Origin of the sequence: Arthrobacter sp. UCD-GKA, from assembly GCF_001863355.1 — a bacterium.
Lineage (GTDB): Bacteria > Actinomycetota > Actinomycetes > Actinomycetales > Micrococcaceae > Paeniglutamicibacter.
In genome coordinates this window covers 1-54,967 of sequence record NZ_MOLR01000005.1, presented here as the reverse complement: position 1 = coordinate 54,967, position 54,967 = coordinate 1, and the positions used below count along the sequence as shown (strand labels likewise).

General features: G+C 66.5%; 55 protein-coding genes, 4 tRNA genes and 2 rRNA genes (1 of these 61 cut by a window edge). 18 read left to right on the top strand and 43 right to left on the bottom strand.

The features are described 5' to 3' along the window. Window positions 1-316, top strand: the end of a protein-coding gene (locus BLJ79_RS09940) for a YdcF family protein (protein ID WP_139194813.1). The gene continues 686 nt to the left of window position 1, outside the view; the window shows 316 of its 1,002 coding nt (coding positions 687-1,002); its start codon lies beyond the left edge, outside the window; its stop codon occupies window positions 314-316. Between the two features lie 9 nt (window positions 317-325). Here the strand turns inward: BLJ79_RS09940 and BLJ79_RS09935 are convergent, their stop codons facing one another. The 8 genes from BLJ79_RS09935 to BLJ79_RS09900 all read right to left on the bottom strand — a co-directional run bounded on the left by BLJ79_RS09935 (window position 326) and on the right by BLJ79_RS09900 (window position 3,091). Then, window positions 326-910, bottom strand: coding sequence for an Asp23/Gls24 family envelope stress response protein (locus tag BLJ79_RS09935; protein ID WP_083411183.1), 585 nt, complete (start codon window positions 908-910; stop codon window positions 326-328). Between the two features lie 26 nt (window positions 911-936). Beyond that, complete coding sequence (locus BLJ79_RS09930) at window positions 937-1,512, bottom strand: hypothetical protein (RefSeq protein ID WP_071214593.1); 576 nt, start codon at window positions 1,510-1,512, stop codon at window positions 937-939. Next, window positions 1,512-1,874, bottom strand: a complete 363-nt coding sequence (locus BLJ79_RS09925; protein WP_071214592.1) for a hypothetical protein — start codon at window positions 1,872-1,874, stop codon at window positions 1,512-1,514. Before BLJ79_RS09925 ends, BLJ79_RS09930 begins: the two co-directional genes overlap by 1 nt. Next, window positions 1,871-2,062, bottom strand: a complete 192-nt coding sequence (locus BLJ79_RS09920; RefSeq protein WP_071214591.1) for a hypothetical protein — start codon at window positions 2,060-2,062, stop codon at window positions 1,871-1,873. Before BLJ79_RS09920 ends, BLJ79_RS09925 begins: the two co-directional genes overlap by 4 nt. Continuing rightward, the gene (locus BLJ79_RS09915; RefSeq protein ID WP_071214590.1) at window positions 2,059-2,496 is read right to left on the bottom strand and encodes an Asp23/Gls24 family envelope stress response protein; all 438 of its coding nucleotides are present in this window, start codon (window positions 2,494-2,496) and stop codon (window positions 2,059-2,061) included. Before BLJ79_RS09915 ends, BLJ79_RS09920 begins: the two co-directional genes overlap by 4 nt. 236 nt (window positions 2,497-2,732) lie before the next feature. Next, window positions 2,733-2,808 (bottom strand) — tRNA-Phe (locus BLJ79_RS09910). A gap of 56 nt (window positions 2,809-2,864) precedes the next feature. After that, window positions 2,865-2,938: transfer RNA gene (locus BLJ79_RS09905), tRNA-Asp, on the bottom strand. Window positions 2,939-3,018: 80 nt separating this feature from the next. Beyond that, window positions 3,019-3,091, bottom strand: a tRNA-Glu gene (locus BLJ79_RS09900). A 195-nt stretch (window positions 3,092-3,286) separates the two neighbouring features. Between BLJ79_RS09900 and BLJ79_RS09895 the strand changes: the two genes are divergently transcribed. From BLJ79_RS09895 to BLJ79_RS09885, 3 genes are all read left to right on the top strand, one after another. Further along, the gene (locus tag BLJ79_RS09895; protein ID WP_286135336.1) at window positions 3,287-3,646 is read left to right on the top strand and encodes a metallopeptidase family protein; all 360 of its coding nucleotides are present in this window, start codon (window positions 3,287-3,289) and stop codon (window positions 3,644-3,646) included. Window positions 3,647-3,999: 353 nt separating this feature from the next. Next, the gene (locus tag BLJ79_RS09890; protein ID WP_071214588.1) at window positions 4,000-5,112 is read left to right on the top strand and encodes a C40 family peptidase; all 1,113 of its coding nucleotides are present in this window, start codon (window positions 4,000-4,002) and stop codon (window positions 5,110-5,112) included. A 281-nt stretch (window positions 5,113-5,393) separates the two neighbouring features. After that, window positions 5,394-7,025 (top strand): C40 family peptidase, encoded by a 1,632-nt coding sequence (locus BLJ79_RS09885; RefSeq protein ID WP_071214587.1) that lies wholly within the window; start codon window positions 5,394-5,396, stop codon window positions 7,023-7,025. Window positions 7,026-7,107: 82 nt separating this feature from the next. Here BLJ79_RS09885 and BLJ79_RS09880 read toward each other — a convergent pair whose 3' ends face one another. Next, the gene (locus BLJ79_RS09880; protein WP_071214586.1) at window positions 7,108-8,079 is read right to left on the bottom strand and encodes a universal stress protein; all 972 of its coding nucleotides are present in this window, start codon (window positions 8,077-8,079) and stop codon (window positions 7,108-7,110) included. Window positions 8,080-8,248: 169 nt separating this feature from the next. On the opposite strand from BLJ79_RS09880, the gene BLJ79_RS09875 reads away from it, so the two are divergent. Continuing rightward, the gene (locus BLJ79_RS09875) at window positions 8,249-9,715 is read left to right on the top strand and encodes an NCS2 family permease (RefSeq protein ID WP_071214585.1); all 1,467 of its coding nucleotides are present in this window, start codon (window positions 8,249-8,251) and stop codon (window positions 9,713-9,715) included. Window positions 9,716-9,811: 96 nt separating this feature from the next. Here BLJ79_RS09875 and BLJ79_RS09870 read toward each other — a convergent pair whose 3' ends face one another. From BLJ79_RS09870 to BLJ79_RS09850, 5 genes are all read right to left on the bottom strand, one after another. Then, a complete protein-coding gene (locus BLJ79_RS09870; RefSeq protein ID WP_071214584.1) occupies window positions 9,812-10,951 on the bottom strand; it encodes a methyltransferase in 1,140 nt (379 codons plus the stop codon). 134 nt (window positions 10,952-11,085) lie between these two features. Beyond that, entirely contained in the window at window positions 11,086-11,964 is an 879-nt protein-coding gene (locus tag BLJ79_RS09865) for a spermidine synthase (RefSeq protein WP_217641886.1), read from the bottom strand. Then, entirely contained in the window at window positions 11,957-12,478 is a 522-nt protein-coding gene (locus tag BLJ79_RS09860) for a GNAT family N-acetyltransferase (RefSeq protein ID WP_083411182.1), read from the bottom strand. Before BLJ79_RS09860 ends, BLJ79_RS09865 begins: the two co-directional genes overlap by 8 nt. Before the next feature lie 92 nt (window positions 12,479-12,570). Beyond that, complete coding sequence (locus BLJ79_RS09855; protein WP_071214582.1) at window positions 12,571-13,260, bottom strand: O-methyltransferase; 690 nt, start codon at window positions 13,258-13,260, stop codon at window positions 12,571-12,573. A gap of 5 nt (window positions 13,261-13,265) precedes the next feature. Beyond that, window positions 13,266-13,571: a thiamine-binding protein gene (locus tag BLJ79_RS09850; RefSeq protein ID WP_071214581.1), complete on the bottom strand. Its 306-nt coding sequence runs from the start codon at window positions 13,569-13,571 to the stop codon at window positions 13,266-13,268. Between the two features lie 149 nt (window positions 13,572-13,720). Between BLJ79_RS09850 and BLJ79_RS09845 the strand changes: the two genes are divergently transcribed. Next, window positions 13,721-14,155: a hypothetical protein gene (locus BLJ79_RS09845; RefSeq protein ID WP_071214580.1), complete on the top strand. Its 435-nt coding sequence runs from the start codon at window positions 13,721-13,723 to the stop codon at window positions 14,153-14,155. Here BLJ79_RS09845 and BLJ79_RS09840 read toward each other — a convergent pair. From BLJ79_RS09840 to BLJ79_RS09825, 4 genes are all read right to left on the bottom strand, one after another. Beyond that, a complete protein-coding gene (locus tag BLJ79_RS09840) occupies window positions 14,152-14,466 on the bottom strand; it encodes an AzlD domain-containing protein (protein ID WP_071214579.1) in 315 nt (104 codons plus the stop codon). The genes BLJ79_RS09845 and BLJ79_RS09840 overlap by 4 nt on opposite strands. Beyond that, complete coding sequence (locus BLJ79_RS09835) at window positions 14,463-15,173, bottom strand: AzlC family ABC transporter permease (protein WP_071214578.1); 711 nt, start codon at window positions 15,171-15,173, stop codon at window positions 14,463-14,465. Before BLJ79_RS09835 ends, BLJ79_RS09840 begins: the two co-directional genes overlap by 4 nt. A gap of 80 nt (window positions 15,174-15,253) precedes the next feature. Next, a complete protein-coding gene (locus BLJ79_RS09830; protein WP_071214577.1) occupies window positions 15,254-15,928 on the bottom strand; it encodes an alanyl-tRNA editing protein in 675 nt (224 codons plus the stop codon). Between the two features lie 10 nt (window positions 15,929-15,938). Beyond that, entirely contained in the window at window positions 15,939-16,820 is an 882-nt protein-coding gene (locus BLJ79_RS09825; protein WP_071214576.1) for a glycerophosphodiester phosphodiesterase, read from the bottom strand. Window positions 16,821-16,935: 115 nt separating this feature from the next. Here BLJ79_RS09825 and BLJ79_RS09820 point away from each other — a divergent pair, with 115 nt between their 5' ends. Then, a complete protein-coding gene (locus BLJ79_RS09820; RefSeq protein ID WP_083411181.1) occupies window positions 16,936-18,207 on the top strand; it encodes a DUF445 domain-containing protein in 1,272 nt (423 codons plus the stop codon). Here BLJ79_RS09820 and BLJ79_RS09815 read toward each other — a convergent pair. From BLJ79_RS09815 to BLJ79_RS09805, 3 genes are all read right to left on the bottom strand, one after another. Beyond that, the gene (locus BLJ79_RS09815) at window positions 18,204-19,025 is read right to left on the bottom strand and encodes a hypothetical protein (RefSeq protein ID WP_071214574.1); all 822 of its coding nucleotides are present in this window, start codon (window positions 19,023-19,025) and stop codon (window positions 18,204-18,206) included. The genes BLJ79_RS09820 and BLJ79_RS09815 overlap by 4 nt on opposite strands. Window positions 19,026-19,185: 160 nt before the next feature. After that, window positions 19,186-19,644, bottom strand: coding sequence for a DUF2871 family protein (locus BLJ79_RS09810; protein ID WP_071214573.1), 459 nt, complete (start codon window positions 19,642-19,644; stop codon window positions 19,186-19,188). Between the two features lie 170 nt (window positions 19,645-19,814). Then, window positions 19,815-20,441 carry an alpha/beta hydrolase gene (locus tag BLJ79_RS09805; protein ID WP_071214572.1) on the bottom strand — a complete coding sequence of 209 codons (627 nt, stop codon included), beginning with the start codon at window positions 20,439-20,441 and terminating at the stop codon, window positions 19,815-19,817. Window positions 20,442-20,511: 70 nt separating this feature from the next. On the opposite strand from BLJ79_RS09805, the gene BLJ79_RS09800 reads away from it, so the two are divergent. The 3 genes from BLJ79_RS09800 (at window position 20,512) to BLJ79_RS09790 (ending at window position 23,735) form a co-directional block, all read left to right on the top strand. Further along, entirely contained in the window at window positions 20,512-21,087 is a 576-nt protein-coding gene (locus tag BLJ79_RS09800; RefSeq protein ID WP_071214571.1) for an Lrp/AsnC family transcriptional regulator, read from the top strand. Between the two features lie 142 nt (window positions 21,088-21,229). Next, window positions 21,230-22,309 (top strand): histidinol-phosphate transaminase, encoded by a 1,080-nt coding sequence (gene hisC, locus BLJ79_RS09795; protein WP_071214570.1) that lies wholly within the window; start codon window positions 21,230-21,232, stop codon window positions 22,307-22,309. Beyond that, window positions 22,302-23,735: an amino acid permease gene (locus tag BLJ79_RS09790; RefSeq protein WP_083411180.1), complete on the top strand. Its 1,434-nt coding sequence runs from the start codon at window positions 22,302-22,304 to the stop codon at window positions 23,733-23,735. Before hisC ends, BLJ79_RS09790 begins: the two co-directional genes overlap by 8 nt. An 84-nt stretch (window positions 23,736-23,819) precedes the next feature. On the opposite strand, the gene BLJ79_RS09785 is transcribed toward BLJ79_RS09790, so the two are convergent. The 7 genes from BLJ79_RS09785 to BLJ79_RS09755 all read right to left on the bottom strand — a co-directional run bounded on the left by BLJ79_RS09785 (window position 23,820) and on the right by BLJ79_RS09755 (window position 30,106). Then, window positions 23,820-25,073, bottom strand: coding sequence for an endonuclease/exonuclease/phosphatase family protein (locus tag BLJ79_RS09785; RefSeq protein WP_083411179.1), 1,254 nt, complete (start codon window positions 25,071-25,073; stop codon window positions 23,820-23,822). A 112-nt stretch (window positions 25,074-25,185) separates the two neighbouring features. Further along, complete coding sequence (locus BLJ79_RS09780) at window positions 25,186-26,847, bottom strand: thiamine pyrophosphate-binding protein (protein WP_071214569.1); 1,662 nt, start codon at window positions 26,845-26,847, stop codon at window positions 25,186-25,188. Between the two features lie 426 nt (window positions 26,848-27,273). Next, a complete protein-coding gene (locus tag BLJ79_RS09775; protein ID WP_071214568.1) occupies window positions 27,274-28,038 on the bottom strand; it encodes an ABC transporter permease in 765 nt (254 codons plus the stop codon). Beyond that, on the bottom strand, window positions 28,035-28,868 hold the full coding sequence (locus tag BLJ79_RS09770; RefSeq protein WP_071214567.1) for an ABC transporter ATP-binding protein: 834 nt from the start codon (window positions 28,866-28,868) through the stop codon (window positions 28,035-28,037). The genes BLJ79_RS09775 and BLJ79_RS09770 overlap by 4 nt, the downstream gene beginning before the upstream one ends. 25 nt (window positions 28,869-28,893) lie before the next feature. After that, window positions 28,894-29,256, bottom strand: a complete 363-nt coding sequence (locus tag BLJ79_RS09765; RefSeq protein WP_071214566.1) for a DUF1048 domain-containing protein — start codon at window positions 29,254-29,256, stop codon at window positions 28,894-28,896. Window positions 29,257-29,258: 2 nt separating this feature from the next. Next, on the bottom strand, window positions 29,259-29,609 hold the full coding sequence (locus BLJ79_RS09760; protein ID WP_071214565.1) for a PadR family transcriptional regulator: 351 nt from the start codon (window positions 29,607-29,609) through the stop codon (window positions 29,259-29,261). 424 nt (window positions 29,610-30,033) lie between these two features. Continuing rightward, window positions 30,034-30,106: transfer RNA gene (locus BLJ79_RS09755), tRNA-Lys, on the bottom strand. 296 nt (window positions 30,107-30,402) lie between these two features. On the opposite strand from BLJ79_RS09755, the gene BLJ79_RS09750 reads away from it, so the two are divergent. The 3 genes from BLJ79_RS09750 (at window position 30,403) to BLJ79_RS09740 (ending at window position 32,993) form a co-directional block, all read left to right on the top strand. Then, window positions 30,403-31,062, top strand: a complete 660-nt coding sequence (locus BLJ79_RS09750; protein WP_071214564.1) for a hypothetical protein — start codon at window positions 30,403-30,405, stop codon at window positions 31,060-31,062. A 283-nt stretch (window positions 31,063-31,345) separates the two neighbouring features. After that, complete coding sequence (locus tag BLJ79_RS09745; protein WP_071214563.1) at window positions 31,346-31,960, top strand: hypothetical protein; 615 nt, start codon at window positions 31,346-31,348, stop codon at window positions 31,958-31,960. 7 nt (window positions 31,961-31,967) lie between these two features. Beyond that, on the top strand, window positions 31,968-32,993 hold the full coding sequence (locus tag BLJ79_RS09740) for an inorganic phosphate transporter (protein ID WP_083411178.1): 1,026 nt from the start codon (window positions 31,968-31,970) through the stop codon (window positions 32,991-32,993). Window positions 32,994-33,042: 49 nt separating this feature from the next. Here the strand turns inward: BLJ79_RS09740 and BLJ79_RS09735 are convergent, their stop codons facing one another. The 6 genes from BLJ79_RS09735 to pstS all read right to left on the bottom strand — a co-directional run bounded on the left by BLJ79_RS09735 (window position 33,043) and on the right by pstS (window position 39,660). Further along, window positions 33,043-34,074, bottom strand: a complete 1,032-nt coding sequence (locus BLJ79_RS09735; protein WP_071214561.1) for an Ldh family oxidoreductase — start codon at window positions 34,072-34,074, stop codon at window positions 33,043-33,045. Window positions 34,075-34,305: 231 nt separating this feature from the next. Further along, entirely contained in the window at window positions 34,306-34,872 is a 567-nt protein-coding gene (locus BLJ79_RS09730) for a DUF3592 domain-containing protein (protein ID WP_071214560.1), read from the bottom strand. Between the two features lie 611 nt (window positions 34,873-35,483). Then, window positions 35,484-36,263, bottom strand: a complete 780-nt coding sequence (gene pstB / locus BLJ79_RS09725) for a phosphate ABC transporter ATP-binding protein PstB (RefSeq protein ID WP_071214559.1) — start codon at window positions 36,261-36,263, stop codon at window positions 35,484-35,486. A 50-nt stretch (window positions 36,264-36,313) separates the two neighbouring features. Continuing rightward, window positions 36,314-37,465, bottom strand: a complete 1,152-nt coding sequence (gene pstA / locus BLJ79_RS09720) for a phosphate ABC transporter permease PstA (RefSeq protein ID WP_071214558.1) — start codon at window positions 37,463-37,465, stop codon at window positions 36,314-36,316. Then, entirely contained in the window at window positions 37,465-38,397 is a 933-nt protein-coding gene (gene pstC, locus BLJ79_RS09715) for a phosphate ABC transporter permease subunit PstC (RefSeq protein WP_071214557.1), read from the bottom strand. The genes pstA and pstC overlap by 1 nt, the downstream gene beginning before the upstream one ends. A 147-nt stretch (window positions 38,398-38,544) precedes the next feature. Then, a complete protein-coding gene (gene pstS / locus BLJ79_RS09710) occupies window positions 38,545-39,660 on the bottom strand; it encodes a phosphate ABC transporter substrate-binding protein PstS (protein WP_071214556.1) in 1,116 nt (371 codons plus the stop codon). 226 nt (window positions 39,661-39,886) lie between these two features. Between pstS and BLJ79_RS09705 the strand changes: the two genes are divergently transcribed. The 3 genes from BLJ79_RS09705 to disA all read left to right on the top strand — a co-directional run bounded on the left by BLJ79_RS09705 (window position 39,887) and on the right by disA (window position 43,659). Beyond that, window positions 39,887-41,017: an FUSC family protein gene (locus BLJ79_RS09705; RefSeq protein ID WP_071214555.1), complete on the top strand. Its 1,131-nt coding sequence runs from the start codon at window positions 39,887-39,889 to the stop codon at window positions 41,015-41,017. 56 nt (window positions 41,018-41,073) lie between these two features. Then, complete coding sequence (radA, locus tag BLJ79_RS09700; RefSeq protein ID WP_071214554.1) at window positions 41,074-42,465, top strand: DNA repair protein RadA; 1,392 nt, start codon at window positions 41,074-41,076, stop codon at window positions 42,463-42,465. Between the two features lie 117 nt (window positions 42,466-42,582). After that, a complete protein-coding gene (gene disA, locus BLJ79_RS09695; RefSeq protein ID WP_071214553.1) occupies window positions 42,583-43,659 on the top strand; it encodes a DNA integrity scanning diadenylate cyclase DisA in 1,077 nt (358 codons plus the stop codon). A 25-nt stretch (window positions 43,660-43,684) separates the two neighbouring features. On the opposite strand, the gene BLJ79_RS09690 is transcribed toward disA, so the two are convergent. Next, window positions 43,685-44,305: a hypothetical protein gene (locus BLJ79_RS09690; RefSeq protein ID WP_071214552.1), complete on the bottom strand. Its 621-nt coding sequence runs from the start codon at window positions 44,303-44,305 to the stop codon at window positions 43,685-43,687. 103 nt (window positions 44,306-44,408) lie between these two features. Between BLJ79_RS09690 and BLJ79_RS09685 the strand changes: the two genes are divergently transcribed. Next, window positions 44,409-45,404, top strand: a complete 996-nt coding sequence (locus tag BLJ79_RS09685) for an iron-sulfur binding domain-containing protein (protein WP_071214551.1) — start codon at window positions 44,409-44,411, stop codon at window positions 45,402-45,404. Window positions 45,405-45,431: 27 nt separating this feature from the next. Here BLJ79_RS09685 and BLJ79_RS09680 read toward each other — a convergent pair whose 3' ends face one another. The 5 genes from BLJ79_RS09680 to lysS form a co-directional block, all read right to left on the bottom strand. Then, window positions 45,432-45,938, bottom strand: a complete 507-nt coding sequence (locus BLJ79_RS09680) for an amino-acid N-acetyltransferase (protein WP_071214550.1) — start codon at window positions 45,936-45,938, stop codon at window positions 45,432-45,434. Between the two features lie 141 nt (window positions 45,939-46,079). Next, window positions 46,080-48,593, bottom strand: coding sequence for an ATP-dependent Clp protease ATP-binding subunit (locus BLJ79_RS09675; protein WP_071214549.1), 2,514 nt, complete (start codon window positions 48,591-48,593; stop codon window positions 46,080-46,082). Between the two features lie 228 nt (window positions 48,594-48,821). Beyond that, on the bottom strand, window positions 48,822-49,142 hold the full coding sequence (locus BLJ79_RS09670) for a histone-like nucleoid-structuring protein Lsr2 (RefSeq protein WP_071214548.1): 321 nt from the start codon (window positions 49,140-49,142) through the stop codon (window positions 48,822-48,824). Window positions 49,143-49,262: 120 nt separating this feature from the next. Continuing rightward, entirely contained in the window at window positions 49,263-49,439 is a 177-nt protein-coding gene (locus tag BLJ79_RS23355; RefSeq protein WP_175475448.1) for a hypothetical protein, read from the bottom strand. After that, window positions 49,440-50,963, bottom strand: a complete 1,524-nt coding sequence (gene lysS, locus BLJ79_RS09665) for a lysine--tRNA ligase (RefSeq protein ID WP_071214872.1) — start codon at window positions 50,961-50,963, stop codon at window positions 49,440-49,442. It abuts the gene before it with no gap. Window positions 50,964-51,057: 94 nt separating this feature from the next. On the opposite strand from lysS, the gene BLJ79_RS09660 reads away from it, so the two are divergent. After that, a complete protein-coding gene (locus BLJ79_RS09660) occupies window positions 51,058-51,930 on the top strand; it encodes an alpha/beta fold hydrolase (RefSeq protein ID WP_071214547.1) in 873 nt (290 codons plus the stop codon). 66 nt (window positions 51,931-51,996) lie between these two features. Here BLJ79_RS09660 and BLJ79_RS09655 read toward each other — a convergent pair whose 3' ends face one another. From BLJ79_RS09655 to BLJ79_RS09645, 3 genes are all read right to left on the bottom strand, one after another. Beyond that, window positions 51,997-54,000, bottom strand: a complete 2,004-nt coding sequence (locus BLJ79_RS09655) for a M13 family metallopeptidase (protein WP_083411176.1) — start codon at window positions 53,998-54,000, stop codon at window positions 51,997-51,999. 538 nt (window positions 54,001-54,538) lie between these two features. Continuing rightward, a 5S ribosomal RNA gene (gene rrf / locus BLJ79_RS09650) occupies window positions 54,539-54,655 on the bottom strand. 170 nt (window positions 54,656-54,825) lie between these two features. Further along, window positions 54,826-54,967 (bottom strand): 23S ribosomal RNA (locus tag BLJ79_RS09645); the annotation flags it as partial.

The following is a 54,967-nucleotide window of genomic DNA, read 5'->3' as shown; positions in this document are numbered from 1 at the left end:
GGAGGGCAAGTCAGTGAACACCGAGGAAAACCTGCTGCTCTCCTCGGAGCTGTTTGCGGAGTCAGGCCGCAGCGGCCCGCTGCTGGCGGTGACCAACAACTACCACGTGCTGCGCGCGGCCCTGCTGGCCCGCAGGCTGCGGATCGACGCCGAGGTGGTGGGTGCCCCCACCGCCAGGTACTACCTGCCCAGCGCCTTCCTGCGCGAATACGTGGCGGTGCTGGTGGAGCACAAGTGGCTGCATGCGCTGCTGTGCCTGCCCTTCATGGGGTTCACCGCCGTGCTGGTCATGGCGGTCATCGCCAACCAGCGCTGACACCACCGGTCACAAGACGCGTTCGGACCGCGCAAAGCGGGAGCGCGTGCCCACCACCAGGTAGATGAGCACGGGCCCGCCAACGCCCAGGGCGGCCTGGGCGAGCCGCGCCGCGGTGGCGACATCCCTGCCCAGCGCCCCCGGGGCGGTTCCCTTGCGGGGCTGGACCTTGATGCGCAGCCCGGCCTCGGGACCCAACTCCCACACACTGACGTTGATCGAGACCACGTCGCCGCGCCGGCCCAGGAAGTGGCGCAGCGCCTGTTCCACGGTGCTCTGGGAGATTTCCACCCGGCCGGGCATGGACTCATCGGGAATGTACGTGGACAGGTAGTCGCCGCCCCGGCCCCTGCCCTGGACGGCAATCCACCACAGCATCAGCAGGATGGCACAAATCAGCAAGGCGGCCACCACGATCCACAGCCAGGAGTCCTTTTGGCCCGGCAAGGTGGTCTCGGCCAGCATCGCGTCGAACCACGCGCCGAGGCCCGAGGCCACGTTCCGCCATCCGCGGGCGTAGCCCTCGGAGATCGCGACCAGCAGCGTGTTCAGGCCGCCGGCCAGCAGCAGCAGGCCCAACAAGGACAGGACCATCCTGTTGAGAAGTCTCGGGGTCCGGTTCATTGCCCGACCACCCCGCGTTCGGCAACCCGCAGGTAGACCCGCGGAGCCGGTTCCACCAGGTTCAGCCGCAGCTCGTCCTCCAGGCCGGCAACGACCGCAGCCGGGTTGACCGGGGTGCCCGATGTCGGGCTGAGCTGCACCTCGACGCGTTCGCCGTTCACCGTGACCAGCACCTGCCCCGGGCCGACGCCGGCTTCCGCCCGTGCCCGGCGGGCCAGCGAGGCGGCCAACACCTGGTCGTCGACAATGAGGATTGCATCCTCACAGGCCAGGGCGTGCCGTGCGCGCCTACCGCGGCGCAGCCCGTGCACCAGAAGCAGCAGGCCAAACAGGGCCGAGGCCAGTCCGATGGCCGCCAGCCCGGCAGGCGGCAGGCTCCCAGGAAGGGTGGAAATCCAGAGCCACCAGGTTTCCGGGGTGGCCACCAGGGGCTCCTGCCCCAGGGCCTTGAGTGCCGCTTCAAAGAGGGCATAAAGGCACACCAGGATGACCAACGCGGCCGCGGCGATCGCTGCGGGAGAGCGCCCGCTGGTCAACTCGCGCTCACGGATTCCCCCTGGCTGCTCCGGCATCAGTGTCTCCCCTGGGTCTGGTCCACGATGCCGGTGACGCGCACATCCACTCGGCTGACCAGGGAACCGGTAAGTGCGGTGAACTGCTCGCCGATGCCCGCGCGCTTCTCGCGCACCCGGCCAAGCACCGTGCCGCGGGCCATGCCGCCGGCATCCGTGAGCGGCACGGGCAGCTGGATGAACAAGGCCAGGTATCCGGCGTCGTCACGCAGGAACGCCCTCACCAGGGACGGATCGACACCAAAGGCATCGGCCGCCACCGCACGCGCCGTGCCGGCCAGCGCCTGGGCGCTGACCCTGGTGTAGCCCGCGCGCGGGGGAACCCCCGGATCGCGCAGCGTGGCAGGGGGCTGCTGGCTCATGACGAGGATCGTCGACCGGTCAGCGCGTCCCGGATCGCACGCATGTCGACCCGTCCGCCGGCAACCCGGGCAGCCAAGGCGCCGATCGCCATGAACAGAGCCATGAGCAGGAACCCGCCCAGGCCGTGGGCCAGCGCCGCCCAGGCCAGGATGGCTCCCAGGAGCGCACCAATCAGTGTGGGTTTCATGCCTGTTCCTCCACAGTCGCATCGCGACGTTTCTCGGATCCCGCAACGGAGACGGGAATGTGGACATCGCCGATTTCGATATTGACCTCAATGACCTCGAAGTCGGTTAGGTCCTGGACGGCATTGAATACCGCTTCACGCACCGCGCCGGCCAGGTCGTGCAGGCGGACCCCGTAGTTCGCCGTGAGCACCAGGTCGATGGCAACTTGCCGGGTCCCCACTTGGACGCTGACCCCGTGGGCCGGCTCCTGGGGCGATCCCACCGCACCGCGCAGGGCACCCAACGCCCGCGAGGTGCCCAATCCCAGGGAATGCACTCCCGGAATTGCGCGGGCCGCGGCGGCTGCAACCTTTGCCACGGCAAGGTCGGTGATTCTTGTGGTTCCGCTGGCTTCCGTTTCGGGCAGGTTGTGCACCGTCAGTTCATGATCCACGGTTCCGGTCCTCTCTGCGCTCGCCACACGGCACTCGGCGTACGTCCCCAGCCTACAACTGAACGTGACGCATATCGCAAGAATTGTCAGGTGGGCAGGGACTCCGCCGCTCTCGGGGCCGGATACGGGGCAGACACACATTTGTGCCTCTAGGCCTACAAGCTGTCAGCAGCGGGCGTCGCTGGCCGCGATTCTTGTTAAAGCAAAAACCCCCTTGTTTCCAAGAGGGTTTTAGATGGTGGCTCCGACCGGCGTCGATCCGGTGACCTTTCGATTTTCAGTCGAACGCTCTACCAACTGAGCTACAGAGCCTGGCATCATCAGGCAAGATGATCACCGAGATCCTCCGGCGAACCAGAAAACCAAAGCGACCCTGACGGGACTTGAACCCGCGACCTCCGCCGTGACAGGGCGGCGCGCTAACCAACTGCGCTACAGGGCCTTACTCGCGAAGTCTCCCTCGCTCACAAGACAAGAACTCTACCAGAGCTTTTCGCTCGTGCAAAATCCGCATTTCATGCGTACCCCCAACGGGATTCGAACCCGTGCCGCTGCCGTGAAAGGGCAGTGTCCTAGGCCGCTAGACGATGGGGGCCAGGAACCTCTACCGTGAATTTCTCCGCAGCAGTGGACTCAAACAACTATAGAGGTAAATTTCCCACCGCGCAAAACGAACCGATCGAGAGCGCAAGATGCGACCCCCATCACCCTGATTTCGACGTCCCACCTCACCAAACCGTTTGCCCCGCCGGGAGTTGCGCTCGGTAGAGTGCAAAGCATGGGGTACGAAATGACCGACGATGAATTTGAGCTTGTGGCCGAGCGCGCCCTGGACGAGATCCCGGAGGCCCTGCTTTCGATGATGGAAAACGTCGCCATCTTCATCGAGGACGCATACAAGCCGTTGCCGGGCGAAGACCCGGGAACCAAACTACTTGGCCTCTATGAGGGGACGGCACTGACCGAGCGTGACTCGGGATGGGGCGCCGGGGCGATGCCGGACCGCATCACGATCTTCAAGGATGCAATCCTGGAAATATGCTCCTCGGAAAAGCAGGTGGTCGAAGAGGTTGGCATCACGATCGTTCACGAAATCGCCCACCACTTCGGCATCGACGATGATCGGCTGCATGAGCTCGGTTGGGGCTGACGGGCGGTTTCGCTCGAAAAATTTCCTGCGGCTTTCCCGACCGTGGCCCGTTGACGCATCACCCCCGGCCAACCCGGCGTTTCGACAATCCGAAATGTAACGAAACGGTCTCGGAAATCGCCCAAAATCACCGTTTCTCGCGAAGCGGGGCTCGACAAACCCCAAAAGCTCCCGCATTATCGTTATGCATTCGTTGCATAAGCCACCCCCGCACACTCCACCTTCATCTTGGGGATGCAGTACAGCCCGTGACCATTTTCGCTAATTGACCCCGGCAGGCCCATCCTGCTTCGGGTTGCCCGGCCACGAATCAAGCACCTGGTTGGACTGCAAGGCGGTTAGGAACCCCCTTCATGTCCATCCTCAAAAGCGTGGTCGTCGTGACCAGCGCAGCACTCATTGCCTCCGGCGCGCTGACCGCCAGCAGTGCACCGGCACCAGCTGCCGGCCGCACCACACAGCTCCACGCTGCGGCCCCCGAACAGCTCAATCCGGGCCTGCTGGCCGCCATCACCAAGTCCGTGGCAGCCGCCCAGCTCTCCCCCGCGAAGACCACAGAGGCCCTTGAGAAGCAGCTGGCCACCGTCCGCGCGGCCCTCCAAGACGCCGAGGCGGCAACACTTGAGGCCACGGAGAACGCCGTGGCCGCGGAAGAGGCCGCCACGCAAGACCGGACCACGGCAGCTTCCCTGGCCGGAACCTCCTTGGCAACCCTGGGCCGGAGCCAGGCCCAGGTCCAGCAGCTGGAGTCCGCAAGGCTCGCCCACACCGCCCAGCGGCTCTTCGACCAGGCCGAGCTGCGGTTCAATGCCAAGCACGAGGATCTGGTAGAGGCGTCCGCGGCGCTGCGCAAGACCTCGGTTGCCCGAGAAAGTGCGCGGCTTGCCAGGGTGTCCGAATCCCGCGAGGAGGCCGAACTCATCGCCGCGCTGGAGGACTCCGAATCCGACGTCGCCGAACCCGTGAATGATCCGGCGCTGGATCCAGAGACGCTCGAAAGCACCCAGGTGGCCGTCGGCGCGCTCGGCACCGCCTCCGTGGCCACCGCCGCTATCCAGGTTCCCACCAAAAAAATGACGCGGACGGCCCGAATCAAGAAGTCCGTCGAGTGGGCCAAGAAAATCGCCAAGAACAACAAGTACAAGTACCGCTATGGCGCCACCGGCCCGCGGTACTTCGATTGCTCCGGCTACGTGGGCAAGGCATTTGCGAAGGCCGGGAAGAAGCTCAAGCGCACCTCCAGCGCCCAGTACCAGGCGGCGCCCAAGAAGGTGAAGCTGTCGAAGCTGAAGAAGGGTGACCTGGTGTTCTGGTCGTCCAACCGCGGCCGGTCCTTCTACCATGTGGCCATGTACGTCGGAAACGGCAAGATCGCCCATGCCCGCAACCCCAAGGCCGGCATTTCCGTAACCAAGTTGAATTATGCGGGCATGCGCAATATCTACAAGTACGCAGGCCGCTACTGATCGGAACCGCTTGGCGGTGTCCGGCGACACCCCGCACTGACCTTGGACGACATGGAATCGGCACGGGGTGTTGTCGCGAAATTGCCTGCATATCAAGGTTGAATTAAGGAATAATTACACCGTTGTAATTGAAGTTATTGATGTGGCTGATGTTGCCAGTGTGAATAGGTATCCCATAGGGTGCTATAGGAAGCAGCGATCAGGCCGCACCGTTCAGGCCGTATTTCTCGCATTGGTTGTGAGACTTGCAAACCGATCGCCGCGGTAAGGATCAACACGGCATGGCAATCAGGGAAACACTGGGCGTCGCCGCCTGCTCAATTGCATTGGCAGCCACGTGCTTTACTGGCGGACTCCCCGCCGCAGCGGCAACGCTGAACGCAGCAAGCACCATCGGTATCGCAGCACAGCCCCACACCGTGGGCACCGCACTGCCTACCCAAGCCCAGCTGGAAGCAGCCAAGTCGGATCCCGAGGCCCTCAGCGCCCTGGTCGATCAGCTTGAATCCGAAATCGAATCAGGCCGCCAGCGCATCATCACCGCCGAGGCCGCCGCCTTGGACGCCCAGGACATCCTGCTGGATGCGGACCAGCTCGTGGCCGAACGCACCCAAGCGGCCGACGAAGCCAAGACCGAGGCAGAGAAGGCCACCGAGTTCCTGCTTTCGAGCAAAAAGGATGTCGGGGCACTGGCCTCAGACCTGTACCGCAACGGCGGCGTCAACCCCGGCGTGGTGACCCTGCTGGAGGACAGCAAGGACAACGACGTCCTGTACAAGGCCTCCACCTTGGACGCCCTGAGCGCCAACCGCACCATGGCAGTGAGCAATGCCGAGGACGCAGCAGCACTGTGGACGGCGTGGCAGGATTATGCAGCGGCGGCCGCGGAAGCCGCCGACGAGGCCACCGCCGCCCAGCGCACCGCGGCTGCCGAGGCCACGACCACTCTTTCCAGCTACCAGGATTCCATCGCGCCGCAGGAACAGCTCCGTGAGCAGCTCATTGGGCAGCTGGCCTTCCTGCACGAGGTCGACGCGGCCAAGGAAGCCGAGCGCATTGCCGCCAAGGAAGCGGCGGCCGAAGCCAAGAAGCTCCAGGAGCTGATGGACAACGCGCCGCAGGCCAAGCCGATGGAGATCCAGCAAAGCAAGGCACCTGAGGTCAAGCCGCTTGCCGCCCCGCCGAAGGTTCCCACCGAGCGTCCGCAGGGGCAAACCCTGGTCCCCAAGGCCTCGGTGCCCAAGGCCCCCCAGCTGACCGTCGCGGTTCCGCCCAAGGCCCCCGAGTCGACCCCTGCACCGAAGCCCGAGACGACGCAGGCACCCAAGCCAACACCCAAGCCCAAGGAAACGGCCAAGCCCAAACCCGAGGCGACGCAGGCACCCAAGCCGGCTCCCAAGCCCAAGGAGACGGCCAAGCCCGAAGCGCCGAAGGAAACGGCCAAGCCGAAGCCGAAGCCACCAACAATCGCTCCGCAGGCCCCGAAGGAATCGATCAAGCCCAAGCCCGAGCCCGAGGCTTCGACACCGCAGTCGTCACGCAACTACAACGCCGCCTTCGCCTGGGGCCGCATGATCGCCAATGACGAATCCAAGCAGTACAGGTACGGCGCCAACGGCCCGGACTTCTACGACTGCTCGTCATTCACGCAGGCGGCCTATTCCAAGTCGGGCATCAGCCTGCCCCGGAGCTCCTCGCAGCAATACGCCGCGGCCCCGACCAAGGTGCCCATCAGCCAGCTGCGCCGGGGTGACCTGGTGTTCTCCTCGTCCAACGGCGGCAATTCGTTCTACCACGTCGCCATCTACCTGGGCGACGGACAGGTCCTGCATGCACGCAACCCCAACAGCGGCATCTCCGTGACCCCGCTGAGCTGGGTCAACAACCTGCATCCCTACGCGGGACGCTACTAGGCACGAAGCAAGCCGGCCCACCATGCGTGAGGGCGCTGCAACCCTTGGTTGCAGCGCCCTCACTCATCTGACGGGAATCGGCCTACAGTCCGTTGGCCCTGTCCTCGAACTCCTGGCGGGAAGCCAGCCGCGGGTCGTCCCCGTCGGGAACCACCATCACGGGGCCCTTGGAGTGGTGCAGCACACCCTGGCTGGTCGAGCCCAGGAGCATCCCCGCAAAGCCTCCACGGCCGCGTGAGCCGGTCACCAGCAGCCTGGCGGTCTGGGATTCACGGATCAGGATTTCCACCGGGGCGCCGTCGATCACGTCGATCTCGATTTCCAGGCCCGGGAACAGGCTCTGCAGCCAGGCCTTGCCGATGCCCATCTGGTGGCGCACGTCGGCGGTGACAGCTTCCTGATCGACGGTGGCCGGCATCCAGGCCAAGGCGCCGCTGATCGGGGCCAGTGCACAGACCACGCGCAGCGTCAGTCCGCGGGTGGCGGCCAGCTCGGCGGCAACGAGCACGGCCAGGCGCGCCCGGTCCGATCCGTCCACGCCGACGACGATGCGGTCCTGGACCTGGACGTCGCCTTCCTCTCGTTTGGCAACGCACAGCGGCACCACGACGGTCGGGCACTTGGCGTGGGCCGGAAGTGCACTGGAAACCGATCCGAGCAGCCTTCCGACGAATCCGCCGCGGCCCCGGGTGCCGACCACGATCAGCTCGGCCTGCCGGCTCAGGTCCAGCAGCACCCCGGCCGGGTCGCCGGACTCGATGTAGGTACGCACCGTGATGTCCGTGTCGGTGATCGTGGCACGCGCCTGGCGGACGACTTCCTCGGCGCCGTTGCGGATCAGTTGGTCGTCCAGCGTGGCATAGCCTGCATCCATGGACGAGGCGGCGAAGACAGGGATCGTGTAGGCCGTCACGATGTTCAGGATGCTTCCGCGCCGCTTGGCTTCCTGTGCGGCCCACTTCAGGGCGCAAAGGCCCTGGTCCGAACCGTCGACACCGACAACGATTCCCTCGATGACCTCGGCGTCACCCTCGGGCCTGTTGTTTTCGCTCATCGTCTTCACTCCTACGCGTCCCGGTCTGGGTCCTCGCGGGCTTCCCCGTACGAGGTCCCGTGCTTCCATTGTTCACCACAGTGTGACGTGGGTCTATCTGTTGCCGAGCGTGGCGCATTTCTCCCTTGTTTTTTCGCCTAGCGGCGTAAAACCGAACTATACTTCCCCCATGCCCTCACAGGAAAACTCCCTCCTCGAAAAGACGAAAGTTTCGCGTCTGGACCGTTACTTCAAGGTCTCCGAACGCGGATCCAACTACTCCAGAGAAATCCGTGGCGGCTTTGCCACCTTCTTTGCCATGAGCTACATCGTGGTGCTGAACCCGCTGATCCTTGCCGGTGCGGATTCCAACGGCGACTCCCTGGGTTCGGCCCGGGTCGCCGCCGCCACCGCACTGGTTGCCGGCATCATGACTATCCTGATGGGTGCCTGGGCCCGGCACCCCTTCGCCATGGCCACCGGGCTGGGCGTCAATGCCTTCATCGCCGTGACCGTGGCAACCAACCCCGGGCTCACCTGGCCCGACGTCATGGGCCTTGTCATCGTTTCGGGCCTGACCATGCTGGTGCTGGTGCTCACCGGCTTCCGCACCGCGGTGTTCAACGCCGTGCCCGCGAGCCTCAAGTCCGCCATCGTGGTCGGCATCGGCATGTTCATTGCGCTGATCGGGCTGGTCAACGCCGGCTTCGTGCGCCGCATCCCGGATGCCGCCGGAACCACCGTCCCGGTCGGCCTGGGCTTCGAGGGCACGCTGGTCGGCTGGCCCATCCTGGTGTTCATCGTCGGCCTGCTGCTGACCATCGCCCTGGTCGTGCGCAAGACCAAGGGCGCCATCCTCATCGGCATCATCGTCTCCGCCGTCCTGGCAAACGTCCTCGAGGCCGTGTTCAAGATCGGCCCGTCCTTCGACGGCACCACCGCCAACCCGCAGGGCTGGTCGCTGGTGGCCCCCTCGATGCCTAACTGGGCGCTGCCGGACCTCTCGCTGATCGGGCAGGCCAACATCTTCGGCGCCTTCCAGAACCTCGGCGTGACCGCAGCCCTGCTGCTGGCCTTCGTGATCCTGCTGTCCATCTTCTTCGACGCCATGGGCACCATGGTGGGCCTGGCCAATGAGGCCGGCTCCGTGGACAAGGACGGGAACATCCCTGACGTGGACAAGGTGCTGCTGGTCGACGCCATGGGTGCCGTGGTGGGCGGCGGCGCTTCGGCTTCCTCCAGCCAGATCTACGTGGAGTCCGGTGCCGGCATCGGCGAGGGCGCCCGCACCGGCCTGGCTTCCATCGTCACCGGAGTGCTGTTCCTGGCCGCGATGTTCCTGACCCCGCTGATCCACCTGGTCCCGTTCGAGGCCGTAGCCCCGGCCCTGGTGGTCGTTGGCTTCATGATGATCTCGCACGTCTCGAAGATCGACTGGAACGACATGGGTGTGGCCATCCCCGCGTTCCTGACCTTCGTGCTGATGCCCTTCACCTACTCGATCGCCAACGGCATCGGGGCCGGCTTCGTGTCCTTCGTGTTCATCCGGGCCATCCAGGGTCGCGCCCGCGAGGTGCACCCGCTGATGTGGGCAGTTGCCGCCGCCTTCGTGCTGTTCTTCGGCATCGGCGTCATCGAGCAGGCAATGGGCGCCTAGCCCGCGGCATTGGACACCGCCTGCACGGAAGCGGGCCGCGGGGAGGAAATCCTCCCCGCGGCCCGCTTCTTTTGTCTCCCCGGCGCGTTCGTGCGGCTACCTGGCCTCGAGCTTCCACAGCGAGGTGACCTCGGCCGAGCGTTCGGTGTGGAACGGGTCGGACGCGTCGGCGGCGCGGCCGTGCGACGGTACGGTGTCATCGCGCCCGCGCACCACCAGCCCGGCCTCCTCGATCCACCCCAGCAATTGTTCGCGGGTGCGCAACCCCAGGCGCTCGGCCAGATCGGAAATGACCAGCCAGCCCTGCCCGCCCTCGGAAAGGTGCGCCGGCAGGCCCCTGAGGAACGCACGCAGCATCGCGGACTTCGGGTCGTAGACCGCGTAGTCCAGCAGCGTCTGCGGGGTCCCGGGCAGCCACGGCGGGTTGCACACCACCACGTCCGCTTTGCCCTGCGGGTACATGTCCTGCACGATGGCGGTGGCGCTGCCGGACAGGCCCAGAGCCTCGAGGTTCGCGTTGGCGCAGGCCACGGCCCGGGCCTGCGAGTCGGTGCCGGTGACCTGCCCGACGCCGCGTTGGGCCAGGATCGCTGCCAGCACCCCGGTGCCGGTGCCGATGTCGAAGGCCAGCGCGGTGCCCGGAAGTTCCGCGCGTGCCACCAGGTCCAGGTATTCCCCGCGCACCGGGGCGAAGGTGCCGTAGTGCGGGTGGATCCTCGCGCCCAGGGCCGGAACGTGCAGCCCGGTGGCCCGCCACTGCTGGGCGCCGATGGCCCCGAGCAGTTCCTGCAGGGACACCACGGTGGGTTCGTCGACCGGGCCGAAGGCGTTGAGCCAGGCCTCGGAGACGTCGGGGGCGCGGCGCAGCGGGACCACGGGTCCCGGATCCACCGGGACCAGCAGCATTGCCAGCACCCGCGCGCGCTGGGTGCGCGCCTGGCGGTACTTGTAGAAGCGCTCGGCGGTGGTGGGTTCCGCGGCGTTGCGCTTGGGCTTGGCCCGCGTTCCGTCGGGGATGCGCCGGGCGATCGCCCCGAGCAGCTGGCGGGCGTTGTGGTAGTCCCCGGTGAAGAGCAGGCCGGTGCCCGCCGCGGCCAGCCGGTAGGCCTCGTCGGCGCCGAGTGCGTCGTCGACGACCTGGATGCTGCGGGGCGCGGCCGCGTCGTTGGCCGAGGACCAGCGGGCGCTGCGTTCCTCTCCCTCACGCGTGAAGGAAATTGTTGCCGGGGTATTCATCGCGGTGCGTGGCTCCTGCTCAAGATGGGTGGGTCGTGCGGCGAAACCGGTTCCGCCGCGGTTCGGTCGCGGAACCCAAGCCTATAGCGGGCGGCGGGCGGCCACCCTCCGGCGAGGCCAGGGGCCGGGCCGGTCTAGAGCGCGGTGGAGTGGCGCGCGAAGTTGCGCACCGTGGCATCGTCCCAGTGCTGGGCCGGGACCCCGCCGCCGAGCAGTTCGCGGATGAACCCGGCCCCGGCGGGGATCGGCGCATGCGATCCGGCGATGATGACGTTTCCGTGGCGCCGGCCCTTGAGCATGGTCGGGTCCGCGACGATGGCCACGTGCTTGAAGACAGCGCCGATGGTGGCGGCCTCCCGCCTGGCGTTTTCCAGTGCGGGGGTGTCCCCGCAATTGACGATGTACAGCCCGTCGGCGTCCAGCACGCGGGCCGCGTGCGCGGTGAACGCCAGGGTGGTCAGGTCCTTCGGCGTCTGGTCCCCGGCGAAGACGTCGCGGATCAGCAGGTCGCGGGTGGCGTCGGTGAGCGTGGCCAGCACGGCCCCGGCCTCCCCCACGCGGATCCGCAGCAGCGGTGCGCGCGGCAGGTCGAACCAGGCACGCACCAGGGCGGCGAGCTTGCCGTCCAGTTCGACGACGACCTGGCGGGCGTTGGGGTAGGTGTCCGAGGCCCAGCGCGCCATCGAGCAGGCGCCGCCGCCCAGGTGCAGGACCCTCAGCTTGTGCCCCGCCGCCTCGATCTGCGAGGGGACAAAGCGCGAACGGATCAGGGCCGCGATCCACCGCATGTATTCGAAGTCCAGGTGCCCGGGGTCGGCCAAATCCACGTGCGAGGAGGGGACGTCGTTGATGCGCAGCAGCCAGCCGGTGGGCGAGTACGGGTCCCGTTCCAGTTCCGCGGTGCCGGTGTCGATGGGGTAGATGCCCTCGAGCGGGCCGTCGGTCGGTGCGGCCAGGGAGGTGGGCGCCACCGGGGCGTTGTTCCGGGATCCCTTGTTCCTGCCCTTAGCCACGGTCGGCACCGTGGCGGACCATGCGCAGCTCGTTCAGCCCGGCCCAGTCGTCGACCAATGCCTCGACGCGGTCGTCGGCGACGAAGCCGTGCTTCTCGTAGAACCGGCGGGCACGCGGGTTGTGCTCAAGCACCCAGAGCACCGCGTCGCGGTTCCCCAGCGCGGCGGCCATCAGGCGCTCGCCCAGTCCGGTGCCGTGGTGCGAGGCCAGGACGTAGAGGACCTGCAGTTCGATGGCGACCTGCGTGTCCGCGTCGTCGTCCGCCGCGGGCCCGCCACCGGCCACGCCAACGACGTCACCCGATGCGCTGGTGGCGATCCACAGCTCGGCGCCCTGGGCCAGGCCGCGGGTCCACCAGTCGGCCTGTTGCTCCAGCGACGCGCGGGCGTTGGCGAAGAAGGAGGCGGGGCGCTGGCTGCCATAGGCCTCTTCCCAGGATGCGAGCTTCATTTCGAGGGCTGCGGGAATGTCTTCGGGCACGGCAAGTCGGATGGTGCAGGGATCGGTAGTCACAGGGGCAAGCTTATGCGCTTGGCGGCCGCCGCGACGAAAGGAGCGGGCACCCCGAATCAGCCCCGCCCCGGGGCCGTTGCCTGCCGGGCTTCCTAGCGGACGACGGCCAGGGCAAAGCCGTCCCAGCCCTTGGCCCCGACGGTCTGCAGTGCCGTGGCGTCGAGCCGCGGGTTGGAGCCGAGCACATCGATCCCCTGCCGCACGCCGTTGACCATCCGCCCGGCCTCGGAGAGCGGATCCCCGGGCCGCAGCACCGCGCCCTCGCGCACCACATTGTCCACCACGATGACGCTTCCGGTGCGGCCCAGCGCGATGGCCAACTCGATGTAGTGCCCGTTGTTTTCCTTGTCCGCATCGATGAATATCAAGTCAAAGGGTTCGCCGCCCTCGGCCAGCAGGGCATCGAGGGTGTCCAGGGCCGCGCCGATGCGGATGTCGACCCGGTCCTCGACCCCGCACGCGGCAAGGTTGTCCGCGGCCACCCGGGCGTGCAACGGCTCGTACTCGCAGGTGGTCACATGGCCGCCGGGGCCGACCCCGCGGGCCAGCCAGGTCGTGGAATACCCGCCCAGGGTGCCGATTTCCAGCGCCCGCCTGGCACCGGCGATCTGGGCCAGCAGCATCAGGAACTTGCCCTGCACCTCGCTGACCTCGATGTGCGGCAACCCGGCGGCGTGGGCGCGTTCCCGCGCCTTCGCCATTTCCGGTTCCGGGGCGAGCAGTTTTTCCACCATGTACTTGTCGACGTCGGCCGGGCCGGGCACGGCAGCTGGGGTATCCATGTTTGCTACTCCTGTGAGTTGATGGCCTTTTCCAGTCGCTCGATCTTTCCGGTCAGCTCGCCGGTGTAGCCGGGACGGATGTCGGCCTTGAGCACGAGGGATACCCGGGAACCGTAGGCGGCAACGGCTTCGGTGGCCCGCTTGACGACGTCCATGACCTCGTCCCATTCGCCTTCGAGTTCCGTGAACATCGAGGAGGTGGAGTTGGGCAGGCCGGAGTCCCGGACGACCTTGACGGCGGCGGCCACGGCTTCGTGGACGGACCCGTCGGTGTTGTCGGTGCTGGGGGCGACAGAGAAGGCAACAATCATGCTTCCACTGTGCCACCGCGGCACCGACATGTCACTTGCCGGCGCCGGAAACACGACATGCAAGGAGATCCGTTGTTGTTTTCCTTGCCAAGCGCCGGGGGCTCTGCAAGGCTCAAGCCCAACCGGAAAATACTTGGGAGACGGTAGACATGGGGGCATTTCTGAGGATCGGAGCGGCCGCGGTGCTGCTTGGTGTGCTGGGCGGCTGCTCCGCCGGGCCCCTTGTCCCGTCGCGGGCATCCCCGAGCGACGCCTTGGAGGACCTCATGGATCTTGTTCCCGGCGAGGCCCAGGTTCTGATGGGCATGGGGTCGGCCGACCGGGCGACGGTCAAGGCAACCGCCAAGCTGGGGCGCTACGAGGGAACCCGGCTGACGTTGATGGCCGTGTGCGCCGGGTCCGGGACGCTGCATCTGGAGCTGGAACACGGCAACCTGTTGGCGGTTCCATGCGACCGGAAGGTTGCCACGGTGGACGTCTTCGTCACGGGCACGGCCCGTCCGGGCTTCGTGTCAATCGCCCTGGAGCCGGGCAACACCTATTCGACGCTGGTTTTTGCCAGCGCCCCGGGGCAAGGGTCCTAGCCCCAACCCAGGTAGCGAGCCAGGGCCGCGGCCCCTGCGCCGACGATGACCACCACGAGGAACGGGGCGCGCAGCAGCAGCGCGACGCCGGCGGCAACCAGGGCCGCCACCCGCGCATCGAATGCCACCGCGGTTCCGCTGGCCACCGTGTTGACGATGGTCAGCGACGCCAGCAGGCCGATGGTCAAGGTCCCCGCGGCACGGGTCATCTTCTCGTTTTCAAGGATCTTTTCCGGGACCAGGTAGCCCAGGAGCTTGATGCCGTAGGCTGCCGCGCAGCCGGCAAGGATCCACCACCACAATTCGCTCATTCGGACTCCCCACGTGTTGCGCGCGGCTCGACATCCGGTTCGAGCCCCTCCGTTGCCGGTCCCCGCCCGAAGTAGCCCCACACGCCCGCAACGAGGGCCGCCACCAGGATCGGCACACCCGGCGGGACCAGCGGGATCGCCAGGACGGTGGCCAATGCGCACACCGTGGCGATGGCAACCGGTTCGGCCGATTTCAGGCGGGGCCACAGCAGCCCCAGGAACGCCGCCACCGCGGCACCGTCAAGGCCCCAGGCCTTGGGGTCTCCCAGCGCGTCGCCAAGCAGGGCCCCGGCGACGGTAAAGATATTCCACAAGACGTATACGCCGATTCCCGCGACCCAGAAACCGCGTTTCTGTTCGGCCGGGTCGCTCTGCCCGGCGGCGGTGGCCGTGGATTCGTCGATGGTCACCTGCGCGGCCAGCAGCTTTTTCAGTCCGTTCGGTCTGAGCATGGCCTTGATCTGCATGCCGTAGACGGCATTCCTTACGCCCAGGAGCGTGGCCGCGCCAAAGGCCGCCCCCGGGGAACCCCCGCCGGCGATCACCCCGATGAAGGCGAATTGCGAGCCCCCGGTGAACATCAACAGGCTCAGCGCCATTACCTGCCAGAGGTTCAACCCTGCGGCAACGCCCAGCGCGCCGTAGGAAATCGCATAAAGGCCCGTGGCAACCGCAATGGATGAACCGATCTTGGTTGCTGGAGTCATGAGGGATGGCACGGCATCAAGCTTAGCCATCGCCGATGCCGCCGCGTGCATCGTGGTCTGCGGTTGCCTGTGGCCCGGGCTTAGGCGTGGGTGGCCTCGTAGCGCACCTTCAGTGCGCCGCGTTTGATCTTGGCCTCCAGGATCCGGGCACCCTTCAAGGCACCCAGGTCGCTGACGTGGGTGCCGCCGCACGGTTCGGCGTTGACCCCGGCGATCGCCACGGTGCGGATCCCGTGGGCGTCAATGCTGCTGGTGACCGGCGCCCGGGTGTCGATCAGTTCCTGCATCCGCGCCTGGAGCTGCGCGATAACCGCGGCACGGGTGTCCGGGTCGCCGAGGTCCTCGGCGACAGACTCGGGGTGGAAGTCCAGGCGGGCCTGGCCGGGGAAGTGGCTGTGCCCGCTGTGCCGCCAGCCCCGCTCCTCGCCCAGGAATCCAACCAAGTGGCCGGCGGTGTGCAGGGCGGCATGCAGCAAGCGGGTGCCGGGATCCACGGCGGCGTGCACCGTGGTCCCGAGCCCGGGCAGTTCCTCGCCGGACAGGACCACCAGGCCGTTCCCTTGGCGAGCCACTGTGACTTCGCGGCCATCGACCGTGCCGGCGTCCTCCATCTGTCCCCCGCCGCGCGGGTGGAAGATGTTCGGGCCCAACGCGATCCACGCTTCGCCGGCATCGGTGTGCCCGGCGGCGATGACGACGGTTTCGGTCTCGAAGAGGTAGGTGTCGGAGAAATATGCGCTTGTTTGTGGTTCCACGAATGCCAGCCTACGCTTCGGCTCCCGGGCACCCGTTCAGGCCGAGGTGTTCCTTGATGGCCGCGGGAACGTTGCTGGTGAGTTGGGCGACCCCGCGCTTCACGAGGTAGCTGGCGTCCTGCGGGTCATCGACGGTCCACACCCGGAGTATCGCCCCGCGGGCCAGCCAGGCATCGGTCAGTTGTGGGTACTTGCGCATGTAGGCCACGCCCGGGCCGGCGAGCTGCGGCACCCCGGAACCAAGCAGGTCGACCCCCGCGGTCATGGCCCGGGCCAGCACCGCGGCCACGCCGGCCCTGTCGGTTTCCCCGGCCTTGACCAGCTCATCGATCCACTCCTCGTCGACCTCGGTGACCAGTTGGCAGACGTGGTCCGGGGACACCCGTTCCATCAGGTACCGCACCGAATCCGGGTCGAAGCTCATGAAGGAGACCTGGATGTTGCCCAGCGCGGAGGTCTCCGCGTCCCAACCCAGGGCCGAAAGCTCCTCGAACATCGCCTCCTCCAGCCGCCTGCCGAAGGGGCTTGGATGCTTGATCTCCACGGCCAGGCCGATGGGACGGCCGGAATCCTGCAGGAGCCCGACGAGTTCACCCAGCGTCACCAATTGCTCGTGCAGCCCCCCGTAGGCCGCCGGGATCGCCGGGTTCTTCCAGGACGAAAAATCCAGTGCCTTCAACTCCGACAGGGTCTTTTCCCCTACCCGCCCGCTGGAGTCCGAGGTCCTATCGACCGTGGGGTCGTGGTGGCACACCACGAAGCCGTCCGAGCTCAGGTGGATGTCGCACTCGATGCCGTCCGCCCCGTCAGCAAGGGCTTGCATGTAGGCTGCGCGCGTGTTTTCCGCGTAGGCCTGTGACGAACCGCGGTGGGCATAGACGAGGGTTCTCATGCCTTTCACGCTACCGCCGGGCACGGCATCCGTGCCGCTTCCCGCGCCTGTGGCTTAGTGAACTATCGTTGGAACCCTGTCCCACCCGCACGCCCAGGCCAAGGGAGCCGCACCCATGACATCGACAGGATTCGGCCTTGCCGCAGCAAACGATGCCGCCAAGGCGGTCGCGCTGCGCAAGATGAAACGCCTGGCCACCTCCCTGCTGGCGGTCTTTGCCGTGATCTTCGCCGTGGCCTTCGCGCTGCAGCACAGCTACCCGTGGCTGGAGTACGTGCGGGCGGCGGCCGAGGGCGGAATGGTTGGCGCATTGGCCGACTGGTTCGCCGTCACCGCCCTGTTCAAACACCCGATGGGGCTCAAGATCCCGCACACCGCGATCATCCCGCGCAAGAAGGACCAGATCGGCGAAAGCCTGGGCCAGTTCGTGCAGGAAAACTTCCTCTCCCGGGAGGTCGTGGACGCCAAGCTGCAGCAATTCGATGTCTCGCGCAGCGTCGGGACGTGGCTCGCCAAGGACGAGGCGGCCACCCGGGTTTCCCAGGAGGTTTCCACGGTGGCCCGGGCGGTGCTGGAGGTCTTGGACGACCGCGACGTGCTGGCCCTGCTGGAGTCGCTGGCCAAGAAACACATGCTCGCCCCAGAGTGGTCCTCGACCCTGGGGCGGATCATGGCGCGCGTGGTCGCCGACGGGCACCACAAACCCGCGGTGGACCTGCTGGCCGAACGCGCCGAGCAGTGGGTCGACGGCAACCGCGTCATGATCGTGTCCCTGGTCGCCGAGCGTTCCCCTTCCTGGGTGCCGGCGATGGTCGACACCCTGCTGGGCGAGAAGCTTCACCGCGAGCTGCACAAATTCGTCCGTGCCGTGCGCGAGAACCCGCACCACCCGATGCGGCTGAGCATCGATGCGTGGCTGGAGAAATTCGCCACCGACATGCAGGACGACGCCGAAATGATCGCCAAGGTCGAGGCCTTGAAGCATTCGGTGCTGGGGGATGCGCAATTGCGTGATCTTGCGGCCACCAGCTGGTCCTCGATCAAGGCCGGCCTGATCGACTCCATGGAAAACCCGGAATCGGAACTGCGCCGATCCATGATTGCGGCGATCCGCGACCTCGGTGCCAGGCTGCGCGACGACGCGCAGCTCGCGGCGAAGGTCAACGGGTGGGCGGGCAACGCCGTGGGCTACGTCGTGGAGAACTACCGCGGGCAGATCACCTCGCTGATCACCGAGACCGTGGCCCGCTGGGACGGGCGGGAAACCAGCGAAAAGATCGAGTTGCAGGTGGGACGGGACCTGCAGTTCATTCGCATCAACGGCACGGTCGTGGGCTCCCTGGCGGGCCTGGCCATCTTCACGGTGGCCAACGCGCTGCTGCGTTAAGGCGTCTCGCCGGCTTCCAGGCTCGTTCCGCGCCGCAGGCGTTCGGCCTCGATGCCGGCCTCGACCTCGGCCATGGCCTCGCGCCGTTCGCCCTCGCTGACCAGTTGCCCGGGGATGGTGGTCGGCAGGGTGCCGAAGGCCAGGCCCGCGGCCTCGATGACCTTCTTGCCCAGGAAGCGGTTGCCGAAGCCACCAACCGCCGCGCCGATGCCAAAGGGGACCATCCGCCCAAGCATCGAAGCACCCTGGGTGGCGAACATCTTCTTCAGGAAGGTCCGCTGGATGGTTCCCTGCAGCGTCGAGACCAGGCTGGAGGGTTTGTTGGTCCCGAACATTGCCGCCCATCCCTTGACGGGTCCCGCGCCGTGGCCTGCGGCCTGGTGGGTCAGGGCCGAAATCATCGAGCTGCCCTCGTCGCCCAGCAGGATCGCCATGACCAGGAGACGGGCCTTGTCCGGGTCCTCGGTGGTGATGCCGTGAAGTTCCGCCAGTGATTGGGCGTAGAGGGCGCTGGCCTCGAGGAAGGCCACGGTTGCAGCGGCCGAAAACCCCAGGGCCGCGACGGTCCCCACGCCGGGGATGGCCGCGGTGGCACCCACCGCAGCACCGGAGCCGGTGATGGTGAGCAGGTAGTCGCGCTCGACCAGCTTGGCCAGTTCCGCCGCGCTCCGGTCCGGGTTCTTGCGCCGCATGCGCCGCAGGTAGGCCAGGACCAGGGGGCGCTGCACGCCAACGGCCTTCATGATGGCGCCCTGCACTCCCGGCTTGGGCTTGCCGTCCGGGCCAATGACAGTGGAGGTAATCGGGTTCTTTTTCATCCTGCCCCCACTCTATGGGCACCGGGCCGGTCGCCGTAAACGTATTTTCGCTGGGCATATGCTGGCAACCGCACCGCCCGCCCTGCGGCAAGCCCGTGGCGCGGCGGGTTTCCGCGGCGGAAGGCGCCGCACCGCGGGCGCAACCGGCTTGGCGTCCCCCTCAGCGACCGGCGAGCGCCGGCGCAACCGGGCCGACGGCCTCGGCCTTCTTCAGCGCCGCCCGCAGGGACACGAACAGCACGACCACGGCAACGGCCAGCGAGATGTGTCCCAGGCCGGCGATCCCGGCGAAGGCCGCCGAACTGGCGTCGGTGCCCAGCACCACGAGCGTCCCCTTCACCAGCATCATCCCTCCGGTCACCGCTACGCCGAGCGTCCACAGCCAGTAGAACCAGGTGAAGGCGCGCGGGGCGGCGGCGGAGATGGCGAAGAGCTTCTCCAGCGCCAGCACGATGAGCAGGAAGACGAAGCCGAGCACCAGCAGGTGCGTGTGGACCAACGGCAGCTGGGAGGCCGAGCGGTCCATGAAGTCGTTGGCCTTGGTCAGCTCCCGGTAGTACAGGCCCGAAAGGACCCCGGTGGCTCCAAAGGCAAAGGCGGTGTAGAGCAGGCGCATCATGAGAGTGTTCTTCCTTGTCGCAGGTGCCCGGGCAGGCGATGGTTGTGCCGGCAGGACCCGAGGGGCCGGGGCCTTGCCGCATCCCACCACCAACTCTGCCCGGAAGCGTTCCCGCCCGGATCAACCATCCGGTTGATCCTGCTTGTCGCCCCCGCCAGGCGCAGGCCTGGTCAGGGTGCCAGGTAGTGCTTGAGGAAGTTGCGCACGTCGCGGCGTTCGTCCGCCCCGAACCCGTGCCCCATCTCCGGGTAGGTGCGTGCGGTCAGCGCCGTGTTGCCCGCCAGCCATTGGTCCGTGTGGGCGATGGCGTCCGGGTTGATGACCACATCGCGCGGGTCCCGTCCCCAGAAGCACGGGATCGCGGCCCCGGGCTCGGGAACCGTGTCCGTGAGGTTCAGCAGTTCGTTGGAGAGCACGAAGCCGCTCAGGCCCACGAGGGCCTTGTAGGTTTTGGGCCGCAGCCGATGCAGCGTGGTGGCCATGGCCATGCCCTGGGAATGCCCGAGCACGCTGATCGAACGGTAGCCAAGGGCGTGGCGGTCCTGCCAGTCGAAGACCCGCTGCGCGGCGGCGACGACCTGGGCAAAGTCGTTGGCCAGGAAGTAGTCCAGCAGGAACCAACCGCAGCCCCCGCCCACATCCATCGGGCCGCGCAGTGCCACGCCGGTGGCGTGCGGCGGAAGTTCGTCGAACCAGCCCGTCATGCGTTCGGGGTTCGAACCGTACCCGTGGAGCACCACGACCAGGTCGGTGCCTTCACGCTGCGGCGCCGGGCGCGAATAGATTCCCTCATCCATTCCTCCACCGTAACCGGTGCCGGCCCGCCCGATTCGCGCGGACTGTGAGTCGCATCGCATACTGGGGCGCATGAGAATCGATTCGTTGGACGTGTCGCTGATCGAGCTGTTCACCGATTTTCCCGGCATCGGGGTCATGGAGTGCTCCAAGCGCCTGGGGGTGGCCCGCGGCACCGTGCAGAACCGGCTCAACCGGCTGCACGAGTCCGGGGTGATCACCCGGATTGCCCCGCACATCGATGCCGCGGCCATGGGTTACCCGGTCACGGCATTCTGCTCGCTGAGGATCCAGCAGAATCTGGGCCACGACGGCATGGCGGAGAAACTCGCGCAGATCCCCGAGATCCTCGAACTGCACACCGTCTCGGGCTCCAGCGACTTCCTCGTGAAGATCGTCGCCCGCTCGACGTCGGACCTGCAGCGGGTGCTCGATGCGATTTCCTCCACCGAGGGCATGGGGCGCTCTGCCTCCTCCATCGTGCTGGCAACGCACTTCGAGAACCGGGTCATCCCGTTGGCGAGGGATGCAGCCCTCCGGAATCCCGAGCCCGCCCCCGAGCCCGGCGGGCGGTCGCGAAACGGCGTGCAGCGCAATGGCGGTACGCTGAATGCGGCTAGAAAAAACATTGGACACAATGCCCAGTGATTCACGACGCACAGTGAACCTTGTGTACATGTTGTGCGGTGTTTTGCCGGGCGGTTGACCCGCCGGAGCTTGTTTTCGTAGCTTTTGTGAGTCACGTCACCGGCGACGTGCGAGCAGCTTGTTTTCGAAAGGCACCCCCACCATGAGCATTGTCCAGCGCACATCCCTGCACGCGATCCCCGCCTACAAGCAGGGCGCCACGCCGGGTGCCGGTCAGCAGGCGTTCAAGCTCTCCTCTAACGAGAACCCCTACCCGCCGCTGGATTCGGTCACCGGCGGGCTTGCCGCGGAACTGGGCGCCATCAACCAATACCCCAACGCCGCGGCCCCCCAGCTGGTTGGCGCCCTGGCCGCACGCCTCGGCGTGGAGCCGGACACCATTGCCCTGGGCGCCGGCTCGGTCGAGGTCGCAGGACAGCTGATCCACGCCACCGCCAACCCGGGCGACGAGGTCGTCTTTGCCTGGCGCTCCTTCGAGGCCTACCCGATCCTCACCCACGTGGCCGGGGCAACCCCGGTGGCGGTGCCGCTGGACGCGCGCGGTGCCCACGACCTTCCCGCCATGGCCGAGGCCATCACCGAGCGCACCGCGCTGGTGTTCATCTGCAACCCGAACAACCCGACCGGCACCGTCGTGGACACCGCCGCGGTCGATGCCTTCATGGCCAAGGTCCCGGCCCGCGTGCTGGTGGTCATCGACGAGGCCTACGTCCACTTCAACACCGAGCCGGGCTCGGCCATCGGCCTGGATTTCTTCCGCCGCTATCCCAATGTCGCGGTGCTGCACACCTTCTCCAAGGCCTACGGGCTGGCCGGGCTGCGCATCGGCTACGCCGTGGCTCCCCCGGAGGTCGCCGCGAACCTCCGCAAGACCGCCGTCCCCTTCGGCGTCACCGCCCTGGCCCAGCGCGCCGCGGTGCTTTCGCTGGAGCACGAGGGCGAACTGCAGGTGCGCATCGACAACCTGGTCGCCGCCCGCGAAACCCTGCTGGCCACGCTCCGCGACGCCGGAATCAACGCCACCGATTCCCAGGCCAACTTCATCTGGATTTCCACCGGCGAAGACACCGGGGCCGTGGATGCGGCGCTGCGCGCCTCCGGCATCTGGGCGCGTGCCTTCCCCGGGGAAGGCATCCGGATCTCCATCGGGTCCGCCGAGGCCAACGAGACCATCGCCACCGCCCTCATCTCCGCACTGCAGGAAGCCCCCGCCCATGTCTAGCAACGCCGTGGCTCCCAAGACCGCGAGCCTGAACACCCGCCAGATCACCATGATGGGCCTGGGCGGCGCCATTGGCGCCGGACTGTTCATCGGCTCCGGGCAAGCCGTTGCCGTGGCCGGCCCGGGCATCATCCTGGCCTTCGCGCTGGCCGGCTTCCTGGTCATCCTGATCATGAACATGCTCGGCGAGATGGCCGCGGCGAACCCGTCCTCGGGCTCCTTCTCCGTCTATGCCGCCAAGGCCATGGGTCCCAACGCCGGGGCGATCATCGGCTGGCTCTACTGGATCCAGGGGGTCATCGTCATCGCCGCCGAGGCCACCGGCGCCGCGGCCATCATCGGCGGCTGGTTCCCCGGGGTTTCCCAGGGCACCTGGTCGCTGCTCTTCGTGGTGCTGCTGACCGCCGTCAACCTCGCGAACGTGGCGCGCTTCGGGCAGTTCGAGTACTGGTTCTCCTTCCTGAAGGTGGCCGCGATCGTGGCGTTCCTGGGCATCGGCGTGGCGATCATCCTAGGTTTGGTGCCCGGGGTGGCGGCCACGGGACTGTCCAACCTGGTGGCGCACGACGGCTTCCTGCCCAACGGCCTGGTCGGGCTGTGCGCCGGGCTGCTGATGGTCATCTTCGCCTTTGGCGGCATCGAGATCGTGGCCATTGCCGCGGCCGAAAGCGACGACCCGCGCACCTCGATCCGCAAGGCCGTGCGCGGCGTGCTGTTCCGCGTGCTGGTGTTCTACGTGGGCTCGGCCCTGGTGATGGTCTCGGTGCTGCCCTGGTATTCGCCGGAGCTTGCCGCCTCGCCGTTCGTCGCGGTGCTCACCTTCGCGCACATCCCCTGGATCGACTCGGTCATGGCCCTGGTGGTGGTCATCGCGCTGCTCTCGGCCATGAACGCGAACATCTATGCCGCCTCGCGCATGTTGCTTTCGCTCTCCGAGCGCGGGATCGCACCCAGGGTCATCCAGGTGCGCAACCGCAGCAACACCCCGTACGTCGCGGTGACCGCCTCGGTGGTCCTGTGCACGGTCGCGGTGGTCATGAACTACCTGGCCCCGGATTTGGTCATGCCGATGCTGCTCAACGCCGTGGGTTCCACGCTGCTGGTCACCTGGGGGTTCATCGCGGTGTCGCAATTGATCCTGCGCATCCGCGCGGATCGGGACCCGTCCATCCACCTGCCGGTGCGCATGCCGTTCTTCCCGTACCTCTCGATCCTGGCACTGGTGATGCTCGCGGGCATCGTGGTGCTGGCGCTCTTCGACCCCGCCAGCCGCACCCAGCTGATCGCCACCCTCGGGCTCACGGTGGCAATCGGGGTGCTCAACGCCCTGGCCCAGCGGCGCGCCCGGCGCCTGGCGGCCCCCGGGGCCGAAGTCCAGCCAGGGGAATCCGCGGACGCGGAGCGTGGCGACCACCGGGTTTCCTGACCCGCCGGCTGCCCCGAATGCCGAACGGCCGCCACCTCCCCGCGGGGAAGTGGCGGCCGTTCGTCGTGGCCCGGAACGCCGCGCCTAGTTCCCGAGCGAGACCTCGACCCAGACCAGCCGGTGGTCGCTGCTGGCCGGCGGCCATCCGGATACCAGGTCGGCGCCGTCCTGCCCGGCGGCGGGCCAATAGACCCCCGAGCTGCGCACCGGCAGCGTCGCCGAGGGCAGGACGTAGTCCACGCGCAGCACCCCGGCGCCTCCCCTCCCGAAGTCGGCGGTGCCCGTCACGTCGCGCGTGATCCCGGCAAGCCCGCGCACCGGGTCGCCCGCGGCCTGGGGCACTGCGGGCAGCGGATCAACCAGCAGCGGGTTTTCCAGCAGCTCCCTGATGGCCTCCGGGCTGGAATCCCCGGAGCGCGGATCGGCGTTCAGGTCCCCGAGCACCACGAAGTTGCTGCCCGGGGCCAGCGGGCCGCGCTTGCCCGCATCGTCGTAGATGTAGCTGCCGCTGCCGCCGAGGTAGTCGTTGACCATCCGGATCTCGTCGTGGTTGCGTGCCTGGTTGCGTTTTTCGGGGCCGTCGAAGACCGGCGGGGTGGGGTGGGCGGCAATCACGTGGACCGTTTGCCCGCCGACCTGGACCGGCACGTCCCACATGGACTTGCTGGGCAGCCGCAGCACGCCGCGGACCAGTTCGTCGTAGTGCCGGGTCGGCAGCCGGGAATCGGGCATGTCCTTCCACAGGAACTTCTGGAAGGTGCGCACGTTGGCGGTGTCGATGGGGTACTTCGAATACAGCACCATGCCGTACTGTCCCTCGAAGTCGCCGTAGCCCAGCGCGTCGGCCGGGCCGCCTACGACGCCGTCCCCGTCGAGGTCGGCGCCGCTGGGGATGCCCGTGTTGGAGGGGGCCAGGTACATGTAGGGGTAGTCGATGGGCGCCTGTCCGCGCTGGGAGCGGGCCAGGTAGTTGTCCCTGAAGCTTTCCGCGGCGGCACCCTCGGCGTCGTGGTCGAACTCGTTGAGCAGCAGCACGTCCGGGGCGTTGCGCTGGACGATCTCGGCCACGGCCTGCGCCTGGGGGTCGACAAACGACTCGAGTTCCAGGGCCAACTGCCCGGGCTGGGGCCGGTTGAGCGAGGCGTTGAAGGTTGCCACCCGCAGCCTTGGTCCCACGGTGTCGAAACCATCGGGGATGGGCGCGGTGGCCGCACTGTCGGGGTGCACGATGCTCGACCTCACTTCGGTCACGGGCCGGGCCTGCGCCGGGACGGCTCCCCCGAGGGCCAATGCGCCCACTGCTGCTGCGGCCAGGGCCGTACGGATCAGGTAATGCACCCTCCCACCCTAGGCGCGGAACCTACTTGACGGTAGGTCAATAATTTATCCACTCAACGGTTTTTCTTCCGGCGGAATCCGGCGGCCCCGCGGGGAGCCGCCGGCAGCGGGCTCAGCGGCGCACCTCGGCGGCCCTGCGGTTGGCCTGAAGGACCTCTTCCATGTAGGGGGCGCGCACCTCCGGGGAGATGCGGCAGTCCACCAGGAACACCCCGTTGGCGCCGGCGGCGACCCAGTCCCGCAGGCCCGCGAGGTCTTCGATGGTGCGGACCTTGGTGGCCCGGGCGCCGAGCCCACGGGCCACGGCGGCGAAGTCGACCTCGGGAATCAGCATGGGCCCCTCGTGCAGCCCGATCGAGCCGTACTGGTGGATCTCGGCCCCGTAGCCGGCGTCGTTGTAGATGACGATGATGCCGCTGCGCACCGAGCGGATGACCGATTCCAGGTCCGCCAGCCCCATCAGGAAGCCGCCGTCCCCGCTGGCCAGCACGACCGTGGAATCCGGCGCTGCAGCCCCGGCACCCACCGCGGAGGCCAGGCCCAGTCCGATGCTTTGGTAGGCGGTGCCCACCAGGTGCAGCGCGTGCGGGCCCGGCACCTTCCAGTACATCGGGCCCCAGCCGATGAAGTGCCCGCCGTCCTGCACCACCACGCGCTCCGCCGGCATGATCGAATCCAGTTCCCGGGCCACCGTGCGGGGGTCGAGCAGCCCGTCCGGCGCCGTCTCATCCCCGGGCGCATGGTCGCCGGTCCGGGCCAGGCGGTCTCCCGCCTGGTCCACCCAGCGCGCACCGGTCGCGCGCCGGGCCACCAGCGGCAGCAAGGCGGTCGCAACCGCCGCGGCGTCGGCCCGGATGAAGGCATCCACCCGCGGGCTGGTCGCTGCCTGCGCGACATCGACCTGGACCACCTGGGCACCGTCGTTGAACAGCTCCCCGAAACGGGTGGTGAATTGGTTCAGGCCCGCCCCGAGCACCAGCACCACGTCGGACTCGTGGACCAGTGCCGCGGTTTCTTCCGAGGAAAAGCCGCCGGTGATCCCCAGGTCGCCGTGGCGCCCGGCCAGCAGGTTCGGCGCCAGGACGGTGCTGGAACTCAGCGCACCCAGGGAATCGGCGAGCGCGGTGATCGCGTTCGCGGCACCGGCCAGGCGCGCCCCGCGCCCGTAGAGCACCAGCGGGCGCTTGGCCTCGTTCAGGGCCGAGGCGGCCTGTGCGAGCAGTTGCGGTGCGGCGGACGGGTAGCCGGGATCAAGGGCGAAGTCCGCCAGGGCAGGGGCCTGTTCCTCGGCGGCTTCGTCGGCGACGATGTCGTAGGGAATCGAGATGACCACCGCGGTGCGCTCGCGCAGGGCGTGGGCCACGGCCTTTAGGGCAATGGCCATGGGGCGCCGGGCATCGACCACGAAGGTCTTGGCACCCACGGCGTCGCCGACGGCCTTCTGGTCGATGTCCCACGGACGGGCGCCGGCGGTGGGCTGGTCGCCGGTGAGCAGCACCATCGGGACCCGGGCCTTGGCGGCCTCGGCCAGCGGGGTGACCGCGTTGCTGAAGCCCGCGCCGTAGGTGGTGGTGGCGATGGCGGGCCTTCCGGTGACGCGGAAGTAGGCATCTGCGGCGGTGACGGCGGCGGCTTCGTGGCGCACGGCGGTGAAGCGGAACCCGGTGCGCACGGCGGCGTCAAGGAAATGGGCATTGCCGTTCCCCATGACCCCGAAGATCTCGGAGGTGCAGGTTAAAAGGGCGCGGGAAACGGCAGCGGAAACTGTAGACATTTTTGTGACTTTCGAATGCAGCAAAAAGAATTATGGCCATATTCGTCTTCGGGCATTGCGCCCGGATTTCGCCCATTTTTAGAGCGACGGCCAGAACTGCAGAATCGTTCCGCCTGACGATGCCACGATATCCGGGGCACTGTGTCCTGCGCAACATTGCTACTTCGAAGGACGGGGTCGACAGCACCTTTGCCCCTTGGCTGATCCCGGCGGGGCGCGGAAGCAACGCAGCTTCTCCGGATGTCTTGGTGTCGCGGATTTTCCCGATCTCCGCCCGGCCCTTCCCCGGCTGGCCGTGCTGCCGCACCAGGCCCCTCCACGGCCCCCTCGCTTGGCACGACGAAAGCGACGTGGCCTGTGTCTTCACAAGCCAACGCCGCTTTGTCGCGTGACGTTCACGGCGGCGGAGCTGCGGGCCCCGGCGCCTCAGCGGATCTTGCGGCGGTACTTGGCGATCGCGAACCCGTAGGAGACGGCCAGGATGCCGAGCAGCCAGGCCAGCGCGATCCAGATGTCGTTGCCGACGGGCTGCTGGGCGAACAATGCCCGGACGGTGTTCACGATGGAGGTCACCGGCTGGTTCTCGGCGAACCACGCCACGGGGCCGGGCATCGACCCGGTGGGCACGAAGGCCGAAGAGATGAACGGGAGGAAGATCAACGGGTAGCTGAACGCGCTAGCCCCGTCGACCGTCTTTGCCGAGAGTCCGGCGATCACGGCGATCCAGGTCAGCGCGAGGGTGAAGAGGACCAGGGTGCCGACCACGGCGATCCAGGCGCCCACCGAGGCCCCCGTGCGGAAGCCCATGAGCAGCGCGACGCCGACGACCGCCGCAACGGAGAGAAGGTTTGCGGCCAGGGACGTCAGCACGTGGGCCCAGAGCACGGACGAGCGGGCGATCGGCATGGAGGCGAAGCGTTCGAAGATGCCGCCCTGCATGTCCAGGAACAGGCGGTAGGCGGTGTACGCGACGCCGGAGGCGATGGTGATCAACAGGATGCCCGGGAGCATGTAGTTGACGTATGACTGCCCGGAGCCGGTATTGATCGCGCCGCCGAGCACGTACACGAACAGCAGCATCAGGGCGATCGGGGTGATGACGGTGGTGATGATGGTGTCGGGGCTGCGCAGAATGTGGCGCAGCGAGCGGCCGGTCAGGACGCCGGTGTCGGCCAGGACGTGGGTGGTCATTGGATTTCCTTTCCCGCTTGGACCGTGCCGTCGGTGCGGCCGCCCGTGGCGGTGTCAATCCCGCCGCTCTCTTCGACGAGGGCCAGGAAGACGTCTTCGAGGGAAGGCTGCTTCTCGACGTATTCGAGCTTGGCGGGCGGGAGCAGTGCCTTGAGTTCGGCGAGGGTGCCGTTTTGGATGATGGTGCCCCTGTGCAGGATCGCAATGCGGTCCGCCAGGGTCTCGGCCTCGTCAAGGTATTGCGTTGTGAGCAGCACGGTCGTGCCGGCGGCGGCAAGGCCCCTGACGGTCTGCCACACCTCGAGTCGGGCCTGCGGATCCAGTCCGGTGGTGGGCTCGTCGAGGAAGATGACCGGCGGATTGCCGATCAGGCTCATCGCGATGTCGAGCCGGCGGCGCATGCCGCCGGAGTACGTCGAGGCCTTGCGGTTCCCCGCCTCGGTGAGCCCGAAGCGGGCTAGCAGGTCCTCGGCGATCGCGCCGGGGTCCTTCAGGTGGCGCAGCCTGGCGATCAGCACCAGGTTCTCCCGGCCGGTGAGCACCTCGTCGACCGCGGCGAACTGGCCGGTCAGGCTGATCGACTCGCGCACCTGGCTTGGCTGGGCGGCGACGTCGAAGCCGTTGACCGCCGCGGTGCCCGCGTCGGCCTTCAGCAGCGTCGAGAGAATCCGCACCAGCGTGGTCTTTCCGGCGCCGTTGGAGCCGAGCAGCGCGAAGATGCTGCCCGTCCACACGTCGAAGTCGACGCCCCGCAGCACCTGCAGGTCCTTGAAGGATTTCTCGATGCCCCGCACCCGGATCGCGGGCCCGGGGGCTTGGTCTGTTTCCATAGGGGTTTCTCCGTTTCCGGTGGGGTCAGGCTTCGTCGACGGACTGGTCGATGGCATCGTTCAGGCGTTTGCGTTCCTTGTTGATCCATTGGCCATCCGCGTAGTTTGCGATGAAGGCATCGGCGAACTCGACCGGGTCTTCCCCGACGATGTCCCGGATCGGGGTGCCGTCGGTGGCTGCGCGCTCGATCAGGTCGGCGAGGTCCTCGAGCATCTGCATGAAGACATCGCCCTTGACGATCGACCCGGCGTACATGAAGTAGCGCTCGATCCCGTCGATCGCGGTTCGATAGCTCGTGGGGAGCTGTTCCTTGCGCGCCTTGTACTGGCGCCAGCGTTTCTTATCCTCGAACGATCCGGTGACCAGTTCGATCCATTTTGCTGCCATGTCTACTCTCCTTTTTCCTGCGTGTTTTCAATGTGCTGCTTCAGTTCTGCGATCCGTTCCGCAAGGAAGCTCCAGGTCCCCCAGAACTCCTCCAGGTACTCGCCGCCCTGTGCGTTCAGCGAGTAGACCTTGCGTGGTGGCCCCTTTTCGGACGGGACCTTTTCGACGTCGACGAGGTCGCGCTTCTCGATCCTGATCAGCACGGCGTATACGGTGCCCTCGACGATGTCGGAGAAGCCCTCCTCGCGCAGCCGGGCCGTGATCTCGTAGCCGTATGCCGGCCGCACGGCCAGGATCGCGAGGATCATGCCCTCGAGCGTGCCCTTGAGCATCTCGGTCATTTGCTTGCCCACGGAACCCCTCTCCCTAACTACTCTGTACTGCTAACTACCACTAAATAGTAACACTGAATAGCGGTCGCGCAAGAGGGAAATTCCCGAATCTTGGTCGTTTGATTTCGGCGGTGGCGCACCGCCCCTCACGCGCCCGGGGCACCCCGGGCCGGTCGCCATCGCTTGCTGCTTGGCACGGGGGCTTCGTTGCGCGCGGGGGCTGCCGTCCGCGAGCGCAGGCCGCAGTTCGACGGCCGAAGGGAACAAGGGGGCCCGGGGCCAAGCCGACGCGGGTCGGGGGCAGTGCCGTCCATCAGTTCGGGCCTGAAACACGCGCTGGCACTCCTGGCATGACGCAGGACGATCACGAGGCCGGGCCATCGCTGGCCAAGCCATCCGGAAACAGAAGATCCCCGCTCTCCCAAGGAGAACGGGGACTGATCTGTGCGCCCTGCGGGGCTCGAACCCGCGACCAATGGATTAAAAGTCCAGTGCTCTACCAACTGAGCTAAAGGCGCATTGGCACTTAGCCATCACCCATATTAGCGGATAACCCGGCATCTTCTGGACATCCTGGCCAGATTCAACCGGCACGTGGAACCCGGGGGTTTGTGGTGGTCACCCTCGTCATGGCCGCGTTGCCCACCGGCTTCCCGGCCAGGGCAGGCAGCGGCCCAACTCCAATTGGCGGGCCGCGCAGGCCTGGACCCGGGCGGGGCAGCGGCCGCAGCGGTCACCACGCATGTTGCCTCCGGTCCGGCCGGCCTGCCCGCCGATGGGCAAGTATCCAGCCGGGCAGAGTATCCTCTAGCCCATGAAAGGCCATCCAGCATTGACTCCTCCGGCAACCACGTTCCGCCACCACAAGCCCAAGCCGTTCGCGCCCATGGACTTCGACCCGTTCGAAGGCGGCGCCGATCCGGCACGCGTCTCGGAGGCCGCGCACCTCTCGGCCCAGGCGCTGGTCCACGCCGGAAAACTCAACAACGACCCCCAGGTCCGCGAGCGCCTCGTGCGGCTCGCCGAGGACGAGGGCCTGGAGGTCATTGCGGAGCTCTGGTCCAAGGCCCCGGCCCGGTCGCTTCCCGGGGCGCTGTGGCGCTTGTACGCAATCAGAGCCGCAACGGTCAACAACCCCGAGGCCATGGCCTCCTTCTTTGCCGCCGGCGCCCACCTGGCCCAGGTCGAGCGCGTCGTTGCCGGAGCCGCGGAGCCTCCGGGCGCCGAGGAGCTGTGCGCCATGACCAGCTCGATCCTCACGGGCGCCTTCGACGGCGAGTTCGACGTCGCCTTGGAACGCACCGCCGCCTACTGCCGGGTCATCGCCCTGGGCCAGGCCGAACAAGCCGACGCGGCCGAGCTCTCACACCCGGAGCGTGCCACGCTGATGACCACCCGGGCCCACGCCCTGGTGAAGACCGCCGAGGACCTGGAATCCGCGGCTGCCTCATGGCGGGCAGGGGAGCTTGACTGAGAATTCCTTCACGCTGCGCGCGAATATGGGGCGCCCCATGTTGACAGGAAGGCCTGTTTCCTAGAAAACTGGACTCACGGTGCCGGACCGCGGCAGCCCCGGGCTCCAACTTTCAGCCGCTACGAGCGGCCTTCCGCCGAGAGGCGCTCCCGGTTCGGCACCGCCAACTTCTTCCCCGCATTCTCAGGGGACACACTTCACACCGTCCCGGACGGGCTTGTTAACCTTCGATGCGTAAACTGGGCATCGACCCGCACTTTCCTTTCCATCCGGTGGTATCTTCGTGAAGTTTAGATTGTTCCCATCGGACACGCGTGGCCTAGAGCTCCTGCGCGACCTGGCCACCGAGGTCCACCACTGCGTCGGCGTGCTCTCCGAAATGCTTGGATCCGACGAGGACCGCGAACTGCACCTCGAGGCGCTCAACGCCTCCGAGGTCAAGACCACCGACCTGCACTACGCGGTGCTCACCCACCTGCGCACCAGCTACGTCAACCCGTTGCCGCGCGAGGACGTCTACACCTTTTCCCGCCTGCTCCACGAGGCGGTCGAACAGCTCAGCGGCGCCGGCGACCTCATCTCCCACCTGGGCAAGCGCCAGCTTTCGCACCGGGCGGCCGAACAGCTTGAACTCATCGGGCGGCAGGCCGAGCTCACCACCCAGGCCCTGGGCCAGCTCCAGCACCTGGACGACCTCGAGGACCTGTGGCTGGAACTGGTGCGGATCTCCAAGCGGGCGCACCGGACCCACCGAACCTGGGTTGGGGAGATCGGGGAACTGAGCAAGGCCGGAACCATCATCCGCCACCGCTCGGTCGCCGAGCAGTTCCTGGCCTCTGCGCAATCCCTGCGCGCCGTGGCCGACCACCTTGGCCGAGTCCTGGTCAAGGAATCCTGAGCCGGGCGTGATTACCGGACAATCCTTCATGATGGTCGTGGTGCTGTTGTGCACCTGCGCCTTCGCGTTCCTCAACGGCTTCCGCGACGCCTCGAACTCCGTTGCAGTCGCGGTGCGCAACCGGGCGCTGACCCCCACCTATGCGGTCCTGGTGGCGGCGTTCTTCACCTTCGCGGGCACCATGCTTTCGACCAGCTTCGGGGTCTACCTGATCTCGGCGGTGGAACTCAACGTCCCGACCGGGATCCCGGGCCTGGCCCTGCTGCTGTCCGCGTTGCTTGCGGGCGGCGCCTGGGCGCTGCTGTGCTGGTGGCGCGGGCTGCCGGTGTCCTCCACGCATTCGCTGATCGCGGCGCTTGCCGGGGCCTCCGGCGCCTCCGCGCTGCTGGGCAACGACGGCGTGCATGACGCCTGGCGAATGCTCGCCGGCGGGGTGCTGCTGCCGCTGGTCTTCACCCCGGTCTTCGCCTTCGCCGTCTCCTACGCCCTGGTCATCCCCGTCACCTGGCTGGTGCGCCATTCCACGGCCTCCGACGTCAACGGCGTGTCCCGTGCCGGCCAGGCCATTGCGGCGTGCGCGGTGGCCCTGGGCAACGGGCTGCAGGACGGCCAGCGCACCGGTGCCTTCCTGACCCTGGCCCTGGTGACCGCCGGTGCAGCCGAGCCCGGCTCCATCATGCTCGGCCCGCAGCTGCTCGGCGCCGGCTGCCTGGCCGCCGGTGTCCTCTTTGGCGGCTGGCGCATCGCCCACACCCTTGCCTACCGGTTGGTCAACATGGACCCGTTGCGCGGCATGGTCGCCCAGTCGGTCTCCGCGGCCATGCTATTCCTCGGCGCCATGCTGATCCACCTGCCGATCTCCACCACCCAGGCGGTCACCAGCTCGATTGTCGGGGCCGGCGCAAACCAGCGCTTTGAGTCCGTGACCTGGCGGCACGTGAACCGCATCCTGCGGCACTGGGTCGCCACCCCACTGGTGTGCGCCGTCGTGGGCGGGATCCTGTACCTGGCCATGCACCCGCTGGTGAACTGACCGGCGAGCGCCCGCCGGGCAACGGCCCCTTGGCCATTGCCCTTGGAAATTAGCGCCCCTGGGTCAACGCGGGCATTGCCAGCTTCAGCTCCGCGGCGATCCGCCCGAGTTCCGACCAGGTCCTGGAGTTGACCTCCACCGGGTGCCCTGCCGGGCAGCCGTCCCCCACCGACGGGCCTTCGCCCGGCACCCGGATGGGTCCGTTGCCGTCCTCCGGTTCGCCGGATTTCACATGGGCGATGAACTCCTCGACCTGGGCGGTGAAGTCGTGCAGCTCGCGCAGCTGCGCCACGTCGATCGCGATGACCAGGGTCCCCTGGTGGTCGGCCGTCTTCCGCTCCGACACGGTTTCCGAGCCCGTCAGCGCCCCGCCCAGGGCCTCGACCAGCAGCGCCAGCCCGAAGCCCTTGAACCCGCCGAAGGGCTTGAGCAGCCCCTCGGGGGTCACCCACTGGTCGGGAAGCTCGGCACCGCGGTCGCGTTCCTCCGCCAGCCGGCCGCCGGCCACCGTGCTGGTGGCAAAGTCGATGACCAGGTGCGGTGCACTCGCGCGCGGGACCCCGGCGGCAATCGGGTTGGTCGACAGCCGGGCCCGGGTGCCGCCCGGCGGCACCACGACCTGCCCGGCACCGTTGTTGTTCCCGAACAGCAGGGTCGCCACCCCGGCGTTGGCCGCCTCCTGGCAGAACGGGGCAAACCGCCCCGCATACTCGCTGTTGCGCACGGCGACCGCGGCGATCCCGTGGGCCTTGGCACGGGCCACGGCCACCGCCGTGGCATCGCGCAGCGCAAAGTGCCCGTAGGTGCCGTTGCCGTCCATGCGCACCAGGGAGCCGGTGTCCAGCTCGATCGAGGCCCGGGCCCCCGGCCGCGCGAATCCCTTCAGCGCCCGGTCGACGTACTCGGGAAGCCTGCGCATCCCGTGCGAGGGGTGGCCGGCCAGCTCCGAGGCGAGCAGCTGGTCCGCCATGTAGGCGGCATCCGTCCCGGAGGCCCCGACCGCGGCCATGGCCTTCACCACGAACCCGTGCAGGTCCCCGGCCCGGCTCACGTGGTGCACCGCTGCGGTTTCTTGGCTCACGTTGTTTCCTCCTATTTGGGGGTCGTACCGGCTCCCCACCATACCGAGGTCACGGGCCCGCTGCGGGCAGGCCCGGTGGCGCGGCACCGCCAAATCGTGCGATCCCACACCGCTCCACACGTGCGTGCCAACTATCCCTCCGGGCTAATCGGGCCGCCGTGGCGGTGGCGACGGTGCAGGGCATCGTAGCGTCCCGCTCGGAGATGGTGCCTGCCTCGAACCCCGCGCGACTCAGAGCAGGCTATTCTGCATCAACTCCACAACGAGTGGACCGACGAATTCTATGCCACAGACAAACACGGTGAAGAACGCCGCCAGGATCGCAAGAAAGATGAGCAGCAGAAGCGCCAGCACGCCGAACTCGGCGGCTACCTGCTGGACCTTGGACCTGTCAGGCTTCGCCGTGCCCGTCGCGGTTCCGCGGGTTCCCGGGTTGGGGGTTTTGGGCTTTCGCCGTCGTGATGTGATCACCCGGAACAACTGCCACGAGAACCAAGTGAAGACCACCGCCACCGCTATTCCTACCAACATGCCGATCATGTCGGACGCAAACGGCGATAGGCGCTTGAGTATCATCGTCGGCTGGTTGTCGGCGGGGTTTGAGGCGTTGTACGTCACCATGATTGTTGAGCCGGCTTCCACCGTGTTCCACAGATCCGAGGGCAATATCACCTCGGTGGGGTGTTCCTCTGCCTTGCCGATTGGCGTGAAGGTGTAGTCAATCAGGTGGTACACGCTGGTGGTTCTGCCGCCCACGGTTTTCTTGTGGTGCTGGGTGACCGTGGCCGGTGCCTGCACCCCTAGTTTGTGTCAGTTCTCGTTTCTCAACAATGGATGTCGCCAACGAGACGCCACCCCACGACAGGCCTGAAAGCAGCACGGCTATGGAAATGATCTGCGGAACCAGGCCCATGCGGCTGGCTTTCCGGGCCTTCGATGGCCGTCTGTTCGGCTTCGGCCCGGTCGGCGCGCGGTGCTTGGCATTCATCGTAAAGGAACCATCGATCCATTCTCTGAGGCGCTTCCCGCAGTGATGCGACACTCCGTGGAGAGGGCCGCTAAAGGCGAAGCAAAGATGTCGTCTCCCAGCGACTTTACGGAAGGGCAGGTCGTTTTCCGCAAAAAGTCGACCCTGGTGTGGTGAGGCAAGGGCAAGCCCAAGATCCTTCGCATCTGCCGACCTGAATCCGGATTTCCTCCGGAACGGGCCAGGCATGCGGCTGAACAACCAGGCCTGTTGGGCTTAAACGAGGCGACGGCGGAGGAATGTGCGCAAGACTCGCGCACATTCCTCCGCCGTCGCGATCCCCCTCCAGGGATCCCCGGAAGATCCCCCTTCCGGTACCGCCGCCACGACCTGTTCGGTCATGCCGGCGAATTCTGGTGTTGCGTGTTTTCCCCGGGCGGGATTATCCGAAGCGGCCCGAGACGTAGTCCTCGGTGGCCTTGACGGCCGGGTTGGAGAAGATCGTCGCGGTTTCCGCGTATTCGATCAGCTTGCCGGGCTTGCCGGTTCCGGCGATGTTGAAGAACGCGGTCTTGTCGCTCACGCGTGCGGCCTGCTGCATGTTGTGGGTCACGATCACCACGGTGAACTCGCTCTTGAGCTCGTTGATCAGGTCCTCGATGGCCAGGGTGGAGATCGGGTCCAGGGCCGAGCACGGCTCGTCCATCAGGATCACCTGCGGCTTCACCGCGATGGTGCGGGCGATGCACAGGCGCTGCTGCTGGCCGCCGGAGAGGCCCGATCCGGGCTTGTCCAGGCGGTCCTTGACCTCGTTCCAGAGGTTGGCCCCGCGCAGCGACTTCTCCACCAGCGAGTCCGCATCGGACCTGGAGATCTTCTTGCCGTTGAGCTTGACCCCGGCCAGCACATTGTCCTTGATGGACATGGTCGGGAACGGGTTGGGCCGCTGGAAGACCATGCCGATCTGGCTGCGCACGGTCACCGGGTCGACGCCGGATTCGTAGAGGTTGTCCCCGTCCAGGAGGACCTCGCCCTCGACGCGGCCGCCGGGGATGACCTCGTGCATGCGGTTCAGGGTGCGCAGGAAGGTGGACTTCCCGCAGCCCGAGGGGCCGATGAACGCGGTGACGGACTTGGCTTCGATTTCGATGTTGACATCTTCAACAGCCAGGAACTTGGAGTAGTAGACGTTGAGGTCTTTGACGTCGATGCGCTTTGACATGGTGGTTGTTCCTTAGAAAGTTTTTTGTGTCGGGTCCGGAGCCTAAAGGCTCAACGGCCCTTCTTGGGGGCGAACAGGCCGGCAACCAGCCGGGCACCGAGGTTGAGCACCATGACCATGATGATCAGCAGCAGGGCCGCGGCCCAGGCACGCTGGATCGAGGGGTCCACGTTGGTCGGCGAGGTCGGGGTGAGGATCTGGTAGTAGATGAACGTCGGCAGCGTGGCCATCCAGTTGCCGAAGACGTTCACGTTGATGTTGTTCGCCAGACCGGCGGTGACCAGGATCGGTGCGGTTTCGCCGATGACACGGGCGATGGCCAGGGTGACGCCGGAAGCGATGCCGGAGATGGCCGTGGGGATGACGACCTTGGCGATGGTGCGCCACTTGCGCACGCCCAAGGCGTAGGCGGCCTCGCGCAGCTCGTTCGGGACGATCTTGAGCATTTCCTCGGTGGAGCGGACCACCGTGGGGATCATCAGCACGCTCAACGCGACTGCGGCGACGATGCCCATGCGGGCGGTGGGGCCCAGCAGCACCGCGAACAGCGCGGTGGCGAAGAGGCCGGCGACGATCGAGGGGATGCCGGTCATCACGTCGACGAAGAAGGTGATGGCGCGGGCCAGCGGCCCGTTCTTTCCGTATTCGACCAGGTAGATTGCTGTCAGCATGCCCACGGGCACCGAGATGACCGTCGACCACAGGGTGATCAGCAGCGTGCCGATGACCGCGTGGTAGGCCCCGCCGAGCACCGGGGTGCCGTCTTCGACGCTGGCGTTGTCGACCGCGCCGGTGATCCCGTTCATGGAGTGGAACAGGAAGTGCGTGTTGATGCCCGGCAGTCCCTTTTGCAGCACCGTGAACAGCACGGAAGCCAGCGGGATCAGTGCCAGCAGGAAGGCTGCGTAGACCAGGTTCGTGGCCAGCGCGTTGCGGCCCTGGCGCGGGCCCTCCACCAGCGTGGTGATGACGGTGGATGCGATGACGAAGATGATGGCTGTGTAGATGGCCAGGGTTGCCACCGAGAAGCCGCCGAGCGTGGAGGCCGCGGCCCCCAGGATCAGCGAGGCCGCGGCGATGCCCGGCACCGCCCAGCGGGGCAGGTGGCCCTTGGCCAGGGAGTTGCGCTTGCGGGCAACCGGCGGCGGGTTCTGCACGTTGCGCGAATCGTTCGAGGTCTTGCGCGTGGTTGTGGCACTCATCAGTTGGCTCCCGAGAATTCCTTGTGGCGGGCGATGATGGCCCGGGCGATGAGGTTGACCACCAGGGTGATCACGAACAGCACCAGACCGGCGGCGATCAGCTCGGCCAGGCGCAGGCCGAAGGCCTCGGGGAAGTTCAGTGCGATCTCCGCGGCGATGGTCTGGTTGCCGGACTTGATCAGCGACGGGATCAACCCGCCGGTGGACAGCACCAGGGCAACGGCCATGGTCTCACCCAGGGCGCGGCCCAGGCCGAGCATCACGGCGGAGATGATGCCGGGGCGGGCGAAGGGAAGCACCGACATGGTGATCATTTCCCAGCGCGTGGCGCCCAGCGCGAGCGCGGCTTCCTCATGCAGCTTCGGGGTCTGCAGGAAGATCTCGCGGCTCAGCGAGGTGATGATCGGAAGGACCATCACGGCGAGCACGATGCCGGCGGTGAGGATGGTCTTGCCGGTCTGCGAAGCCGGGCCTTCAAAGAGCGGGATGAAGCCGAGGTTCTCGGACAGCCACTGGAAGCTGGGGACCAGCGCCGGGGCCAGCACCAGGTAGCCCCAGGCTCCGTAGATGACCGACGGGATCGCTGCCAGCAGGTCGATGACGTAGCCGAGCCCGGCGGCCAGCCGGCGCGGGGCGTAGTGCGAGATGAACAGCGCCACGGCAATGCCGACCGGGGTGGCGATCACCAGGGCTATGGCAGCCGCGATGACGGTGCCGATGACGATCGGGAAGATGTAGGCGAGGAAGCCCTCGCCGCCGCTGACCAGCGTCGGGTCGGCGGTGAAGGTGGGCAGCGCCTGGATGAACAGGAAGATCGCCACCGCAAGCAGCGTTGCGAGGATCAGGATGCCTGCGCCCAGCGCGGCACCGGAGAAGATTTTGTCTCCGGCCTGTCCCTTGGATCCGTTGCGCCGAAGCGCGTTGGTAGTCATATGGGTAAGCCTTTGGATGTTGTGCAAACGGGTTCAGGGGGATCGGACGGCCCGCTTGCGCCGGGATGTGGAGAGGGGCAAGTGCGATGCTACTGCGCCCGCCGGGGAATATCGATGATTCGACGTTCCCCGGCGGGAGTGTGACAGCTAGGAAGCAACCTTGATGGAGTCGATCGACTTGATTGCCGCTTCGCTCATCTTGGCAGAGAGCGGTGCGTTTCCGGCGGAAGCTGCTGCTTCCTTCTGGCCGGCTTCGGAGAGCACGTACTCGCCGAAGCTCTTGACCAGGTCAACGGTTGCCTGGTCCTTGTAGCTGGAGCAGAACACGTGGTAGGAGACCAGGATGATCGGGTAGGACCCGGACTCGGTGGTGTCGCGCTTCAGGTCCAGGGACATGTCCAGTTCACCGCGGCCTTCGACCGGGGTGGCTGCCTCGACGCCCTTGGCGGCTGCCTCCGCGGAGATCTCGGTGAAGTCGTCGCCGACCTTCACGTTCACGGTGCCGAGCTTGCCCACGGCGGAGAAGTCGGCGTAGGTGATTGCGCCCTCGGTGGCGGTCGTGGTGGCCACGACGCCGGAGGTGCCCTTGGCGTTCTCGCTTGCGAGGTCCTTGGGCCAGTCGCCGGAGACGTCGTAGGTCCAGACGTCCTTCGCGGCGGCCGCGAGGTAGTCGACAAAGTTCTCGGTCGTGCCCGACTCGTCGTTGCGGTGCACCACGGTGATGGCGGTGTCCGGAAGGCTCACGCCTTCATTGGTTGCGGCGATGGCCGGATCGTTCCACTTGGTGATTTCCAGCTTGAAGATCTTGGCGATGGTGGCCGCGTCAAGGTTCAGGGTTTCGACGCCCGGAAGGTTGAAGGCAACCGCGATCGGGGAAACGTAGGCCGGGACGTTGAAGGCACCCTCGGGGCCGCAGATTTCCTTCGAGGATTCGATTTCCTCGTCCTTCAGGTAGGCATCCGAGCCTGCGAACTGCGCGCCGCCGGCCAGGAAGGCCTTGCGGCCCGCGCCGGAACCGTCCGGGGAGTACTGGACCATGGTGCCGGGGGTGGCGGCTTCGAAGCCGGCCTTCCAGGCTTCCATGGCGGACTTCTGCGAGGACGCGCCGGAACCGGTCAACGTGCCGGAAACCGCAGCGGCGGAGCCGCCGGTCGAGTCAGCCGTGCCGGCCGAGGCGGTCGGGCTGTCCGAACCGCAGGCGGTCAGGGCCAGGGCGGCGACGGTAAGAACAGCAGCCGCGCTGCCAATGCGATGAAGCTTCACGAGTTATCCTCTTTCAAATGCCTGTCAATGACGAAACGTGTCGTCCTGGTTTGTTCCCAAGGATGCGCACGCCGGCACATCGCTTCAATACGAAGTTAGGCCCCGCAGGTAACCAGCTACTGCGATGAAGGTGAACGCAAGGTGAACACGGCTGATTCGCACCGGTGTTTCGCGTCACGTTTAACACTTGCCGGTGCGGCGCCCAAGCCGTGACAGACTGTTGCCCATGGGAATCGGAACTTCGGCGGGCGGAGCATGGACCTTCGTCAAGCGCCGCTACCGCGTGGGCATGCGCCGCGCGGGCACTTCGTTCCCCAGGATCATCCAGATGACCGCCTCCGCGGTGCTGGCCTATTGGATTGCCGAGCAATTGCTGGGGCACGTCGGGCCGATCTTTGCCGCAACCAGCGGCCTGCTGGTGCTGGGCTTCGGCACCGCGACCACGGTGCGCCGATCCCTTGAAGTCGCCATCGGCTGCACCCTGGGCGTGGCGGTCGGCGACCTGCTACTCACCTTGCTGGGAAGCGGCCTGTGGCAGGCGGGATTGGTGCTCTTCCTGTCCCTGACGATCGCCCGTTTCCTGGATTCCGGTCCCATCTTCACCACCCAGCTGGGCCTGCAGTCGGTGCTCGTGGTCCTGCTGCCCATCGCCGATGCGGCCGGCCCGTTCAGCCGCTCCCTGGACGCCGTGGTCGGCTCGCTGTGCGGCCTGTTGATTGTCATGGTCTTTCCGCGGGACCCGCGCCGCACACCCATTGCCGAACTCGGCAAGCTGCTCAGTGAGCTTTCGGGGATTCTCCAGGAGTGCGCGCGCGCCGTGAGCTCCTCGGATGCCACCCTGGCCTTCCACGCACTGGTCCGCGCCCGCGGCACCCAAAAGCTCATGGACTCCCTGCCCGCGGCACTGAACGTGGCACACGAGGTTGCCACACTGGCCCCTGCCCACCGGCGACGCCGTTCGGACCTGGAGCGGTTGTCGATCGCGGCCGAAAAAACAGACCTGGCGATGCGCAACTCCCGGGTCCTGGCCCGGAGATTGGCCACGGTGATCAACCACGGCGCGCTGACCGACCGCGGGGTAGAAGCCGTGGCCAGCCTGCTGGGTGAGTTGGCCGAGGCCGTGGACGCCTTCGGCTATGCGGTGCTGGAAACAAACGAGTCCGGGTACCAACGGGCCGTGGGGCGGGCGCAGCGCGAGCTGGCCGAGTGCGCAGCCCGGCTGGATCCCCAGACGCTTCAGGTCAGCGGGCTGCAGGGCGAGGGCATGGTGCTGCTGTTGCGCCCCTTGGTGGTCGACCTGCTCGAGGCCTCCGGCGTCAGCCACGAAGACGCAGTCGCACTGCTGCCGCGCCTGTAGCGAAAGCCCGCCGCGGCGAAACCAAACCGTTGGCGCCGGGCACTAGCATCAAGCACATGGCTAAGAATTCCCGCACCAAGAACACACCCGCATACCGTTGCGCGGAATGCGGGTGGAGCGCCGTGAAATGGGTGGGCCGTTGCGGCGAATGCCAGGCCTGGGGCACCGTGGAGGAAATGGGCGCGGTCACGGCCAAGACCACCGTGGCAACCACCATCGCGGTCCCCGCCCAGCCCATCGGCGAGGTCGATGCCACCGCCGCCTCCTACCGCACCTCCGGGGTGGATGAGCTTGACCGGGTGCTCGGCGGCGGGCTGGTGCCCGGGGCCGTCATCCTGCTGGCCGGGGAGCCAGGGGTGGGCAAGTCCACGCTGCTGCTGGACGTCGCGGCGCGCGCCGCACGCACCGGTCGCAGGGTCCTGTACATCACCGGCGAGGAATCCGCCGCCCAGGTCAAGGTCCGCGCCGAACGCATCAACGCGATGGCGGAGACCCTCTATCTGACCGCCGAGACCGACCTGGGCATCGCGCTGGGCCAGGTGGAAAAGATCGACCCGGAGCTGCTGATCATCGACTCCGTGCAGACCCTGGCCTCGTCCGAGGTCGACGGGACCGCGGGCGGCATTTCCCAGGTCAAGGAGGTTGCCGCATCCCTGATCAACGCGGCCAAGCGGCGGAACATGACCACCATCCTGGTCGGCCACGTCACCAAGGACGGCTCGATCGCCGGGCCGCGGACGCTTGAGCACCTGGTGGATGTGGTGTGCCAGTTCGACGGCGAGCGCCACTCCCGCCTGCGGCTGCTGCGCGCCCTGAAGAACCGCTACGGCCCCACCGACGAGGTCGGCTGCTTCGACTTGACCGAGGGCGGCATCGAGGGCCTGGCCGACCCCTCGGGGCTCTTCGTCACCCGGACCAAGGACCCGGTTCCCGGCACCTGCATCACCGTGACCCTCGAGGGCCGCCGGCCCCTGGTTGCCGAGGTGCAGACCCTGCTCTCGCGGGCCACCAGCGCCATCCCCCGCCGGGCCACCAGCGGCCTGGACGCGGCGCGCACCCAGATGATCCTGGCGGTGCTGCAATCGCGGGCCCGGATGGAGCTGGGCGGGCTCGATTCCTACGTGGCCACCGTCGGCGGGGTCAAGCTGAGCGAACCGGCAACGGACCTGGCCACCGCGCTGGCGCTTGCCTCCTCGATGCACAACCACCCGCTGCCGCCGCAGTTCGTGGCCTTCGGCGAGGTCGGGCTGGCCGGGGAGGTGCGCCCGGTGCCGGAGATCGGCAGGCGGATCATCGAGGCCGAACGGCTCGGATTCCGCTACGCCATGGTCCCGGCATCCCCGCAGCCGCCGAAGAACATCCCGGACTCGATCAGGGTCTTCACGGTCTCCTCGGTGCTCGAGGCCCTGGACATCGCCTTCGAACAACGCGTCAAGACCGGCGCCTGAGCGTGCCTTCGGTAACAAAGGGGTACCGAAGTGTCCCCGACCTGCCCCAAAGGGCGGGTCGGGGTCCGGCCGTGGCCATACGATAGGTAGTAGTCCCCTGGAAGGAAATGGCCACCCATGTCGAAGAGCCCCGAAGATGCGCTGCGCGCCACGCTGGCCCGCGTTGCACCCGGAACGGAGCTGCGCGACGGGTTGGAGCGCATCCTGCGCGGCCGCACCGGCGCGCTGATCGTGCTGGGGCACGACCGGGTGGTCGATTCGATCTGCTCCGGCGGCTTCGACATCGATATCGCCTTCTCCCCCACGCGGCTGCGCGAGCTGGCCAAGATGGACGGGGCGATCGTCTGCGACAAGGACGGTTCCAACATCCTGCGTGCCGGGGTCCAGCTGGTCCCGGACCACTCGATCCCCACCCAGGAATCGGGAACCCGGCACCGCACCGCCGAGCGCGTGGCCATCCAGACCGGTTTCCCGGTCGTCTCGGTCTCGCAGTCGATGCACATCATCGCCCTGTACGTCCAGGGCATCCGCTACCTGCTCGAGGGCTCCGAACCGGTGCTGGCCCGCGGAAACCAGGCACTTGCCACGCTGGAACGCTACCGCTCCCGCCTGGACCAGGTCACCAGCGCGCTGTCCGCGGCCGAGATCGAGGCCGTCGTGACGGTCCGCGACGTCGCGGCGGTGCTGCAGCGCCAGGAAATGGTGCGCCGCATCTCCGAGGAGATTGCCCAGTACGTGCTGGAGCTCGGCGCCGACGGCCGGCTGCTCGCGCTGCAGCTCGACGAGCTTTCCGCAGGCCTTGGCCCGGGCTCGGACCTTTTGCTGAAGGACTACTCGAACCTGGGCCGCGAGGAACTGGACATCGACGCGGCGCTGAAGAAACTGCAGAACCTTGATTCCACCGACCTGATCGACCTGGGCAAGTTCGCCGCCATCCTGGGCATCAGCCCCGGCATCGATTCGCTCGAGGCCGTCGTGGCGCCCAAGGGACACCGGTTGCTCGCGGGCATCAAGTCGGTGCCGCGCGCGGTGGCCGACCGGTTGGTCAACAACTTCGGCGGCCTGCAGCGGCTGATGGCCGCCAACATCGAGGACCTGATGGCGGTGGACGGGATCGGCGAGCAACGCGCCCGCACCGTGCGCGAGGGGCTCTCGCGCGTCGCCGAGTCCTCGCTGCTGGACCGCTTCCTCTAAGCCGGAGAGCTGGCCGGCCGCCGCGCTACTTCAATTCGAACTTTGCGGTCTCGCTGGTCAGGTCCCCCAGTTTCGCGGTGAATCCGTACCAGCCCGGCCGCGGCTTCGCGTTGACGACCTTGCAGCCCGGTGCGCTGCGCGCCCGGGTCCAGGTGAAGCGGGCGGTCTCGCTGGCGCCCGGCTTGATGGCGATTTCCGTGTCCATCGGGTCCTGCACGCAGTCCGAGGTGGAAAAGATCCGGTCCGCCCCGCTCGTGACGGAGAAATCCTGCTGGCTGGTGCCCACGTTGACCAGGCACTCGGTCGTCCCGGCGTTCTTGATCGTCATCACGAGCACCGGGTTGTCGGCCGGTCCGTGGGTGGCCCGGGCCGTGGATGCCGTGACGACCACGTCCCCCTCGGGGCACACCGCCGGGCCCGCGGAAGGCTCCGCGGTGGGTTCAACGGATGCCTGCGGGGAGCTTCCTCCCCCCTGGCTTGGCGCCGGGGCGGCACCCGGGTCGGCGGGGCGCAGCAGGGAAGCAATGCCGAATCCGGCCCATGCCAAAAGCCCGATGAGAACCAGCGTGGCAATGAGCACCGCGAGTCGACGACGCCGAAAAACCCGTGCGGAGGGGCGGGTGGAACGGACCTGCTTTTGTGCCATGCCTCAAGGCTACGAAACCAATCGTTTTGATCCCGACTCCCACGCCGCCAGCTAGAGTGATATCGCCAGCATTCCCCTTCCAGCCAAAGGATTTCTCCCCATCGTGGCCCACCCCGACCTGCCGAAGATCCACCGTGAAATCACCGACTGGTACCTCGCCCATGCCCGCGACCTGCCATGGCGCCGCGAGCCTGCCGGGCCATGGGCCGTGATGGTCTCGGAGTTCATGCTGCAGCAGACCCCGGTGGTTCGGGTGCTCCCGGTGTGGGAGGCCTGGATGGAACGTTGGCCCACCCCGGCCGCGCTGGCCGCAGAGCCGGTCGCCGAGGCCGTCAAGGCCTGGGGCCGGCTGGGCTACCCGCGCCGGGCCCTGCGCCTGCATGCCGCCGCCACCGTGATCGCCAACGAGCATGGCGGCCGGGTCCCGGGGACCGAGGCGGAGCTGCTCGCCCTGCCCGGAATCGGCACCTACACCGCCGCGGCCATCGCGTGCTTCGCGTTCAAGGTCCCCACCGTGGTGGTGGACACCAACATCCGCCGGGTCCACGCCCGTCTGGTCAGCGGCAAGGCGCTGCCGGAACAAAACCAGAACGCCGCCGAACTCGCGCTGGCCGCACGCCTGCTCCCCGCCTCCGGGCCCGGGGATCCGAACGGCACAGCTCTTGCCAACGGCTGGAACATCGCCGTGATGGAACTCGGTGCACTGGTGTGCACGGCCCGATCCCCGCGCTGCGAGGACTGCCCGGTGTTCGAGAGCTGTGCCTGGATTGCCGCCGGACGGCCCGAACCGCACTACAAGCCCAAGGGCCAGCCGTGGCACGGCACCGACCGGCAGGTGCGCGGGGCCATGATGGCGGTGCTGCGGCACTCCGCCGGCCCGGTGGACCGCTCCGAGCTGCTCGGGGTCCCCGACCTTGCGCTCGAGGGGCAGGATCCCCGCCGGCTGAACCCTGCCCGCGAGGCGGAGCCCGTCCACCAGGCGTGGGTCGGCCTGCACGCGCTGGATGCCGGCGCCGAGCAACGCGAACGCGCCCTGGGGTCCCTGCTGGCCGACGGCCTGGCCCAGCAGTCCGCCGCGGGCATCGGGTTGCCGCACTGACCCGGAAGGTTCGGGTCAGTTCCGCAGCTAGAAGTGGGTGATCATCCGGGTGTTGCCCAGCGTGTTTGGCTTGACCCGGGCCAGGTCCAGGAACTCGGCCACGCCCTCGTCGGTGGAGCGCAGGAGCTCGGAGTAGACCTCCGGGTCGACGGCGGACTGCTCGGCCATCACGGAGAACCCGTTGCGCAGGAAGAAGTCGACCTCGAAGGTCAGGCAGAACACCCGTGACACCCCCAGCTCGCGGGCCTCGGCGAGGAGCTTCTGCAGCAGGCGGTGCCCCACGCCGTGGCCGCGCCATCCGGCGTCCGTGGCCAGGGTGCGGACCTCGGCAATGTCTTCCCACATCACGTGCAGCCCGCCGCAGCCGATGACGTTCCCCTCCGAATCCTCGGCAACGAAGAACTCCTGAAGGTTCTCGTAGTAGGCGACCGCCTCCTTTTCCAGCAGGACGCGGTTCTCGGCCAGCGGCCGGACCAGGTTTCGGATGCTCTTCACATCGCTGGTCTTGGCCCGCCTGACGGTAAAGGAATTCATCTAAGTATCCTATGCCCGGCGCCGGGGCCCGAGGTCAATTGTGTAGCTGAAGCCCCGGACGGTTGCCGGCGCATGCAAAACGCCCCTGGGGTGGCCTTCCTTGCGGATGCCGCCCCAGGGGCGTGGTTGCTTGCTTCGGGCCTAGCCCTCGATGGCGATCGGGGCCGGTTCGCCCTCGATCTGCGGGGTTCCGCCCTCGCCGTGGAAGGTGAACGTCGCTTCGTCGCCCTCGCCGTCGACATCGACCTTGATGTGTTGTCCGGCGACCAGCTCGCCAAAGAGGATCTTCTCCGAAAGCTGGTCCTCGATGTCGCGCTGCATGGTCCGGCGCAGCGGCCGGGCGCCCATGGCCGGATCGTAGCCGCGGGTTGCCAGCAGGACGCGTGCGGCCTGCGACAGCTCGATGGTCATGTTCCGGTCCACCAGGCGCTTGCGCAGGCGTCCGAGGAACAGGTCCACGATCTCCACGATCTCGTCCTGGGTCAGCTGCGGGAACACCACAACGTCGTCAACACGGTTCAGGAACTCGGGACGGAAGTGCTGGCGCAGCTCTTCCTGGACCTTGGCCTGCATCCGGTTGTAACCGGTCTTGGTATCGCTGGACGACTGGAAGCCGGTCATGACGCCCTTGGAGATGTCGCGGGTGCCAAGGTTGGTGGTCATGATGATGATCGTGTTCTTGAAGTCCACGACACGCCCCTGGGAGTCGGTCAAACGGCCGTCTTCCAGGATCTGCAGCAACGAGTTGAACAGGTCGGCGTGGGCCTTCTCGACCTCGTCGAAGAGGACCACGGAGAACGGGCGGCGACGGACCTTCTCGGTCAGCTGGCCACCTTCCTCGTAGCCGACGTAGCCCGGAGGGGCACCGAAGAGACGCGAGACCGTGTGCTTCTCCGAGTACTCGGACATGTCCAGCGTGATCAGCGCGTCTTCCTCACCGAAGAGGAACTCCGCGAGGGCCTTGGCCAACTCGGTCTTGCCGACGCCGGTGGGGCCGGCGAAGATGAACGAGCCGCCGGGGCGGTTCGGGTCCTTCAGCCCGGCACGGGTGCGGCGGATGGCCTGGGAGATGGCCTTGATTGCCTCGTCCTGGCCGATGACCCGCTTGTGCAGCTCATCTTCCATGTTCAGCAGTCGCGTGGATTCTTCCTCGGTCAGCTTGATGACCGGGATGCCGGTGGAGTTGGCCAGGACCTCGGCGATCAGGTCGGCATCGACCTCGGCGATCTCGTCGAGCTCACCGTTCTTCCAGGCCTTTTCCTTCTCCGCGCGAGCTTCCTGGAGCTTGCCTTCCTTGTCGCGCAAGGCGGCGGCACCTTCGAAGTCCTGCGCATCGATGGCGGCTTCCTTCTCCAGTCGGACCGTGGAGATTTCCTCGTCCATGGCCTTGAGAGCCGGGGGCGCGGTCATGCGGCGGATGCGCAGGCGTGCACCGGCCTCGTCGATCAAGTCGATGGCCTTGTCCGGAAGGAACCGGTCGGAGATGTAGCGGTGCGCCAGTTCGGCGGCTGCCACGAGCGCCCCATCGGTGATGGAGACGCGGTGGTGTGCCTCGTAGCGGTCGCGAAGCCCACGCAGGATCTGCGTGGTGTGCTCCACCGAAGGTTCCTTGACCTGGATCGGCTGGAAACGGCGTTCGAGGGCCGCGTCCTTCTCGATGTGCTTGCGGTACTCGTCAAGCGTGGTCGCGCCGATGGTCTGCAGTTCGCCTCGGGCCAGCATGGGCTTGAGGATCGAGGCCGCATCGATGGCGCCTTCGGCGGCACCGGCACCGACCAGCGTGTGGATCTCGTCAATGAAGAGGATGATGTCGCCGCGCGTGCGGATTTCCTTGAGGACCTTCTTCAGGCGTTCCTCGAAGTCACCGCGGTAGCGGGAACCGGCCACCAGGGAACCGAGGTCAAGGGTGTAGAGCTGCTTGTCCTTGATGGTTTCCGGGACGTCGCCGCGCACGATCGCCTGGGCAAGCCCTTCGACGACCGCAGTCTTGCCGACGCCGGGCTCGCCGATGAGCACCGGGTTGTTCTTGGTTCGTCGCGAGAGGACCTGCATGACGCGTTCCATCTCGAACTCGCGCCCGATGACCGGGTCGAGCTTGCCTTCGCGGGCAGCGGCGGTGAGGTTGCGGCCGAACTGGTCCAGCACAGCCGAACCTGCCGGAGTGCCTTCGGTCTGGCCGCCGGAGCTGACGCCGGCACCTGCGGTTTCCTTGCCGCCCTGGTAACCGGAGAGCAACTGGATGACCTGCTGGCGCACGCGGGACAGATCGGCGCCGAGCTTCACCAGGACCTGGGCGGCAACGCCCTCGCCCTCGCGAATCAGGCCGAGCAGGATGTGCTCGGTGCCGATGTAGTTGTGGCCTAGCTGGAGCGCCTCGCGCAGCGAGAGCTCGAGCACCTTCTTGGCCCGGGGGGTAAAGGGAATATGACCGGACGGAGCCTGCTGGCCCTGTCCGATGATCTCTTGGACCTGCTCACGCACGGCGCCGAGAGAGATGTTCAGCGACTCAAGGGCCTTGGCCGCTACTCCCTCGCCCTCATGGATGAGGCCGAGCAATACGTGCTCGGTTCCGATGTAGTTGTGGTTGAGCATGCGCGCCTCTTCTTGGGCAAGCACGACAACGCGACGGGCACGGTCGGTAAATCTCTCAAACATGCGGCACACTCCTAGCTAACACGTATTTCGATGCTACGCATCAAATTCGGGCAAGTGTTGCATGTTCGCCCAAGGGATAACATTGTTCACCCTCGGCGTTCAACTTTGGATTAAACAACGTCGAGGGACCGGTTCCATTTCACTGGAGCCGATCCCTCGACGTTTACTCGCATTCCCCACAGCGGCCGGGGGCGCTGGGCCCGCCGGAAGTATCAGGTGCCGAAAGTGCTACTTGGACTTCGAGCGCGACTTCTTCGCCTGGGCTGCGTGGTAGGCAGCGATTACATCGGCCTGCAGACGGCCGCGGGCGTTGACCTTGACGTTGTTCTCCTTGGCCCAGGCGCGGATGGCCGGAGCTTCCTTCGGGGTGAACTGCTTCGAGGTGCGGGCAACCTTGATGTAGGGCTTAAAGGCTTCACGGAAAGCTTCTGCATTTTCCTCATTGAGGTCAATTTCATAGTGCTGTCCGCCGATACCGAATACGATGGATTCTACTGCCTCGGAACCGTCGATATCATCAATCAATGCTATTTGGACCTGACGTGCCATTACCGTCTCCTTGCTGGGGTGGGAATTCGCATGAACCAATTAACGGTATTGGCCCATGCTCGCACTCATATCATAAACACAAGTAAGCGTCATTCAGCAAGTGGAAATAGAGATAATGGGCTAATTATCAGCTTTCGGGCTTTTGTTGTCCTTGGCCTGTGCCGTCAATTTAATTTGTTCCTCGACTTCGGCTTCCGCTGCGCGCTCCGTGCGATCCACGTTGGATACAGCACGGATGGCAAACCAAAAGACCAGGGCAACAACAATGGTCGGGACAAGCGCCTCGATATACGGCATTTAGGCCTCCGGCTTGAGCAACGGAAAGAGAATGGTTTCGCGGATCCCGGTGTCGACAAACAGCATGACGAGGCGGTCGATGCCCAGCCCGATACCGCCCATTGGCGGAGCGCCATATTCCAGCGCACGCAGGAAGTCTTCGTCCAGCTGCATGGCCTCGTCGTCGCCATCCGCGGCCATGCGGGACTGCTCGGTCAACCGCTCACGCTGGATCACTGGGTCAATCAGTTCGGAGAAGGCAGTGCCGCGCTCCATGCCGCCAATGATCAGGTCCCAGGCCTCGATGACGCCCGGCTTGCTGCGGTGCGGGCGGGCCAGCGGCTGGGCAGCCGGCGGGTAATCGTAGACGAAAGTCGGATTGATGAGAGTCGGTTCAACGATTTCTCCAAACAATTCAATGACCAGCTTTTCAGCATCCCATTTTGGATCGACTTTCACTTCATGCTTCTGCGCAATTTCGCGCAGTGTTTCCGCAGAAGTCTCGGGGGTGATTTCCTGGCCCACTCCCTTGGAGAGACCCGGGTACACACCAAGCCATGCCCATTCCCCGTCCAGGTCGATGGTTCCCTTGGGGGTCTCAAGCTGGCGGCCGGCACCCACGGCGTCGGCCGCATTGAGGATGATTTCCTGGATGCGCTCGGCCATCACGAACTGATCTGCGTATGCTTCGTAGCATTCGAGCATCGTGAACTCCGGGGAGTGCGTGGAGTCCACACCTTCATTGCGGAAGATCCGACCCATTTCGAACACGCGGTCGATACCGCCAACGACGGCGCGCTTGAGGTACAGCTCGAGGGCTATGCGCAGGGTCATTGGCTGGTCAAATGCGTTCAGGTGGGTCTCGAACGGGCGCGCGGAAGCGCCGCCGTGGACCAGCTGCAGCATCGGGGTCTCAACCTCGACATAGCCGCGGGAGTGCATGGTGTCCCGCACCGAGCGGGTGATCGCCGCACGCTTGTAGACCATTTCACGGGCTTCGTCACGCACGATCAAGTCCGCGTAGCGCTGGCGAACGCGGGTCTCTTCGTTGAGCTCGGCGTGCAGGACAGGAAGGGGACGCAGTGCCTTGGACGCCATCTTCCAGTCGGTGGCCATGACCGAAAGCTCGCCACGGCGGGAGGCAATGACCTCACCGGTGATCAGCACGTGGTCGCCCAGGTCCACCAGGGACTTCCAATCAGCCAGCTTATCCTCGCCGATGTTGGCAAGCGAGAGCATGGCCTGGAGCCGGGTGCCGGCGCCCTCGGGCCCGCCTTCCTGCAAGGTGGCGAAGCACAGCTTGCCGGTATTGCGCATGAACACGATGCGCCCGACGATGCCAACGGTCACGCCCGTTGCGGTGTCCGGAGCCAGCTCGGGGAATTGTTCCCGGATTTCATGCAGCGAGTGAGTGCGCGCGACGCCCACTGGATAGGCTTCGTCTCCGCGGGCCAACAAAGCGGCACGCTTGTCCATGCGCACCTGGCGCTGGTCGTTGGTCTCGGCAGGGCTGGCTACTGGGGCAGTTTTTTCGGCAGTCACAATAGCCAATTCTAGTCCGAATAATCTGAGCGCGGGCTGAGAGGTGTTCAGCAACACCCCGATGCCATTTTCCTGCGCAGAATAGGATGGAGGAATCATGGAAGAAAACATTCTGCGAACCTCCGATGGCGGCTCACTGGCTCTGTATTCATATGGCGATTCGCAAGCTCCCGGGCACCGTCGGATCCTGGTTGTCGGCGGAGCGTTCTTGACCGCATTGATCTATCGTCCGTTTGCCGCGGCCCTCGGAGCCAGGTTGGGCGAGAACTGGACGGTGGACGTATACGACCGCCGCGGGCGTGGCAATTCGACCGAGCAGCCTGCGGACTACTCCATGGACACCGAGATCGCAGACGTGGCGCTCATGCTCGAACACACCGGGGCGCAAAGCCTCTTTGGGCACTCCCTGGGCGGCGCCGTGGTGCTCAATGCAGTGCGCAGGTTCCTGGACCCCGGGGCGAAGGGCGATGGCCCGGTTCCCGCGCGCCTGGCGGTCTACGACCCGGCCATCAACCTTGACGCCTCCATCGACACGACGTGGCTGAATGCCTTCTCGGACGATGTGGCGGCGGGGAGAAACAGTCGAGCCCTGGCACGTATGCAGCGCGGCATGAAGTTTTCACCCACCCTGGGGAAGATTCCCGAGCCAATCCTTGCCGCGCTGCTGGCAGGGACTTCCCGAACCAAGGCCGGCAAGCTGGCCCGCACAATGCTGCCCAGCGGGGTGGGCGAGCTGAAGGCCGCACTTGAGGAATCGCAACCCGCAAGCGGATTCTCGATCCTGCCGGAAAACACTCGCTTCATGGCGGGATCCAAAAGCGCGAAGTACTTCCGTTCGACCGCACGGAAGCTGCATGAGGTGGTCCCGGGATCCACCTACCTCGAAACCCCCAAGGGCATGCACGGGTCCGTTCCGGCTGCGTTCACGTCGTTGCTCGACGACATCGGCGACTACTTCACCCGGCCATAGCCGCCGGAACCAAGAATGCTGCCGCCGTCCATCCCTGATGGGAACGGACGGCGGCAGCATCGGCGGTCACCAGATCTTGACGCGATCCTCCGGATCCAGCCACATGCCGTCTCCCGGCTTGGTGCCGAAGGCATCGTGGAACGCATCCATGTTCTTGGGTACCTGGTTGCAGCGGAACTCGCCCGGAGAGTGCGGGTCCGTGGTGATGCGGGTGATCATGGTCTCCGGGCGGGACAGCGTGCGCCAGCATTCGGCCCACGAGTAGAAGAAGCGCTGATCCCCGTTCAGCCCGTCAATGACCTCGTCGGTGTCCATCCCGCGGGCCGCCATGTCGAGCTTGTAGGCGGTGTAGGCGATGCCGAGACCGCCCAGGTCGCCGATGTTCTCCCCGAGCGTGAGCTTGCCGTTGACGTGGTGTTCCGGGGCTTCCGGGGGCACCAACACATCGTACTGGTCAACGAGCTTGCCGGTGAGCTTTTCGAAGGCCTCCCGGTCTTCGTCGGTCCACCAGTTCTTCAGTTCGCCGGTCCCGTCGAACTGCGAGCCCTGGTCGTCGAAGCCATGCCCGATCTCGTGCCCGATGACCGCACCGATGGCCCCGTAGTTGGATGCAGCGTCGCGGTCGGCGTCAAAGAACGGTGAGCGCAGGATGGCAGCAGGGAAAGCAATCTCGTTCAGCAGCGGGTGGTAATACGCGTTGACCGTCTGCGGGTACATGAACCACAGTTCTCGATCCACACCATCATCGATCTTTTTCAGTTCGCGCAGGAATTCGAATTCGTTGGCCGCGGCGATATTGGAAATGACATTGTCCTCCACCGTCGAAATGCCGGAGTAGTCGATCCACTCGTTCGGGTAGCCAATCTTCGGGCGGAACATCGACAGCTTTTCCAGTGCCTTGTCCTTGGTTTCCGGGCTCATCCAGGAAAGCTCGCCTATGGACTGGCGGTAGGCGTCAATGAGGTTGGCCACCAGAGCATCCATCTCGTCCTTGCTGCGTTGCGGGAAGTGCTCCGCGACGTAGAGCTGGCCGATGTCTTCGCCGACAGCACCTTCGGTGAATGCCACCCCGCGCTTCCAGCGTTCGCGCAGTTCCTGGACCCCTGCGAGCTTCGCGGAGTAGAAGGAGAAGTTTTCATTCACGAATGCGCTGGAGAGGTACGGTGCGTTTGAGCGGATCAGTTGCACGGCCAGCCAGTGCTGCCAGGAGGCGAGGGGTTCGCTGCCAAGGACCTGCTCAAGACCCTTGAGATAGCTTGGCTGCCACACGTCGACCTCGGCGAAGTACTTCTCCTCGATTCCTGCACCTTCGAGCCACCCGGCCAGGGACGGGATGTGTTCCAGCAACTCTGCGGCCGTCATGAGGTTGTAGCGTGCCTGGGCGTCGCGGCATTTGACCCTGTCCCAGTGGTGGGAGGCCAACGCGGATTCCAGCGCGACAACGTCCCGCGCCGCCGTCCCGGTGTCGGTCAGCTCTCCCAAGGACAGCAGCCTGCCCAGGTGCTCCTGGTATTCGCCCAGAAGCTCCGCGAATTGCTCTTCACGGTAGTAGGACTCGTCCGGCAAGCCCAGGCCGCCCTGGATCAGGGTCAGCAGGTTGCGTTCCGGAGATCCGGCATCTGAGCTGGCCCCGGCCTGGATGAAGCCGGAAACGCCTCGGCGGAAAAACGATCCGCTCAGCGCGAGGAGTTCTGCGATGTTAGTGGTTTCGTAGATGGCCGCCAGGTCGGCGCGGATCGGTTCGACTCCACTAGCCTCGATGCGCTCTTCGTCCATGAAGCTGGCGTAGAGGTTGGCGATGCGCTCCTTGCGCCCATCCACGGAGCCGTCGGCCGCTTGGCGGTTTTCCGCGGCTGCCTCGATGATGGCTCGGACAGCAGCCTCCGAATCGTCTCGCAGCGCCATGAAGGAGCCGTAGCTGCCTTGGTCGGCCGGGATCTGTGCACTAGAGAGCCAGGTGCCGTTTGCGTGGCGATACAGGTCGTCCTGTGGCCTGACGCTTTCGTCGCGGTGGTTCTCGCTGAGTTTCGGATCCCCGGCGTTGGTAGCAAGTGACGAATCGGTGCTCATTGTGGTCCTATTCCATTCATCCATACGCGTGCAGCTGGAGCCGCAGCAAATCTGCCTCACCGCGACCTAGTTCCTTGCACCAGGTCGAGGAGGGAAAGACGCGGGCGGCGACGCGTAGCGTGTTCTGCGTCTCAAGAACTCACTTTACGCGTCTGAAACAAGAATTTGACATAATTTTGCGTGGTTATTCCGATGGTGAAATAGCCCGCGGGAAGTGCCGCTGCGGAACCGTCAATCGAGACCAATCAATTCACGGAATCATGGAGCGACTGGGGCCATGCACTGCTCAACGGCCAACGCTCGTGGCCTCACGCAATTGGTGGGCTCGGTGCACAGAAAGGCGTACAGAGTTATCCACCGAAGCTGTGCATAACTTTTGGCCGGATTCGTTGGGTGTTGGTTTCCCTGGTTCCTGCGGTGCCGGCCGGCCGGGTGCCGGTCCTTAAGCGGGTGCGGCCCCCGGCGGTGCCGGGGGCCGGGAACGGGCGTTAAGCATCGGAACCCCCAAGCCACAGGCTTGGGGGTTCCGGGACAGGGTGTCCGGCGGTGACCTACTCTCCCACACCCTCCCGAGTGCAGTACCATCGGCGCGGTGGGTCTTAGCTTCCGGGTTCGGTATGGGACCGGGCGTTTCCCCCACGCTATGACCGCCGTAACTCTAGCCACGCRCTGCCCGGAGGTTCTCCGGGGGCGTGAAAAATGGGTTACGACCACAATAGTGGTTGTTGTGTTGTTGTGGTTCCGCGACAACAGGGTTGTTGTTTCGGGACCGCATAGTGGACGCAGCGTATCTTGCCAACCACCCCGGGGGGTGGTGTGGTGTTTGTGGTTGARGTTGTCGGCCTATTAGTACGGGTCAGCTTCACGAGTCTTTGGTCCTCGCTTCCACATCCCGCCTATCAACCCAGTGGTCTGGCTGGGGGCCTCTCGCCACACAAGGTGGCGTGGAAATCTCATCTTGAAGTGG

Bases quoted from the DNA above. Each gene is read 5' to 3' on its own strand.
- BLJ79_RS09935 (WP_083411183.1), bottom strand. From the start codon at position 910: ATGGTCCTGTCCTTGTTGGGCCTGCTGCTGCTGGCCGGCGGCCTGAAC.
- BLJ79_RS09930 (WP_071214593.1), bottom strand. From the start codon at position 1,512: ATGCCGGAGCAGCCAGGGGGAATCCGTGAGCGCGAGTTGACCAGCGGG.
- BLJ79_RS09925 (WP_071214592.1), bottom strand. From the start codon at position 1,874: ATGAGCCAGCAGCCCCCTGCCACGCTGCGCGATCCGGGGGTTCCCCCG.
- BLJ79_RS09920 (WP_071214591.1), bottom strand. From the start codon at position 2,062: ATGAAACCCACACTGATTGGTGCGCTCCTGGGAGCCATCCTGGCCTGG.
- BLJ79_RS09895 (WP_286135336.1), top strand. From the start codon at position 3,287: ATGACCGACGATGAATTTGAGCTTGTGGCCGAGCGCGCCCTGGACGAG.
- BLJ79_RS09890 (WP_071214588.1), top strand. From the start codon at position 4,000: ATGTCCATCCTCAAAAGCGTGGTCGTCGTGACCAGCGCAGCACTCATT.
- BLJ79_RS09885 (WP_071214587.1), top strand. From the start codon at position 5,394: ATGGCAATCAGGGAAACACTGGGCGTCGCCGCCTGCTCAATTGCATTG.
- BLJ79_RS09880 (WP_071214586.1), bottom strand. From the start codon at position 8,079: ATGAGCGAAAACAACAGGCCCGAGGGTGACGCCGAGGTCATCGAGGGA.
- BLJ79_RS09875 (WP_071214585.1), top strand. From the start codon at position 8,249: ATGCCCTCACAGGAAAACTCCCTCCTCGAAAAGACGAAAGTTTCGCGT.
- BLJ79_RS09870 (WP_071214584.1), bottom strand. From the start codon at position 10,951: ATGAATACCCCGGCAACAATTTCCTTCACGCGTGAGGGAGAGGAACGC.
- BLJ79_RS09855 (WP_071214582.1), bottom strand. From the start codon at position 13,260: ATGGATACCCCAGCTGCCGTGCCCGGCCCGGCCGACGTCGACAAGTAC.
- BLJ79_RS09850 (WP_071214581.1), bottom strand. From the start codon at position 13,571: ATGATTGTTGCCTTCTCTGTCGCCCCCAGCACCGACAACACCGACGGG.
- BLJ79_RS09845 (WP_071214580.1), top strand. From the start codon at position 13,721: ATGGGGGCATTTCTGAGGATCGGAGCGGCCGCGGTGCTGCTTGGTGTG.
- BLJ79_RS09840 (WP_071214579.1), bottom strand. From the start codon at position 14,466: ATGAGCGAATTGTGGTGGTGGATCCTTGCCGGCTGCGCGGCAGCCTAC.
- BLJ79_RS09835 (WP_071214578.1), bottom strand. From the start codon at position 15,173: ATGACTCCAGCAACCAAGATCGGTTCATCCATTGCGGTTGCCACGGGC.
- BLJ79_RS09825 (WP_071214576.1), bottom strand. From the start codon at position 16,820: ATGAGAACCCTCGTCTATGCCCACCGCGGTTCGTCACAGGCCTACGCG.
- BLJ79_RS09820 (WP_083411181.1), top strand. From the start codon at position 16,936: ATGACATCGACAGGATTCGGCCTTGCCGCAGCAAACGATGCCGCCAAG.
- BLJ79_RS09815 (WP_071214574.1), bottom strand. From the start codon at position 19,025: ATGAAAAAGAACCCGATTACCTCCACTGTCATTGGCCCGGACGGCAAG.
- BLJ79_RS09810 (WP_071214573.1), bottom strand. From the start codon at position 19,644: ATGATGCGCCTGCTCTACACCGCCTTTGCCTTTGGAGCCACCGGGGTC.
- BLJ79_RS09805 (WP_071214572.1), bottom strand. From the start codon at position 20,441: ATGGATGAGGGAATCTATTCGCGCCCGGCGCCGCAGCGTGAAGGCACC.
- BLJ79_RS09800 (WP_071214571.1), top strand. From the start codon at position 20,512: ATGAGAATCGATTCGTTGGACGTGTCGCTGATCGAGCTGTTCACCGAT.
- hisC (WP_071214570.1), top strand. From the start codon at position 21,230: ATGAGCATTGTCCAGCGCACATCCCTGCACGCGATCCCCGCCTACAAG.
- BLJ79_RS09790 (WP_083411180.1), top strand. From the start codon at position 22,302: ATGTCTAGCAACGCCGTGGCTCCCAAGACCGCGAGCCTGAACACCCGC.
- BLJ79_RS09780 (WP_071214569.1), bottom strand. From the start codon at position 26,847: ATGTCTACAGTTTCCGCTGCCGTTTCCCGCGCCCTTTTAACCTGCACC.
- BLJ79_RS09775 (WP_071214568.1), bottom strand. From the start codon at position 28,038: ATGACCACCCACGTCCTGGCCGACACCGGCGTCCTGACCGGCCGCTCG.
- BLJ79_RS09770 (WP_071214567.1), bottom strand. From the start codon at position 28,868: ATGGAAACAGACCAAGCCCCCGGGCCCGCGATCCGGGTGCGGGGCATC.
- BLJ79_RS09765 (WP_071214566.1), bottom strand. From the start codon at position 29,256: ATGGCAGCAAAATGGATCGAACTGGTCACCGGATCGTTCGAGGATAAG.
- BLJ79_RS09750 (WP_071214564.1), top strand. From the start codon at position 30,403: ATGAAAGGCCATCCAGCATTGACTCCTCCGGCAACCACGTTCCGCCAC.
- pstB (WP_071214559.1), bottom strand. From the start codon at position 36,263: ATGTCAAAGCGCATCGACGTCAAAGACCTCAACGTCTACTACTCCAAG.
- pstA (WP_071214558.1), bottom strand. From the start codon at position 37,465: ATGAGTGCCACAACCACGCGCAAGACCTCGAACGATTCGCGCAACGTG.
- pstC (WP_071214557.1), bottom strand. From the start codon at position 38,397: ATGACTACCAACGCGCTTCGGCGCAACGGATCCAAGGGACAGGCCGGA.
- BLJ79_RS09705 (WP_071214555.1), top strand. From the start codon at position 39,887: ATGGGAATCGGAACTTCGGCGGGCGGAGCATGGACCTTCGTCAAGCGC.
- radA (WP_071214554.1), top strand. From the start codon at position 41,074: ATGGCTAAGAATTCCCGCACCAAGAACACACCCGCATACCGTTGCGCG.
- disA (WP_071214553.1), top strand. From the start codon at position 42,583: ATGTCGAAGAGCCCCGAAGATGCGCTGCGCGCCACGCTGGCCCGCGTT.
- BLJ79_RS09690 (WP_071214552.1), bottom strand. From the start codon at position 44,305: ATGGCACAAAAGCAGGTCCGTTCCACCCGCCCCTCCGCACGGGTTTTT.
- BLJ79_RS09680 (WP_071214550.1), bottom strand. From the start codon at position 45,938: ATGAATTCCTTTACCGTCAGGCGGGCCAAGACCAGCGATGTGAAGAGC.
- BLJ79_RS09675 (WP_071214549.1), bottom strand. From the start codon at position 48,593: ATGTTTGAGAGATTTACCGACCGTGCCCGTCGCGTTGTCGTGCTTGCC.
- BLJ79_RS09670 (WP_071214548.1), bottom strand. From the start codon at position 49,142: ATGGCACGTCAGGTCCAAATAGCATTGATTGATGATATCGACGGTTCC.
- BLJ79_RS23355 (WP_175475448.1), bottom strand. From the start codon at position 49,439: ATGCCGTATATCGAGGCGCTTGTCCCGACCATTGTTGTTGCCCTGGTC.
- BLJ79_RS09660 (WP_071214547.1), top strand. From the start codon at position 51,058: ATGGAAGAAAACATTCTGCGAACCTCCGATGGCGGCTCACTGGCTCTG.
- BLJ79_RS09655 (WP_083411176.1), bottom strand. From the start codon at position 54,000: ATGAGCACCGATTCGTCACTTGCTACCAACGCCGGGGATCCGAAACTC.